This is a genomic window from Paraburkholderia sp. GAS33 (assembly GCF_050436645.1).
Classification (GTDB): domain Bacteria; phylum Pseudomonadota; class Gammaproteobacteria; order Burkholderiales; family Burkholderiaceae; genus Paraburkholderia; species Paraburkholderia phenazinium_B.
Map to the genome: position 1 here is coordinate 171,959 of NZ_JBNDMP010000009.1, position 56,293 is coordinate 228,251.

At 62.8% G+C, this 56,293-nt stretch carries 55 protein-coding genes (2 of these 55 cut by a window edge); 29 read left to right on the forward strand and 26 right to left on the reverse strand.

Translation table 11 applies throughout. The features are described 5' to 3' along the window. Positions 1-331, forward strand: the 3' portion of a protein-coding gene (locus P3T24_RS25795; RefSeq protein ID WP_429439395.1) for an EAL domain-containing protein. 944 nt of this gene lie to the left of the window's left edge; the window shows 331 of its 1,275 coding nt (coding positions 945-1,275); its start codon lies beyond the left edge, outside the window; the stop codon is at positions 329-331. On the opposite strand, the gene P3T24_RS25800 is transcribed toward P3T24_RS25795, so the two are convergent. Next, positions 287-1,345, reverse strand: coding sequence for a sigma-70 family RNA polymerase sigma factor (locus P3T24_RS25800; RefSeq protein WP_429439124.1), 1,059 nt, complete (start codon positions 1,343-1,345; stop codon positions 287-289). The genes P3T24_RS25795 and P3T24_RS25800 overlap by 45 nt on opposite strands. A gap of 298 nt (positions 1,346-1,643) precedes the next feature. On the opposite strand from P3T24_RS25800, the gene clpP reads away from it, so the two are divergent. After that, positions 1,644-2,273, forward strand: coding sequence for an ATP-dependent Clp endopeptidase proteolytic subunit ClpP (gene clpP, locus P3T24_RS25805; protein WP_074263523.1), 630 nt, complete (start codon positions 1,644-1,646; stop codon positions 2,271-2,273). Positions 2,274-2,340: 67 nt separating this feature from the next. Beyond that, positions 2,341-3,783, forward strand: a complete 1,443-nt coding sequence (locus tag P3T24_RS25810) for an NYN domain-containing protein (RefSeq protein WP_429439126.1) — start codon at positions 2,341-2,343, stop codon at positions 3,781-3,783. A gap of 48 nt (positions 3,784-3,831) precedes the next feature. On the opposite strand, the gene P3T24_RS25815 is transcribed toward P3T24_RS25810, so the two are convergent. The 3 genes from P3T24_RS25815 to xseA form a co-directional block, all read right to left on the reverse strand. Continuing rightward, positions 3,832-4,950, reverse strand: coding sequence for a porin (locus P3T24_RS25815; protein WP_074263521.1), 1,119 nt, complete (start codon positions 4,948-4,950; stop codon positions 3,832-3,834). Positions 4,951-5,472: 522 nt separating this feature from the next. After that, on the reverse strand, positions 5,473-6,051 hold the full coding sequence (gene sodB / locus P3T24_RS25820; RefSeq protein WP_074263520.1) for a superoxide dismutase [Fe]: 579 nt from the start codon (positions 6,049-6,051) through the stop codon (positions 5,473-5,475). A 197-nt stretch (positions 6,052-6,248) separates the two neighbouring features. Beyond that, positions 6,249-7,628: an exodeoxyribonuclease VII large subunit gene (gene xseA / locus P3T24_RS25825; RefSeq protein WP_429439129.1), complete on the reverse strand. Its 1,380-nt coding sequence runs from the start codon at positions 7,626-7,628 to the stop codon at positions 6,249-6,251. Positions 7,629-8,143: 515 nt separating this feature from the next. Here xseA and lpxK point away from each other — a divergent pair. The 5 genes from lpxK to P3T24_RS25850 all read left to right on the forward strand — a co-directional run bounded on the left by lpxK (position 8,144) and on the right by P3T24_RS25850 (position 12,276). After that, positions 8,144-9,160: a tetraacyldisaccharide 4'-kinase gene (lpxK, locus tag P3T24_RS25830; RefSeq protein ID WP_429439132.1), complete on the forward strand. Its 1,017-nt coding sequence runs from the start codon at positions 8,144-8,146 to the stop codon at positions 9,158-9,160. Continuing rightward, positions 9,141-9,347 (forward strand): Trm112 family protein, encoded by a 207-nt coding sequence (locus tag P3T24_RS25835; protein WP_074263517.1) that lies wholly within the window; start codon positions 9,141-9,143, stop codon positions 9,345-9,347. The genes lpxK and P3T24_RS25835 overlap by 20 nt, the downstream gene beginning before the upstream one ends. Positions 9,348-9,499: 152 nt before the next feature. Next, positions 9,500-10,315: a 3-deoxy-manno-octulosonate cytidylyltransferase gene (kdsB, locus tag P3T24_RS25840; RefSeq protein ID WP_429409290.1), complete on the forward strand. Its 816-nt coding sequence runs from the start codon at positions 9,500-9,502 to the stop codon at positions 10,313-10,315. A gap of 217 nt (positions 10,316-10,532) precedes the next feature. Next, positions 10,533-11,198, forward strand: coding sequence for an adenylate kinase (gene adk / locus P3T24_RS25845; RefSeq protein ID WP_429439135.1), 666 nt, complete (start codon positions 10,533-10,535; stop codon positions 11,196-11,198). Between the two features lie 319 nt (positions 11,199-11,517). Further along, the gene (locus tag P3T24_RS25850; protein WP_429286838.1) at positions 11,518-12,276 is read left to right on the forward strand and encodes a 3-hydroxyacyl-CoA dehydrogenase; all 759 of its coding nucleotides are present in this window, start codon (positions 11,518-11,520) and stop codon (positions 12,274-12,276) included. A gap of 77 nt (positions 12,277-12,353) precedes the next feature. Here the strand turns inward: P3T24_RS25850 and P3T24_RS25855 are convergent, their stop codons facing one another. Together P3T24_RS25855 and murJ are read right to left on the reverse strand one after the other, a co-directional pair. Next, entirely contained in the window at positions 12,354-13,205 is an 852-nt protein-coding gene (locus tag P3T24_RS25855) for a SirB1 family protein (RefSeq protein WP_074263513.1), read from the reverse strand. Next, a complete protein-coding gene (gene murJ / locus P3T24_RS25860; RefSeq protein ID WP_429439136.1) occupies positions 13,202-14,752 on the reverse strand; it encodes a murein biosynthesis integral membrane protein MurJ in 1,551 nt (516 codons plus the stop codon). Before murJ ends, P3T24_RS25855 begins: the two co-directional genes overlap by 4 nt. 391 nt (positions 14,753-15,143) lie before the next feature. Between murJ and rpsT the strand changes: the two genes are divergently transcribed. Further along, positions 15,144-15,422, forward strand: a complete 279-nt coding sequence (rpsT, locus tag P3T24_RS25865; protein WP_074263511.1) for a 30S ribosomal protein S20 — start codon at positions 15,144-15,146, stop codon at positions 15,420-15,422. 272 nt (positions 15,423-15,694) lie between these two features. On the opposite strand, the gene P3T24_RS25870 is transcribed toward rpsT, so the two are convergent. Further along, the gene (locus P3T24_RS25870; RefSeq protein WP_074263510.1) at positions 15,695-16,036 is read right to left on the reverse strand and encodes a DUF3579 domain-containing protein; all 342 of its coding nucleotides are present in this window, start codon (positions 16,034-16,036) and stop codon (positions 15,695-15,697) included. Between the two features lie 424 nt (positions 16,037-16,460). On the opposite strand from P3T24_RS25870, the gene argF reads away from it, so the two are divergent. After that, entirely contained in the window at positions 16,461-17,390 is a 930-nt protein-coding gene (gene argF / locus P3T24_RS25875) for an ornithine carbamoyltransferase (protein WP_429439139.1), read from the forward strand. Between the two features lie 191 nt (positions 17,391-17,581). Here the strand turns inward: argF and murB are convergent, their stop codons facing one another. Then, positions 17,582-18,622, reverse strand: a complete 1,041-nt coding sequence (gene murB / locus P3T24_RS25880) for a UDP-N-acetylmuramate dehydrogenase (RefSeq protein WP_429439142.1) — start codon at positions 18,620-18,622, stop codon at positions 17,582-17,584. A gap of 172 nt (positions 18,623-18,794) precedes the next feature. On the opposite strand from murB, the gene P3T24_RS25885 reads away from it, so the two are divergent. After that, positions 18,795-19,280, forward strand: coding sequence for a YajQ family cyclic di-GMP-binding protein (locus P3T24_RS25885; protein WP_074263507.1), 486 nt, complete (start codon positions 18,795-18,797; stop codon positions 19,278-19,280). A 180-nt stretch (positions 19,281-19,460) separates the two neighbouring features. On the opposite strand, the gene plsY is transcribed toward P3T24_RS25885, so the two are convergent. Together plsY and ybaK are read right to left on the reverse strand one after the other, a co-directional pair. After that, positions 19,461-20,096 (reverse strand): glycerol-3-phosphate 1-O-acyltransferase PlsY, encoded by a 636-nt coding sequence (gene plsY / locus P3T24_RS25890; protein ID WP_429409293.1) that lies wholly within the window; start codon positions 20,094-20,096, stop codon positions 19,461-19,463. Positions 20,097-20,307: 211 nt separating this feature from the next. Next, entirely contained in the window at positions 20,308-20,799 is a 492-nt protein-coding gene (gene ybaK / locus P3T24_RS25895) for a Cys-tRNA(Pro) deacylase (protein WP_429439145.1), read from the reverse strand. A gap of 139 nt (positions 20,800-20,938) precedes the next feature. Here ybaK and P3T24_RS25900 point away from each other — a divergent pair, with 139 nt between their 5' ends. Further along, entirely contained in the window at positions 20,939-22,501 is a 1,563-nt protein-coding gene (locus P3T24_RS25900; protein WP_429439147.1) for a class I adenylate-forming enzyme family protein, read from the forward strand. A gap of 41 nt (positions 22,502-22,542) precedes the next feature. On the opposite strand, the gene xerD is transcribed toward P3T24_RS25900, so the two are convergent. From xerD to queG, 3 genes are all read right to left on the reverse strand, one after another. Then, on the reverse strand, positions 22,543-23,487 hold the full coding sequence (gene xerD, locus P3T24_RS25905) for a site-specific tyrosine recombinase XerD (protein ID WP_074263504.1): 945 nt from the start codon (positions 23,485-23,487) through the stop codon (positions 22,543-22,545). Then, on the reverse strand, positions 23,484-23,960 hold the full coding sequence (locus P3T24_RS25910; protein WP_429439398.1) for a methylated-DNA--[protein]-cysteine S-methyltransferase: 477 nt from the start codon (positions 23,958-23,960) through the stop codon (positions 23,484-23,486). Before P3T24_RS25910 ends, xerD begins: the two co-directional genes overlap by 4 nt. Before the next feature lie 82 nt (positions 23,961-24,042). Further along, a complete protein-coding gene (gene queG, locus P3T24_RS25915) occupies positions 24,043-25,317 on the reverse strand; it encodes a tRNA epoxyqueuosine(34) reductase QueG (RefSeq protein WP_429439150.1) in 1,275 nt (424 codons plus the stop codon). A 17-nt stretch (positions 25,318-25,334) separates the two neighbouring features. On the opposite strand from queG, the gene tsaE reads away from it, so the two are divergent. Further along, positions 25,335-25,904: a tRNA (adenosine(37)-N6)-threonylcarbamoyltransferase complex ATPase subunit type 1 TsaE gene (tsaE, locus tag P3T24_RS25920; protein ID WP_429439153.1), complete on the forward strand. Its 570-nt coding sequence runs from the start codon at positions 25,335-25,337 to the stop codon at positions 25,902-25,904. Next, the gene (locus P3T24_RS25925) at positions 25,886-27,439 is read left to right on the forward strand and encodes an N-acetylmuramoyl-L-alanine amidase (RefSeq protein ID WP_429439156.1); all 1,554 of its coding nucleotides are present in this window, start codon (positions 25,886-25,888) and stop codon (positions 27,437-27,439) included. The genes tsaE and P3T24_RS25925 overlap by 19 nt, the downstream gene beginning before the upstream one ends. Before the next feature lie 43 nt (positions 27,440-27,482). Here the strand turns inward: P3T24_RS25925 and P3T24_RS25930 are convergent, their stop codons facing one another. Then, positions 27,483-28,364: an EamA family transporter gene (locus P3T24_RS25930; RefSeq protein WP_429439158.1), complete on the reverse strand. Its 882-nt coding sequence runs from the start codon at positions 28,362-28,364 to the stop codon at positions 27,483-27,485. Positions 28,365-28,493: 129 nt separating this feature from the next. Between P3T24_RS25930 and P3T24_RS25935 the strand changes: the two genes are divergently transcribed. Then, positions 28,494-29,375 carry a pirin family protein gene (locus tag P3T24_RS25935; RefSeq protein ID WP_429439161.1) on the forward strand — a complete coding sequence of 294 codons (882 nt, stop codon included), beginning with the start codon at positions 28,494-28,496 and terminating at the stop codon, positions 29,373-29,375. Between the two features lie 157 nt (positions 29,376-29,532). Beyond that, a complete protein-coding gene (gene trxA / locus P3T24_RS25940; RefSeq protein WP_429439164.1) occupies positions 29,533-30,381 on the forward strand; it encodes a thioredoxin in 849 nt (282 codons plus the stop codon). Positions 30,382-30,421: 40 nt separating this feature from the next. Here trxA and tcdA read toward each other — a convergent pair whose 3' ends face one another. Then, positions 30,422-31,288 carry a tRNA cyclic N6-threonylcarbamoyladenosine(37) synthase TcdA gene (tcdA, locus tag P3T24_RS25945; RefSeq protein WP_429439167.1) on the reverse strand — a complete coding sequence of 289 codons (867 nt, stop codon included), beginning with the start codon at positions 31,286-31,288 and terminating at the stop codon, positions 30,422-30,424. A 225-nt stretch (positions 31,289-31,513) separates the two neighbouring features. Here tcdA and pdxH point away from each other — a divergent pair, with 225 nt between their 5' ends. The 3 genes from pdxH to P3T24_RS25960 all read left to right on the forward strand — a co-directional run bounded on the left by pdxH (position 31,514) and on the right by P3T24_RS25960 (position 34,953). Beyond that, positions 31,514-32,155 carry a pyridoxamine 5'-phosphate oxidase gene (gene pdxH / locus P3T24_RS25950; protein ID WP_429439169.1) on the forward strand — a complete coding sequence of 214 codons (642 nt, stop codon included), beginning with the start codon at positions 31,514-31,516 and terminating at the stop codon, positions 32,153-32,155. A 144-nt stretch (positions 32,156-32,299) separates the two neighbouring features. After that, entirely contained in the window at positions 32,300-33,523 is a 1,224-nt protein-coding gene (locus P3T24_RS25955) for a class I SAM-dependent methyltransferase (RefSeq protein ID WP_429286826.1), read from the forward strand. A 77-nt stretch (positions 33,524-33,600) separates the two neighbouring features. Further along, positions 33,601-34,953, forward strand: a complete 1,353-nt coding sequence (locus P3T24_RS25960) for a DUF72 domain-containing protein (RefSeq protein ID WP_429439172.1) — start codon at positions 33,601-33,603, stop codon at positions 34,951-34,953. 81 nt (positions 34,954-35,034) lie between these two features. Here P3T24_RS25960 and msrA read toward each other — a convergent pair whose 3' ends face one another. Further along, positions 35,035-35,583: a peptide-methionine (S)-S-oxide reductase MsrA gene (gene msrA / locus P3T24_RS25965; RefSeq protein WP_429439175.1), complete on the reverse strand. Its 549-nt coding sequence runs from the start codon at positions 35,581-35,583 to the stop codon at positions 35,035-35,037. Positions 35,584-35,925: 342 nt separating this feature from the next. Here msrA and P3T24_RS25970 point away from each other — a divergent pair, with 342 nt between their 5' ends. Next, positions 35,926-36,435: a flavin reductase family protein gene (locus P3T24_RS25970; protein ID WP_429286823.1), complete on the forward strand. Its 510-nt coding sequence runs from the start codon at positions 35,926-35,928 to the stop codon at positions 36,433-36,435. A 98-nt stretch (positions 36,436-36,533) separates the two neighbouring features. Here the strand turns inward: P3T24_RS25970 and P3T24_RS25975 are convergent, their stop codons facing one another. Continuing rightward, positions 36,534-37,049, reverse strand: a complete 516-nt coding sequence (locus tag P3T24_RS25975) for an Lrp/AsnC family transcriptional regulator (RefSeq protein ID WP_074263491.1) — start codon at positions 37,047-37,049, stop codon at positions 36,534-36,536. A 131-nt stretch (positions 37,050-37,180) separates the two neighbouring features. On the opposite strand from P3T24_RS25975, the gene kynB reads away from it, so the two are divergent. The 3 genes from kynB to kynA are packed head-to-tail and all read left to right on the forward strand — an operon-like array spanning position 37,181 to position 40,115. After that, positions 37,181-37,825 carry an arylformamidase gene (gene kynB / locus P3T24_RS25980; protein ID WP_429409304.1) on the forward strand — a complete coding sequence of 215 codons (645 nt, stop codon included), beginning with the start codon at positions 37,181-37,183 and terminating at the stop codon, positions 37,823-37,825. Between the two features lie 30 nt (positions 37,826-37,855). Continuing rightward, complete coding sequence (gene kynU / locus P3T24_RS25985; protein ID WP_429439177.1) at positions 37,856-39,106, forward strand: kynureninase; 1,251 nt, start codon at positions 37,856-37,858, stop codon at positions 39,104-39,106. Positions 39,107-39,116: 10 nt separating this feature from the next. Next, complete coding sequence (kynA, locus tag P3T24_RS25990; RefSeq protein ID WP_429439180.1) at positions 39,117-40,115, forward strand: tryptophan 2,3-dioxygenase; 999 nt, start codon at positions 39,117-39,119, stop codon at positions 40,113-40,115. A 52-nt stretch (positions 40,116-40,167) separates the two neighbouring features. Here kynA and P3T24_RS25995 read toward each other — a convergent pair whose 3' ends face one another. Next, a complete protein-coding gene (locus tag P3T24_RS25995) occupies positions 40,168-41,157 on the reverse strand; it encodes an AraC family transcriptional regulator (protein WP_074263487.1) in 990 nt (329 codons plus the stop codon). A gap of 441 nt (positions 41,158-41,598) precedes the next feature. Between P3T24_RS25995 and dalD the strand changes: the two genes are divergently transcribed. From dalD to P3T24_RS26010, 3 genes are all read left to right on the forward strand, one after another. Further along, positions 41,599-43,005: a D-arabinitol 4-dehydrogenase gene (gene dalD / locus P3T24_RS26000; protein WP_429439184.1), complete on the forward strand. Its 1,407-nt coding sequence runs from the start codon at positions 41,599-41,601 to the stop codon at positions 43,003-43,005. Positions 43,006-43,163: 158 nt separating this feature from the next. Next, positions 43,164-44,645, forward strand: coding sequence for a xylulokinase (gene xylB, locus P3T24_RS26005; RefSeq protein ID WP_429439187.1), 1,482 nt, complete (start codon positions 43,164-43,166; stop codon positions 44,643-44,645). 74 nt (positions 44,646-44,719) lie between these two features. Then, complete coding sequence (locus P3T24_RS26010; RefSeq protein WP_074263484.1) at positions 44,720-45,667, forward strand: sugar-binding transcriptional regulator; 948 nt, start codon at positions 44,720-44,722, stop codon at positions 45,665-45,667. A gap of 52 nt (positions 45,668-45,719) precedes the next feature. Here P3T24_RS26010 and P3T24_RS26015 read toward each other — a convergent pair whose 3' ends face one another. The 6 genes from P3T24_RS26015 to P3T24_RS26040 all read right to left on the reverse strand — a co-directional run bounded on the left by P3T24_RS26015 (position 45,720) and on the right by P3T24_RS26040 (position 51,805). Then, positions 45,720-46,829: an ABC transporter ATP-binding protein gene (locus P3T24_RS26015; RefSeq protein WP_074263483.1), complete on the reverse strand. Its 1,110-nt coding sequence runs from the start codon at positions 46,827-46,829 to the stop codon at positions 45,720-45,722. A gap of 111 nt (positions 46,830-46,940) precedes the next feature. Continuing rightward, on the reverse strand, positions 46,941-47,645 hold the full coding sequence (locus P3T24_RS26020; protein WP_429439189.1) for an HAD family hydrolase: 705 nt from the start codon (positions 47,643-47,645) through the stop codon (positions 46,941-46,943). Continuing rightward, positions 47,642-48,511: a carbohydrate ABC transporter permease gene (locus P3T24_RS26025; RefSeq protein WP_074263481.1), complete on the reverse strand. Its 870-nt coding sequence runs from the start codon at positions 48,509-48,511 to the stop codon at positions 47,642-47,644. The genes P3T24_RS26020 and P3T24_RS26025 overlap by 4 nt, the downstream gene beginning before the upstream one ends. Continuing rightward, entirely contained in the window at positions 48,508-49,443 is a 936-nt protein-coding gene (locus P3T24_RS26030; protein ID WP_074263480.1) for a carbohydrate ABC transporter permease, read from the reverse strand. The genes P3T24_RS26025 and P3T24_RS26030 overlap by 4 nt, the downstream gene beginning before the upstream one ends. 178 nt (positions 49,444-49,621) lie before the next feature. After that, the gene (locus P3T24_RS26035; protein WP_429439192.1) at positions 49,622-50,944 is read right to left on the reverse strand and encodes an ABC transporter substrate-binding protein; all 1,323 of its coding nucleotides are present in this window, start codon (positions 50,942-50,944) and stop codon (positions 49,622-49,624) included. A gap of 78 nt (positions 50,945-51,022) precedes the next feature. After that, complete coding sequence (locus tag P3T24_RS26040) at positions 51,023-51,805, reverse strand: L-iditol 2-dehydrogenase (protein WP_074263478.1); 783 nt, start codon at positions 51,803-51,805, stop codon at positions 51,023-51,025. Between the two features lie 345 nt (positions 51,806-52,150). On the opposite strand from P3T24_RS26040, the gene P3T24_RS26045 reads away from it, so the two are divergent. The 3 genes from P3T24_RS26045 to P3T24_RS26055 are packed head-to-tail and all read left to right on the forward strand — an operon-like array spanning position 52,151 to position 54,845. Next, the gene (locus P3T24_RS26045; RefSeq protein WP_429439194.1) at positions 52,151-53,107 is read left to right on the forward strand and encodes a metal ABC transporter solute-binding protein; all 957 of its coding nucleotides are present in this window, start codon (positions 52,151-52,153) and stop codon (positions 53,105-53,107) included. A 24-nt stretch (positions 53,108-53,131) separates the two neighbouring features. Then, entirely contained in the window at positions 53,132-54,070 is a 939-nt protein-coding gene (locus tag P3T24_RS26050; RefSeq protein ID WP_429439197.1) for an ABC transporter ATP-binding protein, read from the forward strand. Then, positions 54,063-54,845 (forward strand): metal ABC transporter permease, encoded by a 783-nt coding sequence (locus P3T24_RS26055; protein ID WP_429439200.1) that lies wholly within the window; start codon positions 54,063-54,065, stop codon positions 54,843-54,845. Before P3T24_RS26050 ends, P3T24_RS26055 begins: the two co-directional genes overlap by 8 nt. 11 nt (positions 54,846-54,856) lie before the next feature. Here P3T24_RS26055 and fghA read toward each other — a convergent pair whose 3' ends face one another. Together fghA and P3T24_RS26065 are read right to left on the reverse strand one after the other, a co-directional pair. Further along, positions 54,857-55,720 carry an S-formylglutathione hydrolase gene (gene fghA / locus P3T24_RS26060; RefSeq protein ID WP_429439203.1) on the reverse strand — a complete coding sequence of 288 codons (864 nt, stop codon included), beginning with the start codon at positions 55,718-55,720 and terminating at the stop codon, positions 54,857-54,859. A 34-nt stretch (positions 55,721-55,754) separates the two neighbouring features. After that, a protein-coding gene (locus P3T24_RS26065) for an S-(hydroxymethyl)glutathione dehydrogenase/class III alcohol dehydrogenase (RefSeq protein WP_429439205.1) crosses the window boundary here: on the reverse strand, positions 55,755-56,293 show its final stretch. It continues 568 nt past the right edge of the window; the window shows 539 of its 1,107 coding nt (coding positions 569-1,107); the start codon falls outside the window, past its right edge; the stop codon is at positions 55,755-55,757.

Below are 56,293 nucleotides of genomic sequence, written 5' to 3' on the forward strand. Positions count from 1 at the left end.
GTCGCTGCTGGCGCTCGGTGAAACCGCGCGCTGTTTCGTGCTGGACGGCTCGGGACGTCAGATCGGCGACAACGTGTTGCCGCCGGGACGCGCGTCGCAACGGGCCAAGCGTTTCCGTCCGTTGCTGCATTCGGAAGGCGCGAGCTGGGAGCGTCGGCCGTATTTCATCGGCGCGATGCGCACGCCGGGTCAGGTGCATCTCACGCCACCGTATCTTTCGATCAACGAAGCGCACCTTTGCGTGACCGCTTCGATTGCCGCGCAGACACCGCGCGGTATGCAGGTGCTATGCGTCGATATCAACTGGGAAGTCGCCGCACACCGTAACTGACGCGCGCTGCGCTGTAAGCCATGCGCGCTCGCGGATTTCGTTGAGTATCTGCCGTACGGCCGGTAAGCCGAAATTGCGACGCGCGGTCTGAAGATGCGCGGCACGCGTGACGATGCGCAGTTTCACGATCCGGCCGCGACTGCTCGAGACATCGAGTAGCGCGGTGATCTCGCCATCTAGCATGAGCGCTACTCCCGGGCCGCCGTCGATCGACAGGCACTCGGCGTGTACCGTCGTTGCGGCATATCCTCTGCGCAGTTGTTGCAGCGCCCGCACCTCTCCGATCTCTTGCATTGCGCACGTCACGGTCCCCGCTCCAGCCACCGACGTCACCGTGTTCACCCAATCCATTGCAGCGACCACGGGCTCGTCCACGCGAACCGGCGCATCGCTGACAATCTCCGGCGCGTCACTAAACAGTTGCAGCAAGCCCGCTCGATCCTGCGCCTCCAGCGCCGTCCGCAGGCGCTCGACGAGCCGTGCATGCTGTACCGGGTCGGGGCGCCTTACGGGCGCACCGTCGCGCTGCAAACGGGCTTTCGCCCGATGCACGATCTGCCGGCAAGCCGCCGGCGTACGCTCGAGGATCCTCGCAATCTCCGTATAGTCGCAGTCGAACGCCTCGTGCAGTACGAAGGCGGCCCGCTCATCCGGTTTAAGCCGTTCAAGCAGCAGCATCAGTCCGTACGACATCTCCGCCGAACGCAACGCCAGTTCCTCCGCGGAAGGCGCCAGTTCGTCAAGCCACGGTTCGGGCAGCCAACCTTGGGCCTGCACACTGCGCTCCAGTCGCAGATGACGCAGCCGGTCAATCGCGAGACGCGCAGTAAGCGTGGTCAGCCATGCCGCCGGCGTGCGCACTTCGCGCGTATCGGCGAGATGCCACTTCAGCCAGACGTCCTGCACCACGTCTTCCGCCTCGGCGCGGCTGCCCAGCATGCGGTACGCCAGCGCAACGAGTCGCGCGCGGGCGGCCTCGAAGGCGGATGACTTGTCGACGGTGGGTTCGGTCATGCGTGCTGCTCCCATAAACGTGAACTGTTTTTTGGCGCGTAGCTAAAGCCTGGACAAAACCGCGCAGGCTCGGACACGCCAGCAGTGCGGCAAGCGCACCGCAACCCGCACCTTTTGAATCCTGACGTTCGAGCACCGCACGATGTGACAGGTCAGCACAAAAATATTGATGTCACACCCCGGCGCGCGCCCTCGTCATGGGGACAGTCACTCACATCCGCAGCGGCGGTGGGGGACTGGCCACTCACTCAAGCTCATTCAACCCGATCCAGCTTAACCCCAAGTTAGCGAGGCGCACATGCATTCCACCTACCCGTCCCTCAACGGCCTCGGTCTCGTGCCGACCGTCATCGAACAGTCCGGACGCGGCGAGCGCGCCTATGACATTTTTTCGCGGCTGCTGCGTGAGCGGATTGTGTTTCTCGTCGGTCCGGTCAACGAGCAGTCCGCGAGCCTGATTGTCGCGCAGTTGCTGTTTCTCGAATCCGAGAACCCTGACAAGGACATTTCCTTTTACATCAATTCGCCGGGCGGCTCGGTCTACGACGGGTTCGCGATCTACGACACCATGCAGTTCATCAAGCCGGAGGTGTCGACGCTCTGCACGGGTTTCGCGGCGAGCATGGGCACGTTTCTGCTGACCGCCGGCCAGCGCGGCAAGCGCTATGCATTGCCGAACGCGCGCATCATGATTCACCAACCCTCCGGCGGCAGCCAGGGCACCGCCGCCGACATCGAGATTCAGGCGCGCGAAGTCCTGTATCAGCGCGAACGCCTGAACGCGATCATGGCCGAACACACGGGACGCAGCATCGAAGACATCGTCAAGGATACCGATCGGGACAACTTTATGACCGCGGCGGATGCGAAGACCTATGGGCTGATCGACGACGTGCTGCAGACCCGCCAGCAGACAGAAAACTCGTAGCCGGTCGCAGGGACGCTATCATGGGCGCGATCCGTCGAGTTTGACGGTCGCCTCATTGGAGAAATACATGGCGTCATCCAACGAAACCATCAGCATGGCGCTGTTCTGCGACTTCGAGAACGTCGCCCTCGGCGTACGCGATGCGAAGTACGAGAAATTCGACATCAAGCTGGTGCTCGAACGCCTGCTGCTCAAGGGCAGCATCGTCGTCAAGAAGGCGTACTGCGACTGGGAGCGCTACAAGAGCTTCAAGGGCACGATGCACGAAGCCAACTTCGAGCTAATCGAGATTCCGCACGTGCGCCAGTCGGGCAAGAATTCGGCGGATATCCGTCTGGTCGTCGACGCGCTCGATCTCTGCTACACCAAATCGCATGTCAACACCTTCGTCATCATCAGTGGCGACTCCGACTTTTCGCCGCTGGTTTCGAAGCTGCGCGAAAACGCGAAACAGGTGATCGGCGTGGGCGTTCAGCAGTCCACGTCCGACCTGCTCATCGCGAACTGCGACGAATTCATTTTCTACGACGACCTGGTGCGCGAAAGTCAGCGAACCGTCGTCAAGCGCGAGACGGCGCGTCCGGCACAGCAGCCGACCGCTGCCGCCAGGCGCACGCCGAATGAAGAGAAGCGTCCCAAGGAAGATCTCGAAACGCGCCGGACCAAAGCGGTGGAAATCGCCGTACAGACCTTCGATGCGCTCGCCTCGGAACGCGGCGACAGCGGCAAGATCTGGGCCTCGGTGCTGAAAAACGCCATCAAGCGCCGCAAGCCCGATTTCAACGAAACGTATTACGGCTTCCGTGCGTTCGGCAATCTGCTGGAAGAAGCACAGGCACGCGGTCTGCTCGAATTCGGCCGCGATGAGAAGTCGGGCGCGTACGTGTATCGCAGCAATGTCGTGACGACGCTCAGCGAAACCATTGGTGAGACGTCAGAGCAAACGCAGGAGTCGGCGGCCGCGGAACCGGCACACGCCGCGCAGCAGGGAGACGGTGGTCACAAGCAGGACGCTCGCCGCCGCGGGCGCGGCAACCGTAAGTCGCAGCGCGACGCGCCGGCAGCGGTACTCGCAGAACCGGCGGCGAGTCACGAGGACGCTGAGGCGGCGCCGCACGAACCGGAAGACACTTACTTCAACCACGGCGGCAGATCGCCTTTCGCTTACGACGAGCCGGACGAGCAGCCAGCGGAACCAGCGGCCCAGCCCGGGTTGTTCACGTTCGACACAGCACCGGAACCGGAATCAGAGCCGGAAGCCGCTGTTGAAGGGCGTGAGGAAATTGCTCCGGAGACACCCCGCAAGGGACGCGGCAGCCGCAAGACTGCGGCGAGAAAAACGAAGAAGGCCGCGCCGGAATCGCACGACGCTGCACCTGCAGTCGCAAGCGAAGCGCCACGCGAGGAGGTACCCGCTCAGGCTGCGGAGGAGGCACCCGCGGCCGTCAAGACCGCGCGTAAATCCACGACACGCAATCGTCGTCCGCGCAAGGCCGCGGCTACCTCATAAGTCAGCGCGAGACCGGACGCAACGCGTCCGGTTGAAGACTATCCGTCCTCAGAAGCGGTGCGTCATGCCCACGGTGGCGAGAACCTGGTTGGTACCGGGTTCGCTCACCGTGACGCCCGGCCAGCTGACGGTCGAGGTACCGTTGTTCTTCATGTAGCCCGCGCGGACATAGAAACTCGTGCGCTTCGAGATCGAATGATCGGCACCGATCTCGAAGCCCGGCGTGTTGTCATGCGCGCCGCGCACGTTGCGCTGCAAAGCCGCGATCTCGATCGTATCCGCAGCCGTAGCCTGGATCGTGGCACCCAGCTCGGCGATGCTGAGCGAATGCGCCGTGCCGAGCACCGCTGCGAGAGACCTGGGCGACGGATCTTGCGCGCGCTGATACGAGTAGTTGAACTGGAAGTTCACAATACCCACCCGATAAGCGAGCGCGCCGATGAAGTGCTCGGTGCTGAGCAGAGTGAGCGCGGTCGGCAGACCTGCGATCGTCTCCTGACCCGGATGCTGATTGACATACGAAAGACCCGCATACAAGCCATAACCCGTATAACTCGCGCCGAGGTTGAGCATATTCCCCGTGGTCGCCGGCACCGGCTGGGTCACGGTGGCCGCAAACGCGTACATGCCGTAGAGCTGCACGCCACCGAGATTCGGCGACTGATAAAGGACGGAGTTGCTGGCACGGCCGGAGTCGTACTGCGTCGAGAGCGTTTTCTTGTCGACCGCGAGCACGTCTGCGGAGAACGGTGAGAGGATCTCGTTGACGCGAAACGGATCGGTCGGATAAACGACGCGAAAACTGGGCTCGTACTGCCGCCCGAACGTCAGCGAGCCATAGGTTGAGTGGTTCAGGCCGACCCAAGCCTGCCGATAGAACAGCGAAGTCGTATCCGCGAAAAACGTGCCGTTATTCAGGTTAAAACCGGTTTCGACATCGAATTGCGCGGACAGACCTCCGCCGAGATCCTCGTTACCTTTAAGGCCAAATTGCGAGCCCGCCGCGCCGCCACTTCGTTCGGAAAACGAATGATTGCCGCCGTTGTCGAGGTATTGGATGAACGTGTCGGCCACGCCGTACAACGTCACACTCGAGTCCGCCGCCACGGCGCTGCCTGCGGCGAGAACCAGCGTGGCCCCGCAGATACCCTGACTGATCAAACGCATGCATGTCTCCTCATTTTTGATAGCCGCTTGTTGCGGGCTTTGATTACATCTCTGCGGTACAACCCGGTCGCTGTCTCCACCCGATCCGGCCAATCAGGTGCGCGCGATCCTTCTCTCAGGTTCCGTGTGCCCGGCTTGGCTGAGATGCCGGTCAGGTCGAAAAATAGAATGGGCGTGCTAATTTGAAGTCAATTAGACCCGCAAAGCTATTGCATTCTTTTCATGACGAGCTTGCAGAAGATGCATGCTGGCGCCGAGCCGCGATGGGAGGCCATGGCGCTGTAAACGCCTGCGTGCGAGAGGGTTAAACCGGGTTGACGTTGCAGATGTGGCCAAGGCGGCCAGTGGGAATGAAACGAGGGGGAACTGACACGCACAAAAAGCAGAAAGCCCTCGCGTTGGAGGGCTTCACTGTCACTAGCTTACTAACGGCTCGAAGTTTAATCGCGGCGTCGCGATTGCCGGACTTTGCAAACTATCCGTTTACACCGGGCGGCTACACCACACCGCCGGAATGAAACCTTACGCAAAATTCTTCGCTGCAAAGTCCCAGTTCACAATGTTCCAATATGCTTCGACGAACTTCGGACGAGCGTTGCGATAGTCGATGTAGTACGCGTGTTCCCACACGTCGATCGTCAGCAGTGCCTTCGCGTCCGTGGTCAGCGGCGTGGCAGCGTTGCTGGTCGACACGAGGTCGAGCGAGCCGTCTGCTTTCTTCACGAGCCATGCCCAGCCCGAGCCGAACGTGCCGACTGCGGTCTTGGCAAACTCTTCCTTGAACTTGTCGTAGGAACCCCACTTCGCGTTGATCGCGTCGGCGAGCGCGCCCTTCGGTGCACCGCCACCTTGCGGCGACAGGCTGTTCCAGAAGAACGTGTGGTTCCACACTTGCGCGGCGTTGTTGAAGACGCCGCCCGATGCCTTCTTGACGATCTCTTCGAGCGACAGGTTCTCGAACTCCGTGCCCTTGATCAGATTGTTCAGGTTAGTCACATAGGTCTGGTGATGCTTGCCGTAGTGATACTCGAGCGTCTCTTCCGACATGTTCGGAGCGAGTGCGTTCTTTGCAAACGGCAGCGGCGGGAGCGTATGTTCCATGGTGCTTTCCTTCTATCTGTGTGTGGGGGGTCAGTCTGAGGATAACGCTGTAGAGCACTCGATTGTAGGCGACTTGGAATAACCCCGCAAACCAACGGCCTTTATGTCGGATATGCGTTTGAAAGTCGCCAGGACAACCGTAACTAGTGCTCACGCAATGCACGTGCCACGGTCAAAAGTACGTCGGCGTAAGAGCGTCAGAAATCGTCGGACAGACGTGCCTGCACATCGGCCAGCGTGATATCCGCAGCGCCCTCTGCAAGGTGCACAGTCAGATGACGCCCCGGTTTCAGCGCGGCCGGTGCACGCAGCGCGCGACCATTCTGCGCGTCGAGCACAGCCGCGTAGCCACGCTCGAGCGTGCGCTGCGGACTCAGCACCTCGAGACGCGCGGCCAGCGTCGCCACGCGCGCTGTATGCCGTTCGTGCTGGCGCAACGCTGCGCCGTCGAGCCGCTGCGCAAGTGCGTTCAAGGTGGCACGATGCGCAACGAGATCCGGACGCCAGCGCTGCCAGCGCATCTGCAGCAGCGAAAACCGCGCTCGAGCATCGCGCACCGGACGGGCGCCAGCCGATCCGAGACGCACGCTGAGTTGCTGCAAATGCGTGCGTTGTCGCGCGAGCCGCTCGGATGGCGAGACGAGCCGCCGTGCGAGCCAGTCGAGTTGTTGCGCACGCCGCTCCATCATGCGGCCAAAGCCGCGTGCGAGCGTGGCATGGCGGTGATCGAGATCGCGTAACAACAGCACGCGTTGCGGACTGACGAGCTCGGCGGCGCCGGTCGGTGTCGGCGCGCGCACGTCTGCAGCGAAATCGGCAATCGTGAAATCGGTTTCGTGACCGACACCGCTCACCACCGGTACGCGGCTTTCGGCAATCGCTCGCGCCAGTACTTCTTCGTTGAACGCCCACAGGTCTTCAATCGAGCCGCCGCCGCGACAGACAATCAACACATCGACCTCGCACCGCGCGTTGGCCGTCTCGACCATCGCTGCCAGTTTCGCGCTGACGCCCACGCCCTGCACCGGTGCCGGATACACGATCACCGGGATATGCGGCGCACGGCGCAACAATGTGGTCAACACGTCGCGCAACGCCGCGGCCTGCAATGAAGTGACGATGCCAATTGCCCGCGGATGCGTCGGCAACGGCCGCTTGCGCTCCGCGGCAAACAACCCCTCCGCTTCGAGTTGCGCCTTGAGCTTCAGGAACGCTTCAAAAAGCCGCCCTTGCCCGGTACGGCGCACAGCTTCGACGTTCAGTTGCAACTCGCCGCGCGGTTCGTACATCGTGACAAGCGCCCGCACTTCAATCCGGTCGCCTTCGCGCGGCGTGAACTCGGCGTGCTGCGCGCGGCCGCGGAACATCACGCAGCGCATCTGCGCCTGCGCATCCTTGATCGAGAAATACCAGTGACCGCTCGCGGCACGCGTGAAATTCGACACTTCGCCCGCCACCCAGATGAGCGGGAAGGAGCGTTCGAGCATCGTGCTGATGGCGCGATTGAGCGCCGACACCGGCACGACGACGTCGCCACCGGGCGCGCCCGAAGACGAAAAGGGACTTTCGGAGTTCATGCGATGAATAGGGATGACAGGCCGGACAGACGATAGACCGAGCAGCCAATCACGTCCAGCGCGTTGTACGAATTGTTAAAAGTGTCCACATGTCGGGAGGAGCGTGAAAGGCCTTGTAAGAATGCGTGCAGAGGCCCGTAATGCCGATTTAACCTTTTGATTTATAAAGCATTTCTATCTCATATATACCGATGCACGCCGACAGGACCCGCGCCGAATGGCCCTCCCAGCCCCGCCGGAGGCGAGTTCTCCACAAAGTTATCCACAGGCTGAAAAGACCGGTCCCGCGTCTATCGGGCGGCCGCGTGTCACGCTGGCGACTTGCGGCGCACGACGCTCGCGCGCTAGAGTGCCGGGTTTTAAGGGCATCATGAGCGACACGCCGCTTATGCAGCGCTCGCCATGCCCTGTCCTGATCGTCCCGCCCGGAGAAACGCGTTGATACCTGTCCCGTGTATCGCGTCACCTGAACCGGTGCCGCAGTTGCGATTGCTGCGCACACCGGCGTTGGCCTCATGAGCGAGGTCAAGCACCAACTCGAAACGCGTCTTGCGCGCGAGTGGCAACAGCGCGGCCCGCTTGCGTGGGCCATGCTGCCGTTCGCCTGCATGTTCGGCGCGATCGCCGCGGCACGTCGTGCGGCCTTTGCGCTCGGCTGGCTAAAGGCGGTACGCGTCGGCGTGCCAGTCGTAGTGGTGGGCAATGTGACGGTCGGCGGGACCGGCAAGACGCCCACGGTGATTGCGCTCGTCGAAGCGCTGCGCGTCGCCGGCTTCCAGCCCGGCGTCGTGTCGCGCGGCTATGGCGCGCGGGTCAACCGGCCTACGCCCGTCACAGCCACTTCAGCGCCGCAGGATGCCGGCGACGAGCCTTTGCTGATCGCGCGCCGCACCGGCGCGCCGGTCTGGGTCTGTCCCGACCGGGTGGCGGCGGCGCAAGCGCTATGCACCGCGCATCCCGAGGTCGACGTGATCGTCAGCGACGACGGTCTGCAGCACTACCGCCTCGCCCGCGACGCCGAACTCGTGGTGTTCGACCATCGGCTCGGCGGCAACGGCTTCCTGCTGCCGGCCGGGCCGTTGCGCGAGCCGCTGTCGCGCCGCCGCGACGCCACGCTGATCAACAGTCCGTACGAACGCACGCTGCCACCCTGGCCCAACACCTTCGCGCTCTCGCTCACGCCGGCTGACGCGTGGCATCTCGGCAACCCGGCGCTGCGCAGGCCGCTTGCGCAGTTCAGCGGCGATCGCGTGCTGGCCGCGGCCGGCATCGGCGCGCCGGAGCGCTTTTTCGCGACCTTGCGTGCCGCGGGCGTGAAGCCCCAGACCCGTGCGTTACCGGACCACTATGCGTTCAGCAGCAATCCGTTCGCCGATGTCGACGCAGATGCGATCCTGATCACTGAAAAGGATGCGGTAAAATTGGGGGCCTGGCACGATGCGCGCATCTGGGTCGTCCCCGTTGAAGCTGCGCTCGATCATCGCCTCATTGAATTAGTTGTGGAGAAAGTCCGTGGACGCTCGCCTGCTTGAAATTCTCGTCTGCCCGATCTGCAAGGGCCCGCTCAGCTACGATCGTCCGGCGCAGGAGCTCATCTGCAACGCAGACAAGCTGGCGTATCCGATCCGCGACGGCATTCCCGTGATGCTGGTGGACGAAGCGCGTCAAACCGTCGAAGGCACCCCGGTCGAGCCTTTGCATCCTGCGCCTGGAGCCTGATGCCGTAGTCCTGATGGGCAGAGCCGTTCGTTCCGCTTCGTTGTTTTTTCTGCGCGCGCCCTAGCTGGGGCGCGTCCCGTTCCGCGTCCTCTTCGGCGCCTTCTTTGGCCCCCTGTTCGGCGCCTTGTTCCGGTTTTGCCGCCGCGTTTCCCATGACTCAACCCACGTCCACCGTCCCTGCCGCCCCGCCGTTCATTGCCGTCGTACCGGCGCGGCTCGCCTCGACCCGTCTGCCCAACAAGCCCCTCGCCGACATCGGCGGCAAGCCGATGGTCGTGCGCGTTGCGGAGCGGGCGCTGGCCTCGGGCGCGCAGCACGTGCTGATCGCATCGGATGCGCAGTCGGTCCTCGACGTCGCACGCGAACACGGCATCGAAGCCATGCTGACGCGTGCCGATCATCCGTCGGGCACCGACCGTCTTGCCGAAGTCGCGGCGCATTACGGCTGGAGCGACGACACGATCGTCGTCAACGTGCAGGGCGACGAACCGCTGATCGATCCCGCACTGGTGTGCGGCGTTGCGTCGCACCTCGCTGCGAGCCACGGTTGTGCCATCGCGACCGCGGCACACCCGATTACCGACCCGGCCGAAATCTTCAACCCGAACGTCGTCAAGGTCGTGCTGGACGCGCGCGGCGTTGCGCTGTACTTCTCGCGCGCGCCGATTCCCTGGGCGCGCGACGCGTATCAGCCGCACTGGCCGGACGTCGCCGCGATGCCCACGCCGCCCGCGCCTGCCACGGTCTACCGGCATATCGGGTTGTACGCGTACCGTGCAAAGTTTCTGCGCTCGTACCCAACGCTCACCCTCTCGCCAATCGAACAGGCCGAGGCGCTCGAGCAACTGCGTGCCATGTGGCATGGCGAGCGGATCGCCGTGCTCGTCACCGGCGAAGCACCGCTGCCGGGTGTCGATACCCCTGCGGACCTCGCTCGCGTAAGGTCGTTATTCGGTCCGTCGGCGTAAAAACCCATGGCATAATCAAACGGCTGTGCGCACCATCTGCAATGATCGTTGGCCAGGGTTTGCCCGGTCGTCCCGCCGTCCCCCTTGCAGCGCCGTCGTTCACGACGTGCAGCGCGAGGCGCACTGCGGTCACTTCGAAGCGGGCCCCCTGAGTCCAATGCGCGGATGCCTTAAGCGTAGCGCCACCCAAGAATTCACATAGATCTGGAGATATCACATGCGTTTGATCCTTTTGGGTGCTCCCGGAGCGGGTAAGGGCACTCAGGCAACGTTCATCAAGGAAAAATTCGGCATTCCGCAAATTTCCACCGGCGATATGTTGCGTGCGGCCGTCAAGGCTGGCTCGCCGCTCGGCATTGAAGCCAAGCGTTCTATGGATGCAGGCGAACTGGTGTCGGACGAGCTGATCATCAATCTCGTCAAAGAGCGTCTGAAGGAAGCGGATTGCGCCAACGGTTATCTGTTCGACGGTTTTCCGCGCACGCTGCCGCAAGCGGAAGCCATGAAGCAGGCCGGCGTCGCCATCGACTACGTACTGGAAATCGACGTGCCGTTCGACGAGATCATCGTGCGGATGAGCGGCCGTCGCGTGCACGCTGCTTCGGGACGTACGTATCACGTCAAGTTCAACCCGCCGAAGGTCGAGAACGTCGACGACGTCACGGGTGAACCGCTGATCCAGCGCGACGACGACAAGGAAGAAACGGTCAAGAAGCGTCTGGAAGTGTATGTTGCGCAGACCAAGCCGCTGATCGAGTACTACACCACGTGGGCCAAAAACGGTGACGCGTCGAGCAGTTTGAAGGCGCCGCAGTACCGGGCTATTTCCGGCCTGGGCACCGTCGACGAAATCCGCACGCGTGTGTTCGATGCGTTGAAGTGAATTCGATGAAGTGAGGTGGTGAGACGCGCGGGACTTTGGATTTTTTGCCCTCTCACAATACGTCAGATTCGCTTCGCTAAAACCCGCCCACATGGGCGGGTTTTTTATTCACACTTCGCTTTACGCGTGGCTTTCGCCGAGCGTCATCCACGCAGTCAATTTGCTCAGTTATCCCGATCAAATTTCCGGCCACGTTCAAGCACCACTCCGGTGCAACCACCCGCCCTTTTTCTTTCCGCGCTGCAGCACAGCCGTTACAATCGACCATCGAAAAGATATTCGATCGTGACGATTACTGAACTGAAGCAAAGGAGCAGACATGGAGATTCGTGACAATGTATTCCTGATCACCGGCGGTGCATCGGGTCTCGGCGCCGCCACTGCGCGCCTGTTCGCCGCAGAGGGCGGCAAGATCGTCGTTGCCGACCTCAATCAGGATGCGGGCACGGCCCTCGCACAGGAACTGGGCGGCGTGTTCGTGAAGTGCGATGTCAGCCGCGAAGACGACGCTACGCAAGCAGTCGATGCCGCGACGAAACTCGGCACGCTGCGCGGCCTGGTCAATTGCGCGGGTGTCGCGCCGGCCATCAAGACCGTCGGCAAGGACGGCCCGCATCCGCTCGACTCGTTCACGCGAACGATCTCGATCAACCTGATCGGCACCTTCAACATGATTCGCCTTGCCGCCGCGGCGATGGCGAAGAACGAGCCGAATGCGAATGGCGAGCGCGGGGTGATCATCAACACGGCGTCGGTGGCGGCGTTCGATGGCCAGATCGGCCAGGCCGCGTATGCGGCATCGAAGAGCGGTGTGGTGGGGATGACGCTGCCGATCGCACGCGACCTGTCGCGCAACGCGATCCGCGTGATGACGATTGCACCGGGCATCTTCGAAACGCCGATGCTGCTCGGAATGCCGCAGGAAGTGCAGGACGCGCTCGGCGCGATGGTGCCGTTCCCGCCGCGTCTCGGCAAGCCGGCGGAATACGCAATGCTGGCCAAACAGATCTTCGATAACCCGATGCTCAACGGCGAAGTGATCCGCCTCGATGGAGCCATCCGGATGCAGCCGAAGTAGCGGGAGCGGTTCGCCGCCCGTCATATGCCGCCATATGCCGCGACGACCGCGGCGTATGGCGCGCGCGCCGGCGAATCTCAGTCCCGGTCGTTATGCTGCGTACGCTGGCGCAACTCATGCAACTGCGACTCGACCACCGTCGCATCGTCCGCGTCGGGGCGGTCGCCCAGGTAGCGCTCCAGATCTTCGAGCGCCGGTCGCAGATAGTCGAGCCGCGCATAAGCGAAGCCGCGATCACGCACTTCCTCGATGCTCTCAGGGAGCAGAATCACCAGCCGCTGTTGCACGCCCAACAGACGCTGCCAGCGTTCCGTCTGAAGATAGGTCGACTTCAGATTGCGCAGCATGCGTGCAATGATCTCGCGCCGGGTGGCCGGCTGCAGCAGCATGCGCAAAGCACGGCTGACCGACTCGCCGGCCGACGCCACATAGGGCTCCAGCATCTCGACCATCTCCGACTCGGAGAGCGAGTGCCCGGTGGTCGGATCGAGCATCACGTCACCATCGGGCGTGGTCACGCGCAACAGGAAATGACCGGGAAACGCCACACCGCGCACCGGAACACCAATCTGCTCGGCCATCTCCAGATACAGCACGGCAAGCGAAATCGGAATGCCGCGGCGCCGTTTCAACACCACGTTCAGATGGCTGTTGTCGGGGTCAAGGAAATCGTTGAGGTTGTTGCCGAAACCCAGCTCGCGGAAGAAAAAGCGATTCAGGATGCCGACCTTCTGCTTGATGTCAGCGTCGGCTGGCATGCGGCGCTGCAGGCGCACCACCAGTTCGTCGATCTCGGCGAGTGCGCCTTGCAGATCGAGATCGGGATAAGCGTCCTGTGCAAGCGAGAGTGCTGCCTCGGTCAGGGGCAGACTGTCGTCTTCGGCGACCAGCGTGCTGAAATAGTCGAGAACCCGCGTCGTCGTGATCACTTCACTCGCCTTCTGAAATACGCGTATTTGAAGCCCATCAGCCAAAGCATACCGAAATATAGCGCAGCAAACAGAACCAGGCACGCCGCCAGCAACACGATACGGGCAAGCGGCTGGGCATGTAGGCCGATCCAGTCGAAGCTGATGGAAAACCAGTGCATGACGCCCGCGAGCACGAGGCATGCCCCGATCATCTGCACGAAGAAAACCAGCCAGCCACCCGACGGCATATAGATACCGCGCCGGCGCAAGCCGATGAACAGCAACAGCGCGTTCACGCAAGCGCCAAGCCCGACGCTAAGGGTCAAACCCGCATGAGCGAAGATCGGGACGAAGACGAAATTGCTCAACTGCGTGACGACCAGCACGCCGACCCCGATCTTCACCGGCGTCTTGATGTCCTGCTTCGCGTAGAAGCCCGGCGCGAGGATCTTGATCAGGATCAGCCCAATCAGGCCGACACCATAGGCGGCCAGCGCCCGGCCCACCATCACCACCGAGCGGGCGTCGAATTTACCGTAGTGAAACAGCGTAGCGGTGAGCGGCTCGGCAAAGAAAAACAGCGCGATCGCGCTCGGCGCGGCGAGCAGGAAAGTCACACGCAGGCCCCAGTCGAGCAGAGACGAGTACTCGTGCGGGTCGGCATCGACGTGCGCCTTGGATAGACTCGGCAGCAAGATCGTGCCGAGCGCAACGCCCAGTAGCGCGGTGGGAAACTCCATCAGCCGGTCGGCGTAGTTGATCCACGACACCGCTCCGGGCCCGATCCGCGACGCAATATTCGTGTTGATGATCAGGCTGATCTGCGCCACCGAGACCGCGAACATGGCGGGCACCATCTTCGAGAGCACGCGCTTGACGCCGCGATGCGCGAGCGAACGAACCGGGTTCCAGCCGATCTTCGGCACCATGTCGATCTTCTTGAGACCGGGCAACTGCACCAGAAACTGCAGCACGCCGCCGACGATCACGGCCCACGCGAGCGCGTAGACCGGCGTTTTCATATGCGGCGCGACGAACACGGCCGCGACGATGAACGCCACGTTCAGCAGCACCGGTGCAAAGGCCGGCAGCGAAAAGTTCTTGTAAGTATTCAGGACGCCCGAGGCCAGCGACGTCAACGAGATGAACACGATGTACGGAAACATGATGCGCGTCATCGTGACGGCGAGCGGATACGCCTGACCATCGTGCGCGAGGCCGGACGCCACCACGAACACCACGCCGGAGGCGCCCAGCACGCCGAGGAGCGAGAGAATCGCCAGCGCCCAGGCAAGGACGGTGGAGGTTGCGTCGACGAGCGCCTTGGTCGCGTCGTGTCCCTGCTGATTCTTGAACTCGGCGAGAATCGGCACGAACGCCTGCGAAAAGGCACCCTCGGCGGAAATCCGGCGCAGCAGGTTGGGAATGCGGAAGGCGACGTAGAACGCGTCGGTAAACTGGCTGGCGCCGAACGCGCGGGCGATCAACGTTTCGCGGGCCAGGCCGGTCACGCGCGACAGCAGCGTGAAGCCGCTGACCGTCAGCAGGGCTCGGAATAGATTCATGGGGCGCTTATTATACGGGTGCCGCAGGTGCGGACGAGGAGCCTTGACGCGAATCGGACCGATTTACGCCGCAGACGTTCGATTTCGCGCAAAGCGGGCCGGGAACCGGAGAGCGTCAGCAGGAGCGCCCGGGCGTCAGATCGCCCATTTTCGTTTGCCACGTGCCTGTTTTTGTTGCTATAATCGCCGGTTTCGACGCTCGCTCAATTTTCGGACGGCATTCAGATGCCCTCTCGATGTCTGTTGGAACGAGCCAGATTTCGCGTAGTTGAATTACCAATTTCGACATTTTTTGCGCTCTTGGGCAATCGCTTCCAAGGGTTCGAGCTAAAGCAGCGCCCGGCCACTTGAAGGTCAGGTACTGGAAACAGGAACAGGATAAGGAACCGTCATGGCTAACTCCGCACAAGCACGCAAGCGCGCCCGTCAGGCCGCGAAGGCAAACTCGCATAACTCGGCCCTGCGCTCGAAGTTCCGCACGGCAATCAAGGCTGTTCGCAAGGCGATCGACGCCGGCGACAAGGCTAAGGCCGCTGAGATCTTCCTGGCGTCGACGAAGACGATCGACATCATCGCCGACAAGAAAATCGTTCACAAGAACAAGGCAGCTCGCCATAAGAGCCGCCTCGCTGCAGCCATCAAGGGTCTGCAAGCGCCCGCAGCGCAGTAAATCCGGTCAGCCCGCTCCGGCGGGCTACCTCCTGTTTCCGCTGCGTCATGAGAGCCCGCCTAGGCGGGCTTTTTTGTTTGGTTTTGGGCTTTATCTCGTCTGCCCGGTCTCTGCGCGCACGGTACTCATTTGACGCTACTGTTTGCTACAGGCGCAAAAAAACCCGCCTTCGCGGGTTGGGTTTCCATCGTTTCCTTTCGCCTCACTGCCCTGGCTCGATCCTCGCCTGAATGGATCAGCCGTCTTAGCCCATTCGGGCGCCTACAGCCGCCTTACTTCGCCTTCAACGCCTGTTGAGTACCGTGTTCCGGCGGCAGTTCGCAGGCCTCGGTGACCAGCAGGTCATTGTCCTTCGCGAAGTTCATGACGAAATCGAAGGCCATGGGTTCGATGTCGCGCAACCGCGAGTCGAGGATGACGCATTTCAGGTCGTCGATGATCGTGGGGCGGACGTACAGCGAGTACTGCATGTAGGCATTCGGCCCCCTTTTCGTGCCCGGCCCGAACATGGACATCACCCCGGCGAGCCGCTCCGACCAGTCACTCGGCCGAAACTTCTTTCCGTTCGACGTGATGCCCTGAATGAAATATTCGGTTGGAGCTTCTTCGGCCATGTAGGAATACCTGAGTGACTGCCCAGCACAATGCCAGCGAATGTGGCTGCGGCTGCATGAACACGTCGTACACGACCCCGCGAACCATGCCGCTGGGCGCCGCAGTGCCGGCCAGGGCCACCTCGGCAATCGTCATGACGGCGCACCGCGAGGAAAGCCTTCCGGGCGCGCGAGCCGTGTCCCGCAAGCATGTAGCCTGCTTGCTGGGCTTTTTGGGAAACCCCGAGATTATAGCGTAGCGGACCTTCTTCCGCACTGCACACAAGCACGCGTCTTAAGACTCGCGAGCCCGGTTAGGAATGACGGCCTGGCCTTCCGGCTAGCTCGTCAAACGCGCCAGAATCCTTTATGCTGCATAGAGTTACCACAAACAACGGCGGCAGCGTCTGGCAATTTCGCCGGGTGAGACCGCCGTATTTGTTTTATGACCGCCAAGAAAATTCGCCACTACCTGCAGTTCAAGGATTTCTCGCTGGAAGACTACGAGTACGTGCTTGAACGCGCCCGCATCCTGAAGAACAAGTTCAAGAACTACGAGACCTACCACCCGCTGCACGACCGCACGCTGGCGATGATCTTCGAGAAAAACTCGACACGCACGCGCCTCTCGTTCGAAGCGGGCATCTTCCAGCTAGGCGGCCATGCGGTATTCATGAGCACGCGGGACACGCAACTGGGCCGCGGCGAGCCGATCGAAGACGCTGCGCAGGTCATCTCGCGCATGGTCGACATCATCATGATCCGCACCTTCGGCCAGGACATCCTGAAGCGCTTTGCCGACAATTCGCGTGTGCCGGTCATCAACGGCCTGACCAACGAATATCACCCGTGCCAGGTGCTGGCTGACATCTTCACGTATTTCGAACATCGCGGCCCGATTCGCGGCAAAACGGTCGCCTGGGTCGGCGATGCGAACAACATGCTGTACACCTGGATCGAGGCGGCGCAGATTCTCGGCTTCAAGCTGCGACTGTCCACGCCGCCGGGTTACAAGCTCGACCGCGCCATGGTGGCGCCTGAGAGCGCACCGTTTGTCGAAGAGTTTGACGATCCGAACGAGGCCTGCGCCGGCGCCCATCTGGTCACCACCGACGTCTGGACCAGCATGGGCTTCGAGGCGGAGAACGAAGCGCGCAAGGCTGCGTTTGCCGACTGGTGCGTGGACGCCGAGATGATGGCGCGCGCCAACGCAGATGCACTCTTCATGCACTGCCTGCCGGCCCATCGTGGCGAGGAAGTGAGCGCAGAGGTGATCGACGGACCGCAAAGCGTCGTATGGGACGAAGCGGAAAACCGCCTGCATGTCCAAAAGGCGTTGATGGAATTTTTGCTGCTCGGCAAGCTGAATCACTGAGCGGCGTCTGCGCGAAGCGCGACGGGGCCCGAATACGAGGCGGGCATCCACGTACGCGCCGTGCTTGTGCGTGTCTGCGGCGCGGTTAAACGAACCAAATCCTGCGTTAGCAGCCAGCAAAAGGTGCCCGGCTCACTCACGGCACCTTTTTTATTGCGCGTGCAGAACTCAAAACTCCGCTGCACCGCGTCCTATAGACAAACCGGCTCGGCCTCCAGCTCCACTCCAAACCGTTCACGCACATCCCGTTGAATCGCCTGCGCCAGCGCAAGCACCTCTGCGCCGCTTGCCCCACCCCGATTCACCAGCACGAGTGCCTGACGTTCGTGCACAGCGGCCGCGCCCATCGCGCGCCCTTTCCAGCCGCACTGATCGATCAGCCACCCCGCCGCAAGCTTCACCGCACCATCCGCCTGCCGGTACGAAACTACCTCCGGCTCGCGGCGCTGCAACGCCTCGAACTGCACTGCGTCGATCACAGGATTCTTGAAGAAGCTGCCGGCATTGCCGAGTTGCGATGGGTCGGGCAATTTCGCGCGGCGCACGGCCACGACGGCGTCGAAAATTGCCTGCGCGCTCGGCGATGTGTCACCATGACCCTCGGCGGCCAGTTCGCGGGCGATGTCCGCATAGCTCGCGCGTGGCACCCACGCTTTCGGCAAGCGAAACGTAACCGACGTGATCACAAAGCGGTCACGCCCTTCTCGCTTGAAGAAACTGTCGCGATAGCCGAACCGGCAAGCCGCTGCGTCGAACTCGCGCGCTTCGCCGGTCGCCAGTTCCACGGCGCGCAGCGATTCGAAGCGCTCGCACATTTCGAGTCCATAGGCGCCGATGTTCTGGATCGGCGCGGCCCCCACCGTCCCCGGAATCAGTGCGAGGTTTTCGAGGCCAGGCTTCTCCTGTGCAAGGGTCCAGGACACGAAGTCGTGCCAGTTTTCGCCAGCGGCCGCTTCGACGTACCACGCTTCGTCGTCCTCACGCACGAGACGGCGACCGCGTAATGCCACCAGCAGCACGAGGCCCTCGAAGTCGCCGGTCAGCACGACGTTGCTGCCGCCACCCAGCACCAGCCGAGGCAGGTCGGCTGCACGCGGGTCACGCACCGCCGCGAGCAATTGGTCCTCACGTTCGATGCGGCACGCGAACCGCGCGCGGACATCGAAGCCAAAGGTGTTGTGGGCCTTGAGCGGGTACCCGGCGAGGAAAACAGTGGAGTCGGACTGGGACATCAGGGACATCGGAATGTGAGGGCCGTGTGCCGCAAGTCAGGCGGTATTGCGCAGCGGCCTTGGGCAAAAGAGAAAGGCGTCGGTAAAATGACGTCCGGTTCGTGATTATAGCGAGTGCATCGTGCGCAGCCGTCCGGCGGCGCCGTGTATCGCAGCACTATTGGAGAGAGCAATGCCATCGTTTGACGTCGTGTGCGAAGCCAACATGATCGAAGTCAAGAACGCGATCGAGCAGTCCAACAAGGAAATTTCCACCCGCTTCGACTTCAAGGGGTCGGACGCGCGCGTCGAACACAAGGAGCACGAGTTGACGCTCTATGCCGACGACGACTTCAAGCTGGGTCAGGTCAAGGACGTGATGGTGTCGAAAATGGCCAAGCGCAACGTCGACGTGCGCTTCCTCGAGTACGGCAAGATCGAGAAAATCGGTGGCGACAAGGTCAAGCAGGTCGTCACCGTCAAGAAAGGCGTGTCGGGCGATCTGGCGAAGAAGATCGTCAGGCTCGTGAAAGACAGCAAGATCAAGGTCCAGGCAAGCATTCAGGGCGATGCGGTGCGCGTGAACGGCACCAAGCGCGACGACCTGCAGAGTGTGATTGCGCTGCTGCGCAAGGATGTCACGGACACGCCGCTCGACTTCAACAACTTCCGCGATTAAGGCGTTCAGATTGCGCGGAAGTGGCGGTGACGCCGGTGGCGATCATGCTGCTCATGCCTGCTCATGCCTGCGCACGCAGGTTGCGTGTCCGGCCTGATGTCGTGCCTGGTTTTTCCGTCACGCAACGCCTGCGAGACCGCCGTGGGCGCCGCGGCGCCACTGCTTCAGTGTCGCATCCGATCAGTGCCGCTTCGCCGCCGCCTGGGCCTCGGCCTTCTTCTTGTCGCCGATGCGGCTTTCCTGCCCCGCCATCAGCTTCGCGATATTGCCGCGATGACGCCAGATGAGCAGCGAACTCATCACGACGATGGACAGCGCAATGATGTTCGCGCCGAACAGGAAGCCGTCGAAAAGCGGCGCGAACACCGCGGCCGCGAGCGCCGCTAGTGACGAATAGCGCGTAAAGAAGGCGACGATCAGCCAGGTCAGTAGCGTGGCGATGCCTAGCACGGGGTTGATAGCCAGCAGAACGCCCGCAGCTGTCGCGACGCCCTTGCCGCCCTTGAAGCGAAAAAACACCGGATACAGGTGGCCGAGGAAAACGGCGATCGCGGCAAGCGCGATCGCCGTATCGTCGAGTCCGTAACGCGCGCCGAAGTGGCTGACGAGCCAGACGGCGAGCCAGCCCTTGAACGCATCGCCAATCAGCGTCAGGATCGCGGCCGTCTTGTTGCCGCTTCTCAGAACGTTGGTGGCGCCGGGATTCTTCGAGCCGTACGAGCGCGGGTCGGCCAGTCCCATCACGGAACTCACGATCACGGCAAACGACACCGAACCGATCAGATAAGCAACGACAGCGACGATCAGGTTTTGCATCTGGGGACTCTTATAGTTATCGGAAAGCGCAACAGGGGCGACAGGTAGAACACGCATCCCGCGGCACGAACGAAACGGCGAACATTCTACCGAACCGGGCCATCGCGGCCAGCCACTTTTGCAGAGGGTATTCCCGAAACCGTCGGCGCAACCCAAGCCTGCTTCGGGGCATCAGTCGATGCCAACCAGGCGGCGACAGCGTTGGCAGCCTTCAATCCACGCTCGCGCATTGCACCGGCTTCGCCTTTAGCAACTGCGTGAGCACAGAGGGTGCGATACTCACCAGAAACCCGCGCCGGCCGCCGTTCAGCCAGACCTTCTCGAGTTCGAGAATACTCGACTCCACATAGACGGGCATCGCCTTGCGCGTACCGAACGGCGACGTACCACCGATCAGGTAGCCGGAATGCCGGTTCGCCACTTCCGGCTTGCACGGTTCCACGCGCTTCGCACCGATCTGCCGTGCGAGGTTTTTGGTGGAGACGGTACGGTCGCCGTGCATCAGCACGATCAAAGGCTTGGCGTGCTCGTCTTCCATTACCAGCGTCTTCACGACCTGATGCTCGTCCACGCCTAGCTGGCGCGCCGATTCCGCGGTGCCGCCGTGCTCGACATAATCGTAAGGGTGCTCTCCGAATTCGACGTCGTGACGGCGCAGAAACTGCGTCGCGGGCGTTTCGGAGACGTGTCTGGATTTGCTCATCGGCGCATTGTAATGGCGGCCTTGCGCGACCGCCATTGGCCGAACGGCCAATTGTGCGCCGTTGGCGACTGTGGCACGATCGTTCGGAAATCACCCGGCGCAACGCCTGCCGAGGCCCTATCGTTTCAAGGAGACCGCGTTGATCTTCGACTCACCTGCACGTAGCACCATCCATGTGCCCGACTTGCTCGCCGCCTTGCCGCAGCGCATTGCGCAAATTCCGGCGCTGGCTGCCGCACGCGATCCGCAGCATGTCGCGCTGATCGAAGACGCGCGAAGTCTGACGAACATGCAACTGCTGGAAGCCGTGAACGCTACCGCGGCGCTGCTGCGCGAATGGGGCGTACGCGGCGGCGACCGGGTAATGATTGTCGCGGAAAACAGCATCGCGCAGGTGGTGCTGCTGTTCGCTACCGCCCAGCTCGACGCGTGGGCGCTCGTGTCGAATGCGCGCCTGTCCGCCGCCGAACTCGACGCAATCCGCGCGCACGCCCAGCCGCGGCTCGTGGCCTACGCTGTCGAAAGCTCGCCCGACGCGTCACAGCATGCGCAACGTCACGGCGCCGCGACGGCGCCCGCGCTCGCGCCCGCTATCGGCGCATGGGCCTTTGCGCTCGACAACGCCGTCACGGCAGAGCCGGTAGAACGCGCCAGCGAGCGCCAATGCGCCGCCTTGATCTACACCACAGGCACCACCGGCGCGCCCAAAGGCGTGATGCTGTCGCACCGCAATCTGCTGTTTATCGCGGCCATGTCGAGCGGCCTGCGCCGCGTCGGCCCCGACGATGTGGTGTACGCCGTCCTGCCGATCTCGCATGTCTACGGTTTCGCTTCGGTATGCCTCGGCAGCCTGTATGCCGGCGCCACCCTGCGGCTTGTGCCGCGTTTCGCGCCCGAAGCGGTGCGCCGGGCACTCGCCGAAGAACGTGTGTCGATCTTCCAGGGTGTCCCCGCGATGCACGCCAAGCTGCTGGAACATCTGCAGAGGCACGGCCATGCGTGGTCCGCGCCGCGTCTGCGCTTCGCTTATTCGGGGGGCTCACCGCTCGACGCGTCGCTCAAGGCACACGTTGAAAGCGTGTATGGCATCACGTTGCACAACGGTTATGGCATGACGGAGAGCAGCCCCACCGTCGCGCAGACCACGCTCGACGCACCGCGCAGCGATTGCTCGGTAGGACCCGCGATTCCCGGCATCGAGGTGCGCTTCGTCTCGCTCGATGGCGAGGAGCTCGCGCAAGGAGAGATCGGCGAATTATGGGTGCGCGGGCCAAACATCATGCTTGGCTATTACCGCAATCCCGAACAGACCGCCGCCACAATCACCGCGGAGGGTTGGCTCAAGACTGGCGATCTCGCGCGCCAGGATGTCGACGGTGCGCTGCATATCGTGGGACGCAGCAAGGAGTTGATTATCCGTTCGGGCTTCAACGTATATCCGGCTGAAGTTGAGCACGTGCTGAACGCGCACCCGGAGGTCATGCAATCGGCGGTGGTAGGACGCGCGGTAGAAGGCAACGAAGAAGTGGTCGCCTTTGTCGAACTGAAGGCCGGCGCGAAGGTAACGCCGGAAGAGTTGATCGCATGGTGCAGCGAGCGGCTCGCCCCGTACAAACGTTCCGCCGAAGTACGTCCGCTCGCTGCGCTGCCGGCCGCGTCAACCGGCAAGATCCTGAAGCACCGCCTGCGCGATCTGGTTTAAGCGCCAGCGCGCACGCGCAAGGCACACGGGCTCGTCCACCCTCATCCCCGTGGATGATGCGCCGCATGCAGCGACTTCAGGCGCTCACGCGCCACATGCGTGTAAATCTGCGTGGTCGAGATATCGGTATGTCCAAGCAGCAGTTGCACGACACGCAGATCGGCGCCGTGATTTAACAAATGCGTCGCGAACGCATGCCGCAAGGTGTGCGGCGAGAGCGGCGCATGCACCTCGGCTGCCGCCGCATGACGCTTGATGATGTTCCAGAACTGCTGGCGCGTCATGCCTTCGGCCCGGCTGGTCACGAACAGCGCATCCGTCGCACGCGCACCTAGCAACGCCGGCCGCGCCTCGCGCAGATAGCGCTCGATCCATGCATGCGCCTCCTCGCCGAACGGAATGAGGCGTTCTTTCGAACCCTTACCCATCACCCGCACGACGCCTTCGTTGAGCCCCACTTCCACTGTTTTCAGCGTAACGAGTTCGGTGACGCGCAAGCCGCTTGCGTACATCAGTTCGAGCATCGTGCGATCGCGCAGGCCCAGCGGCGTGGCGATATCCGGCGCGCCGAGCAGCGCTTCGACCTGAGCCTCGCTCAGCGTCGCGGGAAAACGCGCCGGCTGTTTGGCCGAGCGGATGCGCAGCGTCGGGTCGACCTTGGCGCGATGCTCGCGCACAGCCCATGCGTAGTAGCGCCGGAACACCGACAGTCGCCGGTTCGACGAAGTGGACTTGTCCTTCTGCCGCACGACGCTATAGGCGGTGAGGTCCGCTTCGCTGGCCGTATCGAGCGAAGCATTGCGGCTTTGCGCAAGCCATTCGCAGAAGAGGCGCAGATCGCGCCGGTAGGCGTCGAGCGTGTTGCGCGACAGGCCATGTTCGAGCCATAGCGCGTCACAGAAGGCGTCAATCGAGGCATTGCTCGTCACGAACAACGGTGACGGAGCGGGCGTGTCGGGAGCGTCGGCAATAATCGGTTCACTCATGCGTAGGACACACCTTCATGCGCCAGCAGCCAGCGCTTGACCTTGCGAAAAAAGTCATCGTCCGCGTGATGCGCAAAGCCGCCGATGCCGCTCGACGCCACCACGCGGTGACACGGAATCACCAGTGGAAAATAGTTCGAGCCGCATGCCTGACCGACCGCGCGCGGCACGCTGCCCAGCTCTTTGGCAAGTTGCCCATAGGTCAGCACCACGCCCGGCGGAATCGCGTTGATCCCCGCCCACACGCGTCGCTGAAAGTCGGTGCCGATTGCAGCCAGCGGCAGGTCGAAGGCCGCCGCAGGGTTCTCCAGATAGCGCTCGATCTGCCGCACAACTTCTGTGGCGAGCGGTGTATCAGGCGCGACGTTCTGCACCGGATCCGGCAAATAGGCGATCTCGCGCACCGAGTCGGCTTCGGCGTCGAGACGAATGCCGACTTTGCCGAACGGCGCGTCGATCACTGCGTTGAACATGATGTATTGGCCTGAAATTTCCTGAACCACTCTGGACGCGGCCCGCTGCCGCGCCAGATTTCCGCTACTGTACGCCGCCAGCTCAGGCGGCTTCAAGCGCCCATTCGACATGCTCGCGCACCAGCGCCGAAGGATCATCCATACGCTGACGCAAGGCATCCACGATCGCCGCCCGCGCGTCGACTGCCAGGCTCGCCGGATCGGCGCGCAACGCATTACCCATACCGACCGCCAGATTGCGCAGCCACGCCTCGTAGCCGATGCGACGAATCGCGCTGCCCTGCATGCGCGTATCGAAGTCGTCGGTGCTCCACGCGAACAGTTCGACCAGCGTCGCACGATCGAGGCCGTGCCGCGCATCGAAATCGGCAACCGGCGCCGCCTGGGCAAACTTGTTCCACGGACAGACGAGCTGGCAATCGTCACAGCCGTACACCCGATTGCCGATCAACGGCCGCAGTTCCCGTGGAATACTGCCTTTCAGTTCGATGGTCAGATAGGAGATGCAAAGCCGCGCATCGACCTTGTAAGGCGCCACAATCGCACCGGTTGGGCACGCGTCGATACAGCGCGTACAACTGCCGCAATGCGCACCCGGCGTTTCGGGGGCGCTCTCGGGTGTCGACTGCGCATCGGTCGGCAGCGGCACATCCACGTAGATTTCGCCGAGGAAAAACAGCGATCCGGCGTCGCGCTGCAGCAACAGCGTGTGCTTGCCGCGCCAGCCAATGCCCGCTTTCTGCGCGAGTTCGATCTCGAGAACCGGGGCGGAATCGGTAAACACCCGGTAACCGTAGGCGCCGATTTCGGCTTCGATCCTGTCGGCAAGCCGCTGCAGCCGGTTGCGCATAACCTTGTGATAATCACGGCCCCGCGCGTAGATCGACACTACCGCGGCGGACGGGTCGTTTATCCGCGCAAACTCGTCAGCACGCCAGTTACGCGCTTCAGTGAGTTCGGTGGGCGCGCTTTCGGCGAGCTTTCCAACCTCGGACTGATCAGGCGAATGAGGACGCCCGCGAGACAGCGAATCCCCCGGCAAATAAGCCATCCGCGCGCTGATCACGCGTCGCGTATGGGCCACAAGCTCTGCGGGCCGCGCGCGTTTCATCCCATGTTTAGCCATATAATCCATCTCGCCGTGGCAGCCCTCTTCAAGCCATGCGGCAAGACCCGCCTCGGCAGCGGAGAGATCGGTGTCGCTGATACCGATCGCCCCGAAACCTAGTTCGCGGCCCCACGCCTTGATGCGCAGGGCAAGCGCCGCCAGCGCCGCTTCATCCAGCTGACGCGTGGCGCGCGCATCGTCATCGGACGCAGGCGTGCAGGAAACGGGGGACTCCGGACTTCGGTTCATCACGCCATTTTACGAGAATGCCCGACAACGCCGATCTCGCGATCCAACTACCCGCTGCAGTCCTGCTCGAGCGCCACTTCGCGCTCGCGGACGAAGCAGCCACCAGTGCGTTCGGCGTGCGCTTCGCGGAGGCGATCGAGAGCGTGCGCGGCGCCGCGCAGAAAGCGCATGACAGCAACGCGAGCGTCGACGGATTCCAGGGTCTGCAGGTGCAATTGACCGGCGACCTCGGCGCAGGCAAAACCACGCTCGTGCGGGCTACTTTGCGCGGCCTCGGTCACACCGGGCGCGTGCGCAGTCCCACCTATACGCTTGTCGAACCGTACGCAGTTCAAAGACCCGATGGGGAACTTGAGCTCTATCACTTCGATCTGTATCGATTCACCGATCCGGCTGAATGGGCCGACGCCGGCTTTCGCGAGTACTTCGACAGCGGTGCGGTTTGCCTCGTCGAATGGCCGCAACGCGCGGGCGGCCTGCTAGGCGTGCCGGATCTTGTTTTCTCGCTCGATGTCGACGGCGACGGCCGGCTGCTGGTTGCCCGGGCGTACAGCGAATCAGGAAAAGCATGTCTAGAAAGATGTTAATCAAGCCATTTCGCTCGATCGAATCCGCCGCCACCGCCTCGCATAACTGGCGGCGCCGGCAGATTCTGCGCGCCGGCGCCTCGACGCTCGTGCTCGGTCTCGTCGCGCCGCGCCTCGCGTGGGCGAGTTCGGTGCTCGGCGTGCGGGTCTGGCCGGCCCGCGACTACACGCGCGTGACGATCGAATCCGATCAGCCGCTGCAGAACACCCAGCAATTGCTGCAGACCCCGGACCGGCTGGTGGTGGATCTGAACGGCCTCGATCTCGACCAGGAACTCAAGGATCTGGTTTCGAAGATCACACCGAACGATCCGCAGATTCAGGCTGTGCGCGTCGGGCAATATCTGCCACATGTGGTGCGGATGGTGTTCGATCTGAAGGGTTCGGTGAAGCCGCAGGTGTTCACGTTGCCGCCGGTCGGCTCCTATAAATACCGGCTGGTGTTTGACCTGTATCCGGCCGTCGCGCCGGATCCGATGATGGACCTGCTCGCGCAAAGCGAGCGCAAGCAGCAACGCCTCGATGAAAATGCCGCGCCGCCGACCACCTTGAGCGGCCCCGGCACGACGCCGCCCACCGCGGACAACAGCGAGGCGTTCTTCGACCGCTACGCGCAGAACGACGACCACGCGCCGGATGTGCCTCATCCGCTGGCTCACACGACGCCAGCTCCCGTTCCGGTGCCCGCACCGCACACCCTGGCGCAAGCGCCGTTGCCCGGCAAGCCGCTCACGCCACCTGGCGCGCTTGCCGGCAACAACAGCGGCAACAGCCCCGACGACACCTACGCCTTCACCACGCCGAAGTCAGGCAAGAACAACACGGTGCGTCTGTTGACCGTGGCGATCGATCCGGGACATGGCGGTGAAGATCCGGGCGCGATCGGCAGCGCGGGCACATATGAAAAGCACATCGCACTCGACGTCGCGAAGAAGCTACGCGCGAAGATCGATGCGCAGCCCAACATGCGCTCGATGATGACCCGCGACGACGACTTCTTCGTGCCGCTCAACGTGCGCGTGCAGAAAGCGCGGCGCGTCGGCGCGGATCTGTTCGTGTCGATTCACGCAGACGCGTTCACCACGCCGGAAGCACGCGGCTCGTCGGTGTTCGCGCTATCCGAGCACGGTGCATCGAGCGCCGCGGCGCGCTGGATGGCGGACAAGGAAAACTCGTCGGATCAGATCGGCGGGATCAACATCAAATCGGATGACGCAGCGGTCAATCGCGCGTTGTTCGATATGTCGACCACAGCGCAGATCCGCGATTCGATGCGCTATGGCAACTTCGTGCTGAACGAGATCGGCGATATCAACAAGCTGCACAAGGGTTCCGTCGAACAGGCCGGGTTTGCCGTGCTGAAGGCGCCGGACATTCCCTCGATCCTCGTCGAGACCGCCTTCATCAGCAACCCGGACGAAGAGAAGCGCCTGAACGACGACGCCTATCGCGATCAGATGGCTACGGCCATCATGAAGGGCATCAAGCGGTATTTCGCGGCGAATCCTCCGCTGGCGAAAAACCGCATGACTTGAGGCGTTTGAGGCGGTCTGCCATCGCGGTTTTTAACCGCGCGAACTAACGTGCCGGCGCGAAGCGCCGCACGAACCAGCCGCCGAACACATTCACCACAAGACCCACCATCACGAGAGCGGCGCCGGCAATCTGCGGCGTCGTCAAATGCTCGTCCAGAAACACCGAGGCGGATGCCAGACCCACAATCGGCACCAGCAGCGAAAACGGCGCCACCTGGCTCGCTGGATAGCGTGAGAGCAGTCGGCTCCACAAACCGTATCCCAACAGCGTCGCAATAAAGGCGAGATACACCACGGCAAAGATCGAGGTCGCGCCGATACCCGACAGCGCAGCGGCGATCCGCTGCGGACCTTCGAAGGCGTAGGAAAGCGCGAGAAACGGCAGCGGCGGAATCAGGCTGCCCCAGACCACCAGCCCTACGAGGTCGACCTTGCCGACCTTCTTGGTGACGATGTTGCCCAGCGCCCACGACCCGGCCGCACACAACGTGAGCACGAAGCCGGCGAGCGTCATAGCGTGACCGCCCTGCATGCCGATCACAGCAAGTCCGCCGGAAGCGATCGCCAGCCCGATGACGTTCGGCACGCGAAAGCGCTCATGCAGAAACAGCCCGGCGAAGATCAGCGTGAAGAAGGCCTGCGCCTGAAGCACCAACGACGCCAGCCCGGCGGGCATGCCGACGTACATGGCGGAAAAGAGAAACGCAAACTGGCCGAACGAGATGGTCGCGCCGTAGGCAAGCAGCCAGCGCCACGGCATCTGCGGGCGCCTGACGAAAAATATGGCGGGAACCGCGGCGAGCGTGAAGCGCAGCGCGCCGAGCAACATCGGCGGCACGCCGTGCAGGCCCACTTTGATCACGACAAAGTTAATGCCCCACGCGATCACCACCACTAGCGCCAGCAGCAAATCCTTCGGCGCCATGGCCGTCTCCTTTGGTTTTGTCGGAAGAGAGAGTTTAGCGGAGCAACCTCGCTTCGTCGAAAGCCGCCAAACAACATCCTCCCCCGCACACCAGTAGAATGACCCCAATCCTCCCCAACGAGCGTGACCATGTCCTCCTCGATCAAAGCAGTCCTCAAGCCCCATCTGCGAGACGTAGGCAGCCTGAGCGTGCGTCGCGTGCTGCCGGCGCTGGCCGCGCGCCTGATCGGGCCGTTCATCTTCTTCGATCACATGGGCCCCGCCGTGCTCGAACCCGGCGTCGGCCTGGATGTCCGTCCGCATCCGCACATCGGCCTCGCCACGGTCACGTATCTGTTCGAAGGCGCGATCATGCATCGCGACAGCATCGGCTCGGAGCAGAAAATCGTCCCTGGCGACGTCAACTGGATGACCGCCGGCCGCGGCATCGTCCATTCGGAACGCACACCCAACGAAGACCGCGCGAGCGGCCTCGCCATGCACGGCATCCAGACCTGGGTCGCGCTGCCGCTGGATCACGAAGATACCGAGCCGTCCTTCGAGCATCACGCCGCCGCCACGCTGCCCGAGATCGAACGCAACGGCGTCACGCTGCGCGTGATCGCCGGCACGGCGTTCGGCCAGACCGCGCCGGTCACGACCTTCTCGGGCACGCTCTACGTGGCCGCGCATTTCACGCCCGGCAGCGCGTTCGCGCTGGAACCGGAACATGAGGAACGCGGCGTCTATCTGGTGGAAGGCGATCTGGAGATCGACGGGACGCCGCTCGAAGTCGGCACGATGGCAGTGCTGGCGCTCGATGAAACGGTCACGCTCGCCAGCAGCAACGGCGCCACCGTGATGGTACTCGGCGGCGACAAGCTGGACGGGGAACGTTTCATCGAATGGAATTTCGTCGCCAGTTCGCGCGAGAAAATCGAGAAGGCCAAGCTCGCGTGGACGAATCAGGAAATGGGCAAGGTGCCCGGCGAAACGGAGTGGATTCCGCTGCCCGAGCGGAAAGCGCACTGAGTGCTTCGGGCGGTGCAGCCGCGTAGCGGTGTGGCAACGCGCGGGTGTCGACGGAGACACCCAATTCCACCCCCGCCGTGAACCCAGCCCGTGCGCATTGAACCCACCGCATTCGCCCCCATCTAGCGGGACGAACCGTTATACCGACGAGGATGCAATGGAAACAAGTCTGGCCACTTTCGAAAAAGACGTTATCGCCGCCTCGACGCTCGCCCCCGTGCTGGTCGACTTCTGGGCGCCGTGGTGCGGCCCGTGCAAGACGCTCGGGCCGATGCTGGAAAAACTCGAAACCGAGTATGCCGGCAAATGGCGCCTGGTGAAGGTGAACGTCGACGAGAATCAGGAACTGGCAGCGCACTTCCAGGTGCGCAGCATCCCGCACGTGATGGCGTTTGCTGACGGCCGTCCCGTCGACCAGTTCGTCGGCGTGCTGCCGGAAGGTCAGTTGCGCGAGTTTCTCGACCGGCTGGTGCCGCAGGGCGCCGACGCCGCACGCGCCGAAGCGCAGGCCGCTCTCGCCGAAGGCCATCGCGAAGATGCATACGACGCACTCAAGGAAGCGCTTGCCTACGATCCGGGCTATGACGACGCCCGCCTCGACCTGATCGAGCTGCTGCTGGAAGACAACCGCATCGACGAGGCCCGCAACGAGGTCGATCTGCTGTCGCCGAAAACCACCCAGGGTATCGACGCGCGCTTCAACGCGATCAAGACGCGCCTCGACGCGGTCGATGCCGCGGCCGACCTGCCGCCCACCGACGCGCTAGAAGCGCGTGTGGCCGCCGAGCCTGGCGATCTCGAAGCACGCTTCGACCTCGCTAGCGCGCTGATTGCGCGGCGTAACTATGCTGGCGCGCTCGAGCATCTGCTCGCCATCGTGCAGCGCGACCGCACGTTCCGCGACGATATTGGCCGCAAGACCATGCTGTCGGTGTTCGATCTGGCCGCACACCAGCCGGAAATCGTCTCGCAGTGGCGGCGCAAGCTCAGCGCGGCGTTGTTCTGAGGAGCGGAGAACCCTTGAGCCGCAAGGCAACCTAAAGGCGCTAAGCCGCCGCCGCCCGCTGCCCTAACGCGCGCAGCACATGGGCTGCGGCGGCGAAACCGAAGCTCGCCGTCACACACACGCTCGAGCCAAACCCCGCACAGTTCAACCCGACCGGCCCGGCATAACCTGGCGAGGTTGTAACGTGCTCGGCGACCTCATCGATATCGCAGACCGCCGCTTCCGGGTAGATCAGCGGCTCGTCCGAATACACCGCGCTCACCTTGAACTTCGCCTTCGGCCCGCGCGGGAACCCATGCTGTTTGCGTAATTGCGCGCGCACCTTCGAGAGCAGCGGGTCCTGAATCGTCAGCGCCAGATCGTCGATGCGGATGCGCGTCGGATCGAGCTGGCCGCCGGCGCCGCCCACCGTGATCAGCGGCTGCCCCTGTTCGACGCACCATGCGATCAACGCGGTTTTGGTACGCACGCTGTCGATTGCATCGATCACGTAATCGAAACCGCCGCCCAGCAGCGCCGCAAAATTATCCGGCTCGATGAAGTCTTCAACGAGACGTACGTCGCATAGCGGATTGATCTGCGCAATCCGCTCAGCCATGGCGTCGACTTTCGGCTTGCCGTAGTTGCCGTCGAGCGCGTGAATCTGCCGGTTGGTGTTGCTCTCCGCCACGTTATCCAGATCGATCAGCGTCAGCGAGCCCACCGCGCTGCGCGCCAGCGCCTCGGCCACCCACGAGCCGACGCCGCCAATCCCGATCACCGCGACGCTCGCACGCTCGAACGCCGCCAGTGCCGGCGCGCCGTACAGCCGGGCGATGCCGCCAAAACGCCGCACGTGGTCGGCGGCTTCAAAGCCGCCGGGGCTGGTAGTAAGATCGGAAGGCGCGGCAGTGCCAGGCGTGGACATGGTCGGGGGCTCGTCGAAAACGGACATGGAGGCGGACAAAGAAGCGGGGAAACACAGAAGCGAATCGCGCGCATGTGCCAATCCGCTATTTTGCCTGATCACGTGGCCATGAACGCTGCAGCCCTGCGCGAACCGTGGCTTTAGCGCCTGCACGGGTTGTCACCGCGCACGCAGAAAAGTTGTTCCCTGGCTATACTGGATGAACTGTAGCGTTCGCATAAGAACATGACCTCACTCGCCGAACTTCGGAAAAATTATTCGCTAGGTTCAATGGACGTCGGCGATGTCGACCACAACCCGGTTCGCCAGTTCGAAGCATGGTTCGCACAGGCGCTCGATGCCCAGTTGCCCGAACCCAATACGATGACGCTCGCCACGGTCGATTCGCGCGGCCGGCCTTCGGCCCGAATTGTGCTGATCAAGGGCGTCGATGAGCGCGGCTTTGTGTTCTTCACCAACTACGACAGCCGTAAAGGCCGCGAAATCGCGGACAATCCGCATGCGAGCCTGCTGTTCTACTGGATCGAACTCGAGCGCCAGGTGCGCATCGAGGGCAAGGTCGTGAAGACAAGTCCCGCCGAAAGCGATCAGTACTTCCAATCGCGCCCGCTCGGTTCGCGGATTGGCGCATGGGCATCGGATCAAAGTCAGGTAATTGAAAGCCGCGCGGTGCTCGAAGCGCGAGAGAAAGAAATTAGCGCGAAGTACGGCGATCAACCGCCGCGGCCGCCTCACTGGGGCGGCTACCGGCTGGTTCCGGATGCCATAGAATTCTGGCAGGGCAGGCCGTCGCGTTTGCACGACCGGCTGCTCTACACACGTGCGGTGCAAGACGGCGACTGGCAAATCGCCCGGCTATCGCCCTGAACCTATAACAACGCCGGCGCGCTAGCCTTGCAAGCTGCGCGTGCACCGGCAGGATCGCGCGGCCATTCGGTGTGGGAGTGACGCCAAGGCACGCAGCGACCTGAAAAGCTTTGCTTTGTATTTCATCGGACACGGAGAAATCACATGTTCTGGGAGAAGAAGCTGGCGCAGTGGGTTGAAGACGTAAAAACCAGGGCGAACCTGCCAGCACGCCTTGTTCTGTGGGACGGCCAGCAACACGACTTCGGGCAGTTTGCCGCGCCCCAGGTCACCTTGCACGTAAAGAGCGCAACGGCGTTGCCCTACCTGCTCGAACCGAGCCTCGACAATCTGGGCGAGGCGTACGTGAAGGGCAAGATCGACATCGAAGGCAAGCTGTCGGACATCATCAACATCGGCTACTCGCTGGCACGCAACACCGTGACCAGTGCGAGCAAGCTGGCGCGGGTGCGGCGCTACTTCAATCACTCGAAATCGTCGGACAAGAAAGCCATTCAGTACCACTACGATGTCTCGAACGAGTTCTACAAGCTATGGCTCGACGAGAACATGGTGTACTCGTGCGCGTACTTCGAAGAGGGCGATGAAGATCTCGCCACTGCGCAGATCAAGAAGATCGACCACATCCTTACCAAGATCCAGTTGCAGCCAGGGCAGCGTCTGCTCGACATCGGCTGCGGCTGGGGTGCCCTCGTGCTGCGGGCGGCCTCGAAGTTCGGAGCGAAGTGCGTGGGCGTGACGCTGTCGCAGAACCAGTTCGATCTGGCTACCGCGCGCGTGAAAGCCGCCGGGCTTGAAGACCGGATCGAGATCCGCCTGCAGGACTATCGCGACGTGGAAGGCCAGTTCGACCGCATCACGAGCGTGGGCATGTTCGAACACGTCGGCCGCAAAAATCTGCCGGGCTACTTTCAGAAGATCCACGATCTGCTGGTGGACGACGGCATTGCAATGAACCACGGCATCACGTCGAGCGATTCGGACAGCGGCGAAACGGCGCTTGGTGGCGGTGAGTTCATCGATCGCTACGTGTTTCCCGACGGCGAACTGCCACACATCAGCCTCGCGCTCGAATCGATGCAGCGCGGCGGGCTCGAGGCAGTTGACGTCGAAAGCCTGCGCCGTCACTATGCGCACACGCTCGATATCTGGGCGGAGAATTTCGAAACCCACGCGGAAGAAGCACGCAAGCTCGTCGACGACGAAAAATTCCGCATCTGGCGTGTGTATCTGGCCGGCTGCGCGTACGCGTTCGAAAACGACGACGTGTCGATCTACCAGGTGGTGTGCCGCAAGGCCGGCCGCAGCGCGAAGACCTTGCCGTGGTCGCGCCGGTACATGTACGAGAGGCAGGACAAACCGCTGTGATGCGGCGCGCCGGAGCTAGCACCACAGCCGCGCGATCGTTCCGGCGCAACCCTTGACAGTGAGAAGATCAGGAATCGATGGACGAGGGCGGAGCGAGCGAATTTGCGTCGGTGACGCAGGTGAAGGCGGGGACGGACGCGGTCAGTGAGGGCGCCGCCACGCCGGACGCGGATGCCGGGCAACTGGATCTGTTTGGCATGCCGGTGGGTATGCCCGGTTCTTCGTCTGCTGCTCCCCGAGCTGCGCCGGGCGGCATTTCCGGCACGACCCGGCAGCGGCAAGCGCGAAGCTCTTTGGCCGCTTCGCTATGGGAAGAGGAGACGGAAGCTGACGAGGCTGATGCCGAATCCGGGGCTGAAACGGAACCCCACACGGACGAGGCGCCCTCGTCTGACGCCACGGCACCCAAAAAACGCCGCTCGCGCGACGTGATCGCCGCCGAACCCTCTTCCGATGTCCTCGAAATCGCCGCCGGGCTACCCCCGCAGATCCGGCTCGGTACATCCACGTGGTCGTTTCCTGGCTGGAAAGGCATCGTCTACGGCGACGACTACAGCAACAGCAAACTCTCTCGCGACGGTCTGACCGCATACGGCCTGCATCCGCTGCTGCGCACGGTGAGCATCGACCGCTCGTTTTACGCGCCGCTTACCGTCACTGACTATCTGCGCTACGCGCAGCAGGTGCCGGAGCATTTCCGCTTCATCGTCAAGGCGCCCGCGCTCGTCACCGATGCCACCGTGCGCGCCGAGCGCGGCGAACCGGTCTCGCTCAATCCGTGCTTTCTGAACGCGCAACTGGCCGTCGACGAGTTCGTGCGGCCCTGCCTCGACGGACTGGGTGCGAAGGCCGGCGCGCTTGTGTTCCAGTTCTCGCCATTGCCCGATCAGATGCTGGCGAACCCCGCCGGCTTCATCGAGCAGCTCGCCGGGTTTCTCTCAGCGTTGCCGGTTCTACCCGAAGGCACGCGCTACGCGGTCGAGATACGCGACGCATGCCTGCTGACGCCGCGCTTCATCCGCACGCTGAAAGCGACCGGGGTGCGATATTGCGTAGGGATTCATGCGCGCATGCCCGACCCGCTGCGCCAGGCAGCGGCGCTTGCGTTGCTCGACGGCGAGCCGACCGGTCCGCTAATCGTGCGCTGGAGTCTGCACGGCGGCTTCAAATACGAACAGGCGAAGGCAAAGTACGATCCGTTCGACCGTCTGGTCGACGAAGATCCGGCCACCCGCACAGCACTGGCCGAACTGGCCGCCCGCTACGCGATTGCTGGGCAGCCGGTGCTGATCGCCGTGAACAACAAGGCGGAAGGCTCGGCGCCGCTGACCTGCGTGAAACTCGCGCGGGCGATTGTCGAGGCGTACTCACGATTGCTGGACGAAGCGGCAAGCCGCGAACCGGCACCGGCAGCCCCTGAGAGCATCTGACATCCCGCAACTGGCACCTGGGCCCAACCAGCGCGCGCTCAAACCGGAACGCGCCGAACTGCGTCGCCGGTCACCCAGCGCTCAACCCGCCTTGACCCGATGCGCGAACTTCTGACGAAACTTCGCGACCTTCGGCGCCACGACGAACGAGCAATAGCCCTGATCCGGATGCTGCGCGAAATAGTTCTGATGATAGGCTTCGGCCGGCCAGTAGTTGCCGTCGAGCGGCAGCACCTGGGTAACGATCTGTCCGTCGTAGATGCCTTCGGCGGCAATCTCGCGAATCGCCTGCAGCGCCGTTTCGCGTTGCGCGTCCGAATGCGTGAAGATCACCGAACGGTATTGCGTGCCGACGTCGTTGCCCTGCCGGTTAAGCTGGGTCGGATCGTGGATCGTGAAGAAAATATCCAGAATCTCGCGGTAGCTGATGCGTGCCGAGTCGAAATCGACCTTTACGACTTCAGCATGCCCGGTGACACCGTCGCACACCTGCTCGTAAGTCGGGCGCTCCGTCTGACCGCCCGCGTAGCCGGACTCCACGACATTGACGCCGTCGACGCCGAGAAAAACCGCTTCGAGGCACCAAAAACATCCGCCGCCAAGGGTGGCGGTTTCGACTGTTTCATTCATGTTGCCTGCTCCTCGTTGGTTGCCACCCGCGGATATGGCGGCCTCGCCGCGCCGCCGCCCTTTTTCACGCCTGTCGTGCCAGACCGCCGGCGGACATTTACCGCTACCCGCATGAAGCGGGCCACGCCTGCGGCGGCGGTTCATGGCAGCTAAAGCGCTCGAAGGCAACTGGAAAGAATTGAGGTCGCCTGATGGCGACATCGGCCAAGGTTCGCGGCCAGTTCGCCCGCGATTCCGTTAAAATTGGGACAAATCGCCGATTTTCTACATGACTTTCGATTCAATTTATACCCTTCGCGCGCCATATGCGGCCGCTTGGCCGGCCCTGCGGATCTGCTTCCGATGAAGCGCGCCAGTCCGCCCAATTTCGACCAGCTCGCCTTCAAAAAGGCGCTGGGCCAGTTCGCCACCGGCGTTACCGTCATTACGACACGTGCGGCGTCGGGGCGGTTGATCGGCATCACGGCGAGCTCATTTAATTCGGTGTCGCTCGCGCCGCCGCTCGTGCTGTGGAGCCTCGCGACGCGTTCAGCGTCGATGCCGGCATTCCAGACCAATAGCCACTACGTCGTCAACGTGCTGGCCGCGTCGCAGCTCGATCTGTGCAAGCGCTTTGCGACCGTGAAGGGTGACCGCTTCGAGGGTGTCTCACACGCGGCGGGCGATTCCGGGATGCCGGTGCTCGACGGTGCGCTAGCGTGGTTTGAATGCCACAACCGCAGCCGCTACGAGGAAGGCGACCACGTTATTTTCGTTGGGGAAGTGGAACGCTGCGGGATCCGTGAGGATGCCGGGGAGATTGCACCGCTGGTGTTCCAGAACGGCGAATTCCACGGACTAAAGCCGCTCTAGGCGGCTCATGTTGCGTCCGGGCCGCGAGTATTTGCGCGCGGAGTCGGCCCGCGGCATGCTGCCGGCGCCGTTTCTCCGGACTTCCTCCGCGCTTTCATTCAGTCGCCTGCAACCACGCTGGTTCTGGCCATCGCTCCCGGCACCAGTTCCACCGGCACGCCCGAATCCTCCTTGAGCGTCTGCAGAACGATGTTCGAGCGGATATCCATCACGCCGGGCGCCTTATACAGCCGCTGCAGCACGAAATCCGAGTAGTGCTTGAGGTTGTGCGCGAGCACCCGCAGCAGATAATGAGTCTCGCCCGTCACGACGAACGCTCCCACCACCTCCGGCCAGTCCCTTAACGCCTCGGCGAAACGCTCGTGCCAGTTTTGCTGGTCGTTGCGCATCGATACCTGCACGAACGCCTCCAGTTCGAAGCCCAGCACCTCGCGGTTCAGGCACGCCCGGTAACGTTCGATCACTCCCTGCTCTTCCAGCAAACGCAACCTCCGCAGACACGCGGAGGGCGAGAGCGAGATCCGCTCTGCCAAGTCGAGATTGCTGATCCTTCCCTCTTGCTGAAGCACCGTCAAGATACGGCAATCGGTGGCGTCGAGCGAGATCGCGTTCATATTCGGTCTCCCTTTCCTGTTTGCATCAAATTATGTTCCAAGGGAGACCAAAAAACGAGATTTTTTCGCAAGCACATTTCATCTCGCCCCGCCTATCATTCGAGAGATATACAGAAAGGCGCATCGGAGACATGACTACACTCTGGGACATCACCCCCGCCGTCGACACCGCAACGCCCGTCTGGCCGGGCGATACGCCGGTTGGCATCGAGCGCGTCTGGCGCATGGAGGCGGGCTCGCCCGTCAACGTCGGACGGCTCACGCTCTCGCCACATACCGGCGCGCATACCGACGCGCCGCTTCACTACGACGCCGAGGGCGCCGCCATTGGCGCAGTGCCGCTCGACGCATATCTGGGCCGCTGCCGCGTGATCCATTGCATTGGCGCAACACCGGTCGTCACGCCCGAGCATGTGGCCGGCTCGCTGGACGGTGTGCCGCCGCGCGTCCTGCTGCGCACCTACCAGCAAGCGCCGACCACGACGTGGGACAGTGCGTTCTGCGCAGTCGCGCCGGAGACGATCGATCTGCTGGCGTCGCACGGCGTCAAGCTGATCGGCATCGACACGCCGTCGCTCGACCCGCAGGAATCGAAGACGATGGACGCGCATCACCGCATCCGCGCGCACCGGATGGCGATTCTCGAAGGAATCGTGCTGGATGCCGTCGCGCCCGGCGACTACGAACTGATCGCGCTGCCTCTCAAATTCGCCACGCTCGATGCGAGCCCGGTGCGCGCCGTACTGCGCGCGCTGCCCGCCGCCGAACTCGGCTGACCCATTCTGATTTTTCGACTCTGGACCATCATGAAAAACCGTGACGAAGCCGTAGCGCTCGACCGCGCCGACCCGCTTGGCGCCCTGCGCGACCAGTTCGCGCTGCCCTCGACCACCATCTACCTGGACGGCAACTCGCTTGGCGTGCCGCCGGCCGCCGCCGCGCAGCGTGCGCAAACCGTGATCGCCGCCGAATGGGGCGAAGGACTGATCCGCAGCTGGAACAGCGCGGGATGGTTCGCATTGCCGCGGCGCCTGGGCAACAAGCTCGCACCGCTGATCGGCGCAGCGCACAACGAAGTCGTCGTCACCGATACGATTTCGATCAACCTGTTCAAGCTGCTTTCAGCCGCCGTGCGTCTTGCGAACGAGCGCGACCCGAAGCGGCGCGTAATCGTCTCGGAACGCTCGAACTTCCCGTCGGACCTGTATATCGCGCAGGGGCTGATCGAGCAGCTCGATCGGGGTTACGAACTGCGCCTCGTCGACGATCCGTCCGAACTGCCCGCGGCGATCGGCGACGACACCGCTATCGCGATGATCACGCACGTGAACTACCGCACTGGCTATATGCACGACATGGCGGCGCTCACGAAACTGATTCACGACAAGGGCGTGCTGGCGCTGTGGGACCTCGCGCATTCGGCGGGCGCGGTGCCGGTGGATCTGAACGGTGTCGGCGCGGATTACGCGGTGGGCTGCACGTATAAGTATCTGAATGGCGGCCCCGGCTCGCCGGCGTTTGTGTGGGTGCCGCATCGTCATCAGAATGCGTTCGCGCAACCATTGTCGGGCTGGTGGGGTCATCGTGCGCCGTTCGAGATGAACCCGGTCTACAAGCCCGATGACGGCGTAGGACGCTTCCTGTGCGGCACGCAGCCGATGGTGTCGATGGCGCTCGTGGAATGCGGGCTCGACGTGTTCCTGCAAACCGATATGCAGGCGGTTCGCCAGAAGTCGCTGGCGCTGACCGATCTGTTCATCGAACTGGTCGAATCGCGCTGCGCCGAGTTTCCGCTTACGCTCGTGACGCCGCGCGATCATGCGCAACGCGGCTCGCATGCGAGCTTCGAACATCCGCACGGTTATGAAGTGATGCAGGCGCTGATTGCGCGCGGCGTGATTGGCGACTATCGCGAACCACGTGTGTTGCGCTTCGGCTTCACGCCGCTGTACACGCGCTTTGTCGACGTGTGGGATGCCGTCGAAACGCTGCATGAGGTGCTGGTCAAAGAGACCTGGCGTGCACCGGAATTTGCCGCTCGCGGCGCGGTGACCTGAGGAGCGCGCGATGACCGATCATATGCAAACGCCGGGGCTGCCTGGTTCACCTGATGAGTCTGCTGCTGCGCCGGTGCAGGGCGGCTGTCCGTTTGGTCACGGCAGCGGTAGCACTGCTGCAGTTCACGCTGCCTCAGCGCCACATGTCCAGGCGGCGGACGACGAAAACGAAAGCGCGGGCGAGATCGATAACGGCTGGCACAACGCCCAACTCGATTTCTCGAAGTCGATGAGCTACGGAGATTACCTCTCGCTCGGCTCCATCCTGTCTGCGCAACATCCGCTTTCGCCGGATCACAACGAGATGTTGTTCATCATCCAGCATCAGACGAGTGAACTGTGGATGAAGCTTGCGTTGTACGAGCTGCGCGCTGCACTCGAAGCGGTGCATCGCGATGAGTTGCCGCCCGCGTTCAAGATGCTGGCGCGCGTGTCGCGCATCATGGAGCAGTTGGTGCAGGCGTGGAGCGTGCTGTCGACGATGACACCTTCCGAATACACGGCGATGCGGCCTTACCTCGGCAGCTCGTCCGGATTTCAGTCGCATCAATACCGGCAGATCGAGTTCCTGCTCGGCAACAAGAATGAACTGATGCTGAAGCCGCATGCGCATCGGCCTGACGTGCTCGCCGAAGTGCAGGCCACGCTCGAAGCGCCTTCCTTCTATGACGAAGTGATCCGTCTGCTCGCGCGGCGCGGATTTGCGATTGCACCCGGGAGGCTGGAGCGCGACTGGACCCAGCCGACCACGCACGATGCGTCAGTGGAAGCAGCGTGGCTCGAGGTTTATCGCAATCCGTCGCAGCATTGGGAGCTGTATGAGATGGCCGAGGAGCTGGTCGATCTGGAAGACGCGTTTCGGCAGTGGCGCTTTCGTCATGTGACGACGGTTGAGCGGATCATCGGCTTCAAGCAAGGCACGGGCGGTACCAGCGGCGCGCTGTATCTGCGCAAGATGCTGGACGTGGTGCTGTTTCCAGAGTTGTGGCATGTGAGGACGATGCTTTAGCCCGCAGACGCTCGCTCCACCACCGCAGGACGAGCGACCAACATCGAGCCGCCTACGTCGCCCGATAAGCGCCAGCCGATATCCGCGCACGCCCCCGCTTCTGCACCGCTGGCACAATCGCCGGAGCATCAGCAACACCGTCACCACGAGCCGCGGCTTCATCGGAAGCATCGCGGCTCGCGTCGTTCAGATGCTGGTAACGGCGAAACTTCGAAGGCGACATCCCCTTCGCAAGCAGGAACTGCCGGTTGAAATTGGACAGATTGTTGAAGCCGACCTTGTAGCAGATATCGGTCACGCTCAACTCATCGTCCATCAACATCTGGCAGGCGAGATTGATACGCATGCGGTTGACGTACTGCACGAACGGCATGCCGGTATGACGGCGAAAATAACGTGAGAAAGCGCTCACGCTCTGCCCCGCCAGTTGCGCGAGATCCGACTCACGCAAGTCCGAGGACAGATTCTTGCCAATATAGGACAGCGCATGATTGATGCGCGTGGCAGCGAAACCGGTCGGATCCGTCTGATAAGCAGGGCTCGCCAGCAGTTCGGTATCCTGAGCACTCACCAGCACTTCGAACATCGACATGAACAGCACGATGCGGCGTAAGCCACGCGCGTTCAACAGCTCCATAAAGAGCGGCTGGATCGCCGCGCTGGTTTGCGCGCCGAACGACACCCCACGCCGCGAAGCGGCCAGCAACGCCTCCACCTGACGCCACTCCGGAAAGCTCTCCATACAGTGCGCGACGAACTCCTGTCCGAACTGCACGACCAGATTGCGCCGTTCAACGGTTTCGCCTTCCGGCACGTCGCTCACCCAGTTGTGCGGCAGGTTCGGCCCCACCATCACCAGATTGCCAGGCACAAAGTTGCTGATGTGATCGCCGACGAACACCTTGCCGGTCGTCGCCACAATCAGATGGATTTCGTATTCGGGGTGGAAATGCCAGCGCACCGTGCGGTACGGATACCCGTGAGACCACACCTTGAACGATTCGTCGCGGCGCACGGCCACGAGCTCGAGATCGGGTTGCACGTGTCTTCCTCCATTGAAGCGGCTCGCTGCAGCGCTGATTTCTGGCGCGCGCCGCCGATCTTCGGTTTGTATAACGGAAATTAGCCCTCAAACGCGCCGCGCACCACTAAAAATGAGACCGCAGACTGATACTTTTTTGCATCGGGGTTACTCCTGACGCTTTGAATGTCAAATTTGATGCATTGCAACAGCGCTGCAAAGGGGCACCAGACAACGCTGCCCACTCTCCGCACACCTCGCAGAAGCCCCGCCACGCGGCGCTGCGCCACAGATTGAGGCGTTTGCCGCCTTGACTTTCGATTCGCCGGATACGATCATTCGTTCACATGCAGAGCAAATGCTCCACCCAGAAAACGCACGCGTAGACCGTGCGTGAAAAACTTTCGCAAGGGATCGACACGAGCGCTAAAGCGCTAACTCCGATCCACAAAGGAGACACCTATGAACAGCGGCCAAAGCGGCGTCGCGAACGCCCACGTGATCTTGCACATTGGCGCGGGATCGTTTCACCGCGCCCATCAGGCGTGGTATCTACACCGCCTCAACGAGCTACGCAAGGAAGGCGAACCGCGCTGGTCGCTCACGGTCGGCAATATTCGCGGCGACATGAACGCTGTGCTCGAAGGACTCGCGGCGCAGGACGGTGTCTATACGCTCGAAACCGTCACGCCCGCAGGAGAGCGCGAGTATGAGACGGTGCGTTCGATCGAGCGCGTGGTGCCGTGGTCGGAGACCCTCGATGGACTGATCGAAGCGGGTGCCGATCCGGCCTGCAAGATCATCGCGTTCACGGTCACCGAAGGCGGCTATTACCTCGACGAGCACGACCGCCTCGACACCGCCCTTGCCGACCTCGCCGCCGACCTCAAAGGCGCCCGCACGACCATCTACGGCGCATTGGCAGCGATTCTCGAAGCGCGCATGCAGCGCAACGCCGGACCAGTGACGCTGCAAAGCTGCGACAACCTGCGTAGCAACGGCGAGCGTTTTCACGCCGGCATGAGCGAGTTCCTCGAGCGCAGCGGCGCTGCCGCGCTCGCGGCCTGGTTCGACGCCAATACGACCTCGCCGAGCTCGATGGTCGACCGCATCACGCCACGACCCACCCCCGATGTGCGCGAACGCGTGCTGGCGGCCACCGGTTTCGACGATGCCGTGCCGGTGATGGGCGAAGCGTTTATCCAGTGGGTCATCGAAGACCGCTTTTGCGCGGGACGTCCGGCGTGGGAGCGGGTCGGCGCGGAGCTGGTCGAATCGGTGGTGCCGTATGAAGAGGCCAAGATCCGCATCCTCAATGCCACCCATAGCTGCATTGCCTGGGCCGGAACGCTGGTCGGGCTGAACTACATCCACGAAGGCACGCAAGACGCTGAGATCCGCCAGTTCGCCTTCGATTACGTCACACAGGATGTGATCCCCTGTCTCACGCCGAGCCCGCTCGATCTGGCGCGCTATCGCGACGTCGTGCTCGACCGCTTTAGCAATCCGCATATCCAGGACACCAATCAGCGGGTCGCGGCCGACGGCTTTTCGAAGATCCCGGGCTTCATTGCCCCGACCCTCGCCGAGTGCTTCGAACGCGGTGTCGAGCCGGCGGCCACGGCCATGCTGCCCTCGCTGTTCTTCCGCTTTCTCGACCGCTGGCAGGCCGGCAAGCTGCCGTACAAGTATCAGGACGGTGTGATGGACGAACGCGTTGCGCGCGCATTCTTTGCCGCGCCCGACCCGTTGCAGGCGTTCTGCGCCGATCGGCTTCTATGGGGCAGCCTCGCGCAAACGCCCCATCTGGAGAAGGCGCTGCGCGGTGCGCTAGCCCGCGTGGATGCGTGGCTAGCCACGCGCGCCTAAGGTTCGGGGGCGCGCCCACCGCGCCCCCGCCTCCTTGACACACTGCCGCGGCCACCACGAACCACCGCACGCCGTCCCGGGTCAGGTCTAACGCCCATGGCATCGACCGCCGTGTGCGGCTACAGTAGCGCATCCCCAACGACGAAGGTTCCGCGCCCATGTATCTCGGCATCGACCTCGGCACGTCCGAAGTGAAAGTCCTGCTGCTCGCGTCAAACGGACGCGTGATCGGTACGGCAGGCTCTCCGTTTACCGTTTCGCGTCCGCATCAGCGCTGGGCCGAACAGAATCCCTCCGACTGGTGGGAAGGCACGCGCGCCGCCCTCTTTGCGCTGCGCGCGAAGCACCCCGACGAATTCGCCCAGATCCGCGGCATTGGCCTCTCGGGGCAGATGCACGGCGCCGTGCTGCTCGATGCGCAGGACCGTGTACTGCGCCCGGCGATCCTGTGGAACGACATGCGCAGTGTCGAGGAATGCGCCGAGCTGACCGAGCGTGCGCCGGAACTGCACCAGATAGCCGGCAATCTCGCGATGCCAGGTTTCACCGCGCCCAAACTGCTGTGGGTCGCACGCCATGAGCCGGAGATTTTCCGGCAGACAGCTTATGTCCTGCTGCCGAAGGATTATCTGCGGCTGCAGCTGACCGGCGACAAGGTGTCCGATCCTTCGGATGCTGCAGGTACGCTGTGGCTCGATGTGGCGAAGCGCGACTGGTCCGACACGCTGCTCGCCGCCTGCGACATGAGCCGCTCGCAGATGCCGCGTCTGTGCGAAGGCAGCGAATCGTCCGGCATCTTGCGGGCCGACGTGGCCCATGAGTTTGGCCTCGGCGACGGTGTCGTCGTCGCGGCAGGCGGCGGTGACAACGCGACGAGCGCGATCGGCATCGGTGCGACGCAACCGGGCGACGGCTTTGTCTCACTGGGCACCTCGGGCGTGCTGTGTGTAGTCGGCGACAGCTTCCGGCCGAATCCGTCATCCGCCGTGCACGCGTTTTGCCACGCGATTCCGGACCGCTGGCATCAGATGAGCGTGGTGCTCTCGGCAGCGAGTTGCCTGCGCTGGGTCTGCAAGCTCACGTCCACCGACGAACCCACACTGCTCGCCGAAGTCGAAGCGCTGACGCCCGAAGCTTTGGCGAGCGCGCCATTTTTCCTGCCGTATCTATCCGGCGAGCGCACGCCGCACAACGATCCGTATGCGCAGGGCGTGTTCTTCGGCATGAATCACGCCACCGATCGCGCGTTGCTCGGTTATGCGGTGCTCGAAGGCGTAACCTTCGCGCTCACTGACGGGCTCGATGCACTGCGCGCTGCGGGCACCGAGGCGAGCGGACTGTCACTGCTTGGCGGCGGCGCGCGCAGCAACTACTGGGCGCAACTACTGGCGGACGCGCTGAACACCACCACCCGCAAGCACGGCGGCGGCGAAACCGGCGCCGCGCTCGGCGCGGCCCGCCTCGGCTGGCTGGCGGCAGGTGGCGATCCGGCGCAGGTGCTCACCAAACCCCCGGTCGAAATGGAATTCACCCCGGACCCGGCGCGACACGCGGCCTTGCGCGCGCGGCTGGATGGCTTCCGGACGCTGTACCGGCATGTACGGCCGCTGTTCGACCCGTCGCGCGAGCGGCTGGCTTAGCGATGACGTCCTCCATGCCGGAATCAGCAGACTGAGAGACTGCTATCCTCGGCGCAAACCACAAGAAGCCCACCGTGCCCAAGTCCAACGAAAAACTCGACCTCGCCACACGCGCCGCGTGGCTCTACTACGTCGCAGGCAACACCCAGAACGAGATCGCCGAGAAGCTGCAGGTGTCGCGCCCGGTGGCGCAGCGGCTGGTCGCGTTCGCGGTCGAGAAGAACCTGATCCGCGTGCGGGTCGATCATCAGCTCGCCGATTGCCTCGCGCTCGCCGAGCAGTTGTCGAAGCGCTATGGCCTCGCGATGTGCGAAGTGGTACCGGTCGACAACGACACCGCCGAGGAAGTCGACCGCAAGCTCGCCGTCGCCGGCGCGCAGGTGATGGAACGCTATCTGAACGAAGAAAAGCCAATGGTAGTCGCGGTGGGCAGCGGCCGGACGCTCAAAGCCGCGGTCGACCAGATCGCCCAGCTGGAGCGTCCGCAACACCGGTTGGTATCGATGGTCGGGGCGATCGCCCAGGACGGCTCCTCGAACCGCTACGACGTCGCGCTGCACATTTCGGAGAAGACCGGCGGCAAGCATTTTCTGCTGCCCGCGCCGCTGCTCGCCGATAGCGAGGCCGAGCGCGCGCAGTGGTGCAATCACCGTCTGTACCGGATCGTCGAATCGCTGACAGGCGAGGCCGATGTGGCGTTTGTCGGGATTGGCAACATCGGACCGCACTGTCCGCTATACGAGGATGGGTTTATTACGTCGAGCGAAGTGAAGGAGCTCGTGCAAAACAAGGCGGTGGCCGAGATCCTCGGTCTGCCGATCGACGCAGCGGGTGGGCACGTCGAATCGTCGACGGGGCAGCGCGTCACCAGCGTGGCGCTGGATTCGCCGCCGCGGCGGCCCACGATTGGCTTCGCCGGCGGCGAGCGCAAGCGCGAGGCGGTGATTGCAGTGCTCAAAGGCGGATGGCTGTCGGGGCTGGTGACCGACGAGTTGTGCGCACGAGCGGCGCTGGAGGCGTGAACGCTACAGGCAAGATGCGCCGGCTATACGCGGCGCACCTTGTGTTCTTCGCTTAAGCAGCCAGTACCTCGACAATCTTGCGCTGGAACGCTTTCCCTTGGGCATCGAACAGATGGCAATGCTCGGGCGTCGCGCCGAGCTTCTGCGTCTCGCCCTTCGTATGCCGTTCGAGCGGCGGAATACGCGCAATCAGACCTTCCGGCGACACACTCGATTCCGCGTACAGATAAGCCGCATCCCCAAGCGATTCAATCGCCATCGTGCGTGCCGAAACGCCGTCATCGGTCGTGCCGACGTGCAGATGCTCGGGGCGAATCCCAACCGTCACCTTGTCGCCCTGCTTCACCGTGCCCGGCTCCACTGCAACGCGCTGGGTCTCGCCGGTTTCGTAGCGCACCGTGACGCCGTCGTGCGTAACCGACTGCACCACGCCCTCCATGAAGTTCATTTTCGGCGAGCCGATAAAGCCTGCCACGAAGCGGTTGGCCGGCGCGTGATACAGCATCGTCGGGCTGCCGACCTGCTCGACATTGCCCGCCGACAGCACCACGATCTTGTCCGCCAGCGTCATGGCCTCGACCTGATCGTGCGTCACGTAGATCATCGTGGTCTTCAGCTCGTCGTGCAGACGGGCGAACTCCAGGCGCATCTTCACGCGCAGCGCGGCATCGAGGTTCGACAGCGGTTCGTCGAAGAGGAACACCTTCGGCTTGCGCGTAATCGCACGGCCGATGGCCACGCGTTGCCGCTGGCCGCCCGACAACTGCTTGGGCTTGCGGTCGAGCAGGTGGTCGATGTGCAGAATCTTCGCTGCATTGCGCACCGCCGCGTCGATCTCCGGCTTCTTGGTGCCGGCAAGCTTCAGCCCGAACGCCATGTTGTCGTACAGCGTCATGTGCGGATAAAGCGCGTACGACTGGAACACCATCGCAATGCCGCGCTTTGCCGGCGGCACGTCGTTCACGCGCGTGCCGTCGATATTCAGATCGCCGCTCGTGATGTCCTCGAGGCCGGCGATCATGCGCATCAGCGTCGATTTCCCGCAGCCGCTCGGGCCCACGAACACAACGAACTCACCGTCCGCGATGTCGAGATTGACGTCGCGCATCACTTCATTGTCGTCGTAGGCTTTTCTGATGTTGCGCAGAGTTAAGCTTGCCATGATGTGTCTCCGTATGTTTCTCGTACTACGTTAATCCAGTTTGACAGCGTCCGCTAGCGGCGTGTGCCTGTCTCTTTCCGCACCCGGCTCGTAAACCCTCTCGATACCTTCTCAATGCAATGCCGCCGTCGCGCGCTGGGTCCATTGCGCCACCAGCTCGGGCAGTTGCGTCATATCGTCGAATACGTGGGAAGCACCCGCCGCATGCAACGCCCCGATCTGCGCCTCGCTCGCGTGACCGCCTCCGATAAAGCCCAGCACCGTCATTCCTGCCGCGCTCGCCGCCGTCACGCCGGTGACGCTGTCTTCCACGACCAGGCAGGCGCTGCTCGCCAGACCGAAACCCTTTGCTGCCGCCAGATACACGTCCGGAGCGGGCTTCGGCATGGCGACGGCATCGGCGCAGTACAGCCGGCCATCGAAGAACTTCTCGAGGCCCGTGCGCGCCAGCACCGTTTGCACATACGCCTTGAAGCTGTTGCTCGCGCATGCCTTGATAAGCGGAATCTGCGCGAGCGCCTCGGCAATGCCGGCGACTGCAGGTGCCTGCATCGCCGCAGCTTCGACGGCGTGGCGTATCGAGGCCATGTCTTCCGCGCTCAGGCTGCGGCCCAGTTGCGCGGCCGCGTTTTCGAGCACCCGTTCGATGCGCAACCCAAGCAGTGGCAGCACCACCGGTTCGACGTCGGTATCCGGCCAGCGCGCTTCCAGTTCATGCACCAGCATGCGCGCCGCCACCGCTTCGCTGTCGATCAGGACACCGTCGCAATCGCAGATCAACGCCAGCCGGTTACCGGTCACGGGGTTACCGGTCATTTAACCGCCCCGAACGTCAGCCCACGCACCAGTTGCTTCTGCGACAGCCAGCCGACGATCAGGATCGGCGCCACCGCCAGCAGCGAAGCGGCCGAAAGCTTGGCCCAGAACAACCCTTCAGGACTCGAGTACGACGCGATAAACACCGTCAGCGGCGCCGCGTTCGAACTGGACAGGTTGATACTCCAGAACGCCTCGTTCCACGACAGGATGACCAGCAGCAGCGCCGTGGAAGCCAGGCCCGGCAGCGACATCGGCATCAGCAGGAAGACAATTTCCTGCCAGGTCGCCGCGCCATCCATGCGGCCTGCTTCAAGAATATCGCGCGGAATCTCGGCGAAGTACGTGAAGGTCATCCACACCGCAATCGGCAGATTGATCAGCGTGTAGACGATCACGAGCCCCGACACCGTATCGAGCAGCCCGGAGTTCTTCCACAGCAGATAGATCGGCACCAGCACGCCCACCGACGGCATCATCTTCGTCGACAGCATCCACAGCAGCAGCTTCTGCGTGCGACGGGTCGGAAAGAACGCCATCGCGTAAGCACACGGCACGGCGAGCAACAGGCACAGCACCGTGACGCCCGCCGAAATCAGCACCGAATTCCACGCGAACGAGAAATAGTTGCTGCGTGCGAACACCTCACGGAAGCTGTCCAGCGTCGGGATGAAAAACAGCGACGACGCATAAGCCTGCTGCTCGGTCTTGAACGCGGTAATCGTCATCCAGAAGATCGGGAAGAACAGCAGCAACGCGATCAGCCATGCGAACACACCAGGAATCGCGCGCTTGAAGACGGCCCACGGCGCGTTCTTCGACGAGGTGGCCGACGACGAAACAGGTGAAGCGGCAACGTGGCTCATTTTTCGTACTCCCCTTTCAGGTTCTTCGCGAGCATGCGGACAAGGAAGAACGACACGATGTTCGCCAGCACCACCGCGAGAATCCCGCCGGCCGAGGCGAGGCCCACGTCGAACTGTTGCAGGCCGAGCGAATAGATCAGGTAAGACAGATTGGTGGTCGCCGTGCCTGGGCCGCCGCCTGTCGTCGTATAGATTTCAGCGAAGATCGACAGCAGGAAAATGGTCTCCATCATCACCACCACCGCAATCGCCCGTTTCAGGTGAGGCAGCGTGATGTAGAAGAACATCGAGAAGGCACCCGCGCCGTCGATCTTGGCCGCTTCCTTCTGCTCCTGGTCGAGCGACTGGATGGCCGTGAACAAAATCAGGAACGCGAACGGTAACCACTGCCACGAGACGATCATGATGATCGCGGTGAGCGGATAGTCGGCGAACCAGTCGATCGGCTGCATGCCTATGGCGCGCATACCCTGCGCGATCAGGCCGTAGACCGGATGCAGGATCATGTTCTTCCAGATCAGCGCGCTGACCGTCGGCATCACGAAGAACGGCGCAATCGCCAGCAGCCGTGCGACACCCTGGCCGTAGAACTTACGGTCGAACAGCACCGACATCAGCACGCCGCCCACTACCGTAATCACCAGCGTGGCGATAATCAGTTCGAGCGTGTGTCCGATCGACGGTCCGAACGACGGGTCTGTAGCGAGGTACTTGTAGTTGTCGATCCCCGCAAAACCCTTTTCATCAGGGTTGAGCAGGTTGTAGTGCGAGAACGAAAACCAGATCGTCATCGCCAACGGAATCGCCATCCACAGTACCAGTACAGCGGTGGACGGTGCCGCTAACCAGCGCGCGGAATTGGCTTTGCGCGTTTCGCGCTCTTTTTCGGTCTGGGGAGTGGCATGCATGAGAGGAAGGCGCAGAGGACGCATGATGTGACCACCTGTTCGGTAAAGCGCGGTAAACGCGCGGCTGAAGGTTCAGCCCGAGGTGCTGCCGGTCGCGGCGAAGCGGGTGCGACCGGGACGTGGCTCAGGCGTAACGGCTCAGCCGCGACGGCCCGCTGTGCTGCAAGGGCCGGCCGACTGGCGTCGGCCGGCGTGTTTCACGTCACTTCAGATAACCGGCCTGCCGCACAGCGCGTTCGGCAGTAGCCTGTCCGGCTGCCAGTGCCTGGTCGACGGTCATCTGTCCGGCGAGGGCACCCGAGATGCTTTGGCCCACTACCGTACCAAACGACTGAAACTCAGGAATGCCGACGAACTGCACACCGGTGTACGGCACCGGTTTGAGCGTCGGATGATTCGGATCAGCCGTTTCGATCGCCTTCAGCACGAAGTCGGCAAACGGTGCGGCCGCCTTGTACTCAGGACGAGCATAGGTCGACTGACGGGTTCCCGGAGGCGCCGAGGCCCAGCCTTCATCCTTCGCGACCATCTCGATGTATTCCTTCGAGGTGGCCCACGCGATGAACTTCTTCGCAGCATCAGCCTGCTTGGACGACTTCGGAATTGCCAGCGCCCAGGCCCACAGCCAGTGTGCGCCGTTCGGCGTCACTTCGGTCGGAGCGGCAGCAAAACCCACCTTGTCGGCGATCTGCGATTGCTGCTTGTTGTACAGCATGCCGGCCGCCACCGTCGCATCGATCCACATCGCGCATTTGCCCGATGACATCAGCGTCAGGTTTTCGTTGAAGCCGTTCGAGCTCGCTCCCGGAGGGCCGTCTTTTTGCAGCAGGTTGACGTAGAAGCCGATAGCCTTCTTCCATTCCGGCGACGTCAATTGCGGTTCCCACTTCTCGTTGAACCAGCGGCCGCCGAAGGTGTTCACGACCGTGGTCGCGTACGCCATGTTTTCGCCCCAACCGGCCTTGCCGCGCAGGCAGATGCCGTAGATGCCGTTGGCCTTGTCGGTGAGCTTGTCGGCGAATTGCTGGATCTGGTCATAAGTCGGCTGATCCGGCATCGTCAGACCCTTCGCTGCGAACAGGTCCTTGCGGTAGTACGTCATCGAGCTTTCGACGTAGAACGGCAGCGCATACAGCGAGCCGTTGTACGACAGCCCCTCGCGCGCCGTCTTCACGACGTCGTTCAGATCATAGGCGGCGGGCAGGTTCGTGATCGGGGTGAGCCAGCCGCGCTTGCCCCATTGCGGCGTCTCGTACGCACCGATCGTCATCACGTCGAACTGGCCGCTGCCGGTCGTGATGTCGGTGGTGGCGCGCTGACGCAGCACGTTTTCTTCCAGGATCACCCAGTTCAGCTTGATGTCCGGATTGGCCTGCTCGAACGCCGGCGACAGCTTTTTCAGCTCGATCATGTCCGGGTTGTTCAAGGTCGCGATCGTCACCGTCGCGGCCGAGGCGTTCAACGCTGCGCACGCAACGGCGGCGGCACCGACGGCCTTGAGCGCGGGTTTCATGGCTGCTTTCATCACTTGTCTCCTTTCTAGTACGTTATGTTTTACTGCGTTGTTGTGCAAACGGGCGTTAAGCAGGTAAGGGCCCACGGGTTAGCTCATCCAGTTGCCACCGTCGACGTTCAGCGTCTGTGCGGTGATGTAATCAGCATCAGCGGAAGCAAGGAACAACGCCGCGCCGGTCAGGTCGTCGGGAACACCCATACGGCCGAGCGGCACCGCCTCGCCGACCAGACGCTTCTTTTCGCCGGGCTGACGGTTCTCATATTTCGCGAAGAGCGCGTCGACCTGATCCCACATCGGCGTATCCACGACCCCGGGTGCGATCCCGTTGACGTTGATCTTGTGCGGCGCCAGCGCCAGTGCAGCGGACTGCGTATAGCTTAGTACGGCGGCTTTGGTTGCGCAGTAGTGTGAAACGAGTGCCTCGCCGCGCCGGCCGGCCTGCGATGACATGTTAATGATCTTGCCGCCGTGGCCCTGCTCGACCATGCGCTGGGCGACGGCCTGCATCAGGAAGAACATACCTTTGACGTTGACGGCGAAAAGGCGGTCGAAGACGTCCCAGGATTCGTCGAGAATCGGACGCATGTCGAACAGCGCAGCGTTGTTGAAGAGAATATCGATCTGGCCGAAGCGTTCGACCGTGCTGGCGACAATGCGCTGGATGTCCTCGCGGCGCGTGACGTCGGCGCTGATGGTCAGCACCCGGTCGCCGTCCGCGTTGCGCAGCGCTGCCCCGAAGCCGTCAGCCGGCTTGACGTCGACCAGCACGCAACGCGCACCTTCGTCCAGATACCGGCGGGCAACGGCTTCGCCGATTCCGCTCGCTGCACCTGTGAGGATCGCCACTTTCCCTTGCAATCGCGTTGCCACTGCGTGTCTCCGGTTCGTTTCGAGTTTTGTCGCGCGGTGAGCGAACGCTCGTTGCGCGAACAATTGCTCTGTTGGTGATCGAATGATCGGATACGCGTCCGGTCATGTCAAGGCGGTTAACGAGATTTCGATGGTGCAGCGCGGCAGTGCCGGGTGGAGTCCGTTCGTCGTGCTCTGTCGAGGCCGCGGCACGCACCTGTGGCGGCAATACGCCGGCAGCGGACTGCCCTCAGCCGCTGACAAACTTATTAGATACGTTATATCATTGCATCCCCGCTTAACCGCGAAGCTCTCCCGGATCGGCCGGCACCCTTCGCATTCAACTCTTTAGCAGCAGGGATACCGATGAACAAACTCAGCTTGAAGTGGCACGATGCGCGCCGTGCGCTCAGCCTGTTGAAGTATCTGGTGGCCGGCGCCGCCGTGCTGGCGCTCGGCCAGAGCGCCTTCGCGCAGGATGCGAAGATCCAGGTGGTCGCCGCGGAAAACTTCTACGGGGACGTGGTGCATCAGTTGGGCGGCGACCATGTGGACGTCACCAGCATCCTGAGCAACCCGGACGAAGATCCGCATCTGTTCGAAGCGAGCCCGAAGACCGCCCGCGCATTGCAGCACGCGAACCTTGTGGTCTACAACGGCGCCGATTACGATCCGTGGATGGCGAAGCTGCTGAACGCATCGAAGAACAATGCAAAGCGCACGATCATCGTCGCCGCCGACCTGATCGGCAAGAAAAGCGGCGACAATCCGCACCTCTGGTATAACCCGGCAACCATGCCCGCAGTAGCCCGCGCAGTCACCACGGCACTCGAAACGGCTGACCCGGCGAACAAGTCGGCGTACGATGCGAACCTCGCGAAGTTTCTCGATTCGCTCAAGCCGATCGACGCCAAGGTGGCCGATCTGCACGGCCGCTATGCCGGCGTGCCGGTGACGGCGACGGAACCGGTGTTCGGCTACATGTCGGATGCAGTCGGCCTGACGATGCGCAATATGCGCTTCCAGCTGGCGACGATGAACGACACGGAAGCGAGCGCATCGGATATCGCCGCGTTCGAACGCGACCTGCGCGAAAAGCGCGTGCGGGTCCTGATCTATAACAGCCAGGCAACCGAGGCCCTGACCAAACGCATGCTGAAACTCGCGCAGCAATCGCACGTGCCGACCATGAGCGTCACGGAAACGGAACCGGCCGGCAAAAACTACCAGGTGTGGATGCTCTCGCAACTGGACGCGCTCTCCGCGGCGCTGGCGGCGGGTGATACCGGTGCGCCGGCAGCGGCGTCAGCGGCAGCCAAATAAGGCAGTAACCAACGGAACCACGTAATGACTCTGACTGGCCGCACATCGTCCAATGCCGCGCCCGTTCTCGAACTCGAGAACGTGACGCTGGAACTGGGCGGCCGTGCCATCCTGCGCGACACCAGTCTGCAGGTGAATCAAGGTGAATTCATCGGCGTGCTCGGGCCGAACGGCGCGGGTAAAACCACACTGATGCGCGCCGTGCTCGGCCTCGTGCCGGCGGCAAGCGGCACGATCCGCGTCCTCGGTCAGCCGGTAGTGCGCGGCAACGCGTCGATCGGTTATATGCCGCAGACGCGCGCCGCGCTCGCCGGCCGCCGCGTGCGCGGCCGCGATTTTGTAGCGATGGCGGCCGATGGTCACCGCTGGGGTCTGCCGCACGCCGACGCGAAAACGCGCACGGATGTGGAACGCGTGCTGGATCTGGTGGGCGGTCGCGCACTGGCGGCGCGGCCTTTGTCGGAGCTGTCGGGTGGCGAGCGTCAGCGTCTGTTGCTCGCGCAGTGCCTGCTCGGCAATCCCAAACTGCTGCTGCTCGATGAGCCGCTGATCAGTCTGGACCCGCATCATCAAAAGAGCGTGGTCGAACTGGTGCGCAACGTGCAGCAGGAACTCGGCATCGCGGTGCTGTTCTCTGCGCACGAGCTCAACCCGCTGCTACATGCGCTCGACCGGGTGCTGTACCTGGGCAGCGGAGTCGCAGCACTCGGCACGGTTGATGAAGTGATCACGAAGCCGGTGCTGTCGCGGCTCTACGGCTCGGCCATCGACGTGATGCGCGTGAATGGCCGCATCTTCGTGATGTCAGGCGACGTCGAAGTCGAAAAGCACGATCACGAACACGAAGACGACGCGCATGATCACGATCATGGCGGCGCGTCGGGCCACGGGCATAAGCACGGCCATGGCCACTCACACGGCCATCACCACGCCTCACGCGACGGACACACGAACGATGTTTGAATACGATTTCATGGTGAACGCATTCGCGGCGTCGGGGATCGTCGCGGTGCTGGCGGGGATTGTTGGTTATTTTCTGGTGATGCGCGGACAGACGTTTGCAGGCCACGCGCTCTCGCACGTCGGCTTCACCGGCGCGACTGGCGCGGTGCTGCTTGGCATCTCGCCGATCTGGGGGATGATCGGTTTCACGTTGGCGGCAGGTGTTGGCATGGGCGCGCTCGGCGAGAAACTCGCGGGGCGCGATGTGGCGATCGGCGTGATCCTCTCGCTCGCGCTCGGCTTCGGCCTGCTGTTTCTGCACTTCTTTACCGCTTACGCGACTCAGGTCACTGCACTGCTGTTCGGCAATGTGCTCGGCGTGAACGCGTCCACGCTGGGCGTGCTCGCGGGACTCGGTATTCTAAGTCTGCTGGCGCTCGCCGCGATCATGCGGCCGTTGCTGTTCGCTTCGCTTCAACCGGAATTGGCCGAGGCCAAGGGCGTGTCGCTGCGGCTCGTGTCGGTGCTGTTTCTGGCGATTGCGGCGCTGGCAGTGGCGGCATGCACGCAGATCGTCGGCGTGTTGCTGGTGTTCACGCTGATGGTAGGGCCGGCGGCCGCGGCGCAGAACCTCACCACAAGGCTCTCCACCGGGCTCGTGCTCGCGGCGCTGCTCGCGCTGGTGCAAGCGTGGCTGGGACTCACGCTCGCGTTCTATACCGATTGGCCGACGAGCTTCTGGATCACCGCGCTAGCCGCCTTGGTATATGGCGCCAGTTTGCTAGGCCGGCGGTGAGAGATCGCGCATCAGGCGAGCAAAACCTTCGCGTGATGCGCAATATGATCCTCGATGAACGTCGAGATGAAAAAGTACCCGTGGTCGTAGCCCACGTGACGCCGCAACGTCAATGGCTGTCCTGCGGCATGGCACGCCGCTTCGAATACATCAGGATATAACTGCTCGGAAAGAAACTGGTCCGACAGACCCTGATCGATCAGAATCCCCTCCGCGAACTTGTGCGAAGTGTTCGCCACCAGTTCGCTCGCGTCGTACGCCTTCCACGCTTCCCGATCCTGGCCCAGATAGCCGCCGAATGCCTTCTCGCCCCACGGAGAGATCGAGGGCGCCGCAATCGGCGCGAACGCCGACACCGAGCGGTAAATCTGCGGATTGCGTAGCGCCAGCATCAGCGCGCCGTGGCCGCCCATCGAGTGACCGAAGATGCCGAGCCTCTCGCCGTCCACCGGCAGATTCGCCAGCACCGTTTCCCGCAGTTCGTCGCGCACGTAAGAGTACATCCGGAAGTGCTTCGACCAGGGTTCCTCGGTCGCATCGACATAAAACCCCGCACCCACGCCGAAGTCCCATGCCGCGCTTTCGCCCGGGATACCCGCACCGCGCGGACTGGTGTCCGGTGCGATCAGCGCAATCCCGTGCTGCGCGGCGAAGCGCTGCGCGCCTGCCTTGATCGGGAAGGTTTCCTCGGTACAGGTGAGACCCGCGAGGTAGAACAGCGCCGGCACCTTCACCTCCGCGGCATCGGCTCCCTGCGTGGCTTGCGGCGGCAGATACACCGCAAAACGCATCGGCAGCCCGATTACCTTCGACTCATGCTTGTAGATACGCTGCGCGCCGCCGTAGCAGGTGTGATTGGCTAGCAGTTCGAGCATCGCGCCCTCCCTTGAATGCAAGGTGAATCCGGCATCAGTACAGCACGACCGAGCGGATCGACTCGCCCTTCTTCATCAGGTCGAAGCCTTCGTTGATGCGATCGAGCGGCAGACGATGCGTGATCAGATCGTCGATGTTGATCTTGCCTTCCATGTACCAGTCGACGATCTTCGGCACATCGGTGCGGCCACGTGCGCCGCCGAATGCGGAACCCTTCCATTGACGACCCGTCACGAGCTGGAACGGACGGGTGCTGATTTCTTCACCTGCTGCCGCCACGCCGATGATGAACGACTGTCCCCAGCCCTTGTGCGTGCACTCGAGCGCCTGGAGCATCACCTTCGTGTTGCCGATGCATTCGAACGAGTAGTCGGCGCCGCCGTCGGTCAGTTGAACGATATGATCGACGACGTTCTCGACTTCCGTCGGGTTGATGAAGTGCGTCATACCGAATTTCTTCGCGAGCTCGACCCGCCCCGGGTTCAGATCGACGCCGATGATCTTGTCCGCGCCCACCATCTTCGCGCCCTGGATCACGTTCAGCCCGATCCCGCCGAGACCGAACACCACCA

Bases quoted from the DNA above. Each gene is read 5' to 3' on its own strand.
- lpxK (WP_429439132.1), top strand. From the start codon at position 8,144: ATGAGCGAGGTCAAGCACCAACTCGAAACGCGTCTTGCGCGCGAGTGG.
- plsY (WP_429409293.1), bottom strand. From the start codon at position 20,096: ATGCAAAACCTGATCGTCGCTGTCGTTGCTTATCTGATCGGTTCGGTG.
- P3T24_RS26045 (WP_429439194.1), top strand. From the start codon at position 52,151: ATGAACAAACTCAGCTTGAAGTGGCACGATGCGCGCCGTGCGCTCAGC.
- adk (WP_429439135.1), top strand. From the start codon at position 10,533: ATGCGTTTGATCCTTTTGGGTGCTCCCGGAGCGGGTAAGGGCACTCAG.
- P3T24_RS25935 (WP_429439161.1), top strand. From the start codon at position 28,494: ATGTCCTCCTCGATCAAAGCAGTCCTCAAGCCCCATCTGCGAGACGTA.
- P3T24_RS25960 (WP_429439172.1), top strand. From the start codon at position 33,601: ATGGACGAGGGCGGAGCGAGCGAATTTGCGTCGGTGACGCAGGTGAAG.
- xerD (WP_074263504.1), bottom strand. From the start codon at position 23,487: ATGAGTGAACCGATTATTGCCGACGCTCCCGACACGCCCGCTCCGTCA.
- xylB (WP_429439187.1), top strand. From the start codon at position 43,164: ATGTATCTCGGCATCGACCTCGGCACGTCCGAAGTGAAAGTCCTGCTG.
- P3T24_RS25930 (WP_429439158.1), bottom strand. From the start codon at position 28,364: ATGGCGCCGAAGGATTTGCTGCTGGCGCTAGTGGTGGTGATCGCGTGG.
- kynA (WP_429439180.1), top strand. From the start codon at position 39,117: ATGACCGATCATATGCAAACGCCGGGGCTGCCTGGTTCACCTGATGAG.
- P3T24_RS25850 (WP_429286838.1), top strand. From the start codon at position 11,518: ATGGAGATTCGTGACAATGTATTCCTGATCACCGGCGGTGCATCGGGT.
- P3T24_RS26025 (WP_074263481.1), bottom strand. From the start codon at position 48,511: ATGAGCCACGTTGCCGCTTCACCTGTTTCGTCGTCGGCCACCTCGTCG.
- P3T24_RS26030 (WP_074263480.1), bottom strand. From the start codon at position 49,443: ATGCGTCCTCTGCGCCTTCCTCTCATGCATGCCACTCCCCAGACCGAA.
- tsaE (WP_429439153.1), top strand. From the start codon at position 25,335: ATGCCCGACAACGCCGATCTCGCGATCCAACTACCCGCTGCAGTCCTG.
- dalD (WP_429439184.1), top strand. From the start codon at position 41,599: ATGAACAGCGGCCAAAGCGGCGTCGCGAACGCCCACGTGATCTTGCAC.
- kynU (WP_429439177.1), top strand. From the start codon at position 37,856: ATGAAAAACCGTGACGAAGCCGTAGCGCTCGACCGCGCCGACCCGCTT.
- P3T24_RS26035 (WP_429439192.1), bottom strand. From the start codon at position 50,944: ATGAAAGCAGCCATGAAACCCGCGCTCAAGGCCGTCGGTGCCGCCGCC.
- P3T24_RS25885 (WP_074263507.1), top strand. From the start codon at position 18,795: ATGCCATCGTTTGACGTCGTGTGCGAAGCCAACATGATCGAAGTCAAG.
- rpsT (WP_074263511.1), top strand. From the start codon at position 15,144: ATGGCTAACTCCGCACAAGCACGCAAGCGCGCCCGTCAGGCCGCGAAG.
- xseA (WP_429439129.1), bottom strand. From the start codon at position 7,628: ATGAACTCCGAAAGTCCCTTTTCGTCTTCGGGCGCGCCCGGTGGCGAC.
- P3T24_RS25910 (WP_429439398.1), bottom strand. From the start codon at position 23,960: ATGTTCAACGCAGTGATCGACGCGCCGTTCGGCAAAGTCGGCATTCGT.
- P3T24_RS25800 (WP_429439124.1), bottom strand. From the start codon at position 1,345: ATGACCGAACCCACCGTCGACAAGTCATCCGCCTTCGAGGCCGCCCGC.
- clpP (WP_074263523.1), top strand. From the start codon at position 1,644: ATGCATTCCACCTACCCGTCCCTCAACGGCCTCGGTCTCGTGCCGACC.
- kynB (WP_429409304.1), top strand. From the start codon at position 37,181: ATGACTACACTCTGGGACATCACCCCCGCCGTCGACACCGCAACGCCC.
- P3T24_RS26015 (WP_074263483.1), bottom strand. From the start codon at position 46,829: ATGGCAAGCTTAACTCTGCGCAACATCAGAAAAGCCTACGACGACAAT.
- msrA (WP_429439175.1), bottom strand. From the start codon at position 35,583: ATGAATGAAACAGTCGAAACCGCCACCCTTGGCGGCGGATGTTTTTGG.
- P3T24_RS25955 (WP_429286826.1), top strand. From the start codon at position 32,300: ATGTTCTGGGAGAAGAAGCTGGCGCAGTGGGTTGAAGACGTAAAAACC.
- ybaK (WP_429439145.1), bottom strand. From the start codon at position 20,799: ATGAGCAAATCCAGACACGTCTCCGAAACGCCCGCGACGCAGTTTCTG.
- argF (WP_429439139.1), top strand. From the start codon at position 16,461: ATGACCGCCAAGAAAATTCGCCACTACCTGCAGTTCAAGGATTTCTCG.
- murJ (WP_429439136.1), bottom strand. From the start codon at position 14,752: ATGAATCTATTCCGAGCCCTGCTGACGGTCAGCGGCTTCACGCTGCTG.
- P3T24_RS25975 (WP_074263491.1), bottom strand. From the start codon at position 37,049: ATGAACGCGATCTCGCTCGACGCCACCGATTGCCGTATCTTGACGGTG.
- P3T24_RS26055 (WP_429439200.1), top strand. From the start codon at position 54,063: ATGTTTGAATACGATTTCATGGTGAACGCATTCGCGGCGTCGGGGATC.
- P3T24_RS25815 (WP_074263521.1), bottom strand. From the start codon at position 4,950: ATGCGTTTGATCAGTCAGGGTATCTGCGGGGCCACGCTGGTTCTCGCC.
- pdxH (WP_429439169.1), top strand. From the start codon at position 31,514: ATGACCTCACTCGCCGAACTTCGGAAAAATTATTCGCTAGGTTCAATG.
- P3T24_RS25925 (WP_429439156.1), top strand. From the start codon at position 25,886: ATGTCTAGAAAGATGTTAATCAAGCCATTTCGCTCGATCGAATCCGCC.
- queG (WP_429439150.1), bottom strand. From the start codon at position 25,317: ATGAACCGAAGTCCGGAGTCCCCCGTTTCCTGCACGCCTGCGTCCGAT.
- kdsB (WP_429409290.1), top strand. From the start codon at position 9,500: ATGACTCAACCCACGTCCACCGTCCCTGCCGCCCCGCCGTTCATTGCC.
- trxA (WP_429439164.1), top strand. From the start codon at position 29,533: ATGGAAACAAGTCTGGCCACTTTCGAAAAAGACGTTATCGCCGCCTCG.
- murB (WP_429439142.1), bottom strand. From the start codon at position 18,622: ATGTCCCAGTCCGACTCCACTGTTTTCCTCGCCGGGTACCCGCTCAAG.
- P3T24_RS26020 (WP_429439189.1), bottom strand. From the start codon at position 47,645: ATGACCGGTAACCCCGTGACCGGTAACCGGCTGGCGTTGATCTGCGAT.
- sodB (WP_074263520.1), bottom strand. From the start codon at position 6,051: ATGGAACATACGCTCCCGCCGCTGCCGTTTGCAAAGAACGCACTCGCT.
- fghA (WP_429439203.1), bottom strand. From the start codon at position 55,720: ATGCTCGAACTGCTAGCCAATCACACCTGCTACGGCGGCGCGCAGCGT.
- P3T24_RS26050 (WP_429439197.1), top strand. From the start codon at position 53,132: ATGACTCTGACTGGCCGCACATCGTCCAATGCCGCGCCCGTTCTCGAA.
- P3T24_RS25810 (WP_429439126.1), top strand. From the start codon at position 2,341: ATGGCGTCATCCAACGAAACCATCAGCATGGCGCTGTTCTGCGACTTC.
- P3T24_RS25870 (WP_074263510.1), bottom strand. From the start codon at position 16,036: ATGGCCGAAGAAGCTCCAACCGAATATTTCATTCAGGGCATCACGTCG.
- P3T24_RS25970 (WP_429286823.1), top strand. From the start codon at position 35,926: ATGAAGCGCGCCAGTCCGCCCAATTTCGACCAGCTCGCCTTCAAAAAG.
- tcdA (WP_429439167.1), bottom strand. From the start codon at position 31,288: ATGTCCACGCCTGGCACTGCCGCGCCTTCCGATCTTACTACCAGCCCC.